We start from the raw sequence: 57671 nt of genomic DNA, 5'->3' as shown, positions 1-57671 counted from the left end.
ATCAATCAAACATTTTGATAATCTGAATTTCAATGAATTCGGTTTTGAAACGCTCATTGATGCATTACTACAGCATGAATAGCAAAGATAAAAATAGAGCCCCTTGGGGGCTCTATCGCAAGATATAGGAACTATATTCTTAGAACTTGTAAGTCACACCAACAGCTGGCATCCAAGGATTCAAAGTTAATTTTCCTAAATTTGCTCCACCTGCAACCGCCTGAACATTTGTCGCCATAGTTGCGTACTTCACGTCAACGTTCAGACCCCAATTTTTATCAAAGAAGTAGTCAGCACCAACTTGACCAACCGCACCAAAACTTGAGGGTTCAACCTGTAAGCCTGCGCCAGCCCCATAGAAGTTTTGACGATTGCCGAAAATTGTATAGTTCACACCAGCACCAACATAAGGCTTGAAGGCGCCCAAATCTGTGAAGTGATATTGAAGCAATAGCGATGGAGGAAGCGCGCTGATTTTGCCTACATTGGTATTAGCGCCAGTAGCAGTAATATTTACCTGCTGTGGCCAAGTTAACACTAGCTCAGTTGCGATATTTTTTGTAAAGAAATAGGAAATATCAAACTCAGGAATGACTTGATCCTTTGCTTTGATATTAGCTGTCTGAGCGATACCCGTTTGTCCATTATTCCAAAGGAGATCGACTGCACGAACACGAACCATCCAAGGGTTTTCTTCGGCTGATTGTGCTTGGGATGCAATTGGAGCTAAGGAAGCTACTGCAGCCATTGCTGCTACTAGTGATTTAAGACGCATGGTGTTACCCCTTTTGTTATCAATTTCGATGGGTTCATTGTGAAATTGATACCTTGTGAGTCATTTGATATAAATCAAATGAATAGATGTTGTGATTTTTTTCTTGGCTTAAAAGCAACAGTGTTTTGCTGCTTATTTGATCTAGATCAAATGGCCTACAGATAAACCTAAAGGACCTTGGAGTAAGTGCCTTTTGCTTGGGACTCGCGCAAATGTCGATCAAAAGTCATAGCTACTCTTCTGGCTAATAGACGCCCCTTGATCGGCACATAAATGGCTTCCTCTTGCCATTCCAGAAGTCCCGCTTCTTCTAGGTCTTTAAGCTCTTCAATTTCTGCCTTGAAGTAATCAGAGAAATCAATCTGATGATCGTTTGCAAATGTTTTGGTATTTAGGGCAAATTGACACATGAGCTCACCAATTAATTCACGGCGCAGTAAGTCATCCTTATCCAGCCTCAAACCCCTGAGAACTGGCAAATGCCCAGAATCAAGTGCCGCATAGTATTCATCTAAGGTACGAACATTTTGAGAGTAACAATCATCTACCTTGCCGATAGAGGAAATTCCAAAGGCTAAGAGATCACACTCTGCCTGCGTTGAATACCCTTGAAAATTGCGATGTAACTTTCCTTCTTTTTGTGCAATGGCTAGTTCATCGTCAGGCTTTGCAAAGTGATCCATACCAATAAACACATATCCCGCTTCATCTAAGCGCGTGATTGTATTTGACAAAATATCTAACTTATCAGCAGCTGGCGGTAGATCAGCCTCAGCAATACGGCGTTGTGGTTTAAAAATATGCGGCAAATGTGCGTAGTTATATACCGACAGGCGATCTGGGCTCATTGCTAAGACGATATCCACTGTTTCTTTAAAGGTTTCTGGAGTTTGCTTGGGAAGCCCATAGATTAAGTCGACACTACGTGACTTGAAGCCATACTTCCTAGACCAATCGATTACGGCTTGAGTCTCCTCAATCGTTTGAACACGATGCACAGCCTCTTGAACTGCCAGATTAAAGTCTTGAACACCAAGACTAATTCGGTTAAAGCCTAAGTCTGCAAGCAAAGCTATATCTTGCTCGGTAACGCGACGTGGATCAATCTCGATGGAATACTCACCGCCAGGCAATAAGTCAAAGTGCTCGCGGGTGTATTGCATCAACTCAATCATCTCTTCGTGCGACAAGAAGGTTGGTGTACCACCACCCCAATGTAACTGCGTAATGGGGATCTTTTTCTGCGCACCCATCGCGGCAGTGACCATTGTCATCTCTTTGGCTAGATACTTAATGTACTTTGCACTACGGCCATGATCTTTGGTAATGATCTTGTTACAGCCACAGTAATAACAAATATTAGGGCAAAACGGCAAATGAAAGTACAGCGATAAAGGCTCATTTACCTTTGCCACTCTTTTGAGCGCCTCTAAATAATCTGATTCGGAAAAATCAGCATGAAATCGATCTGCACTTGGATAGGACGTGTAGCGTGGGCCATTGATATCAAACTTCTGTAGCAACTCTGGATGAAATAAAACTTCTTTTTCATCGGTTGGGCTATTTGATGCTACAGAGTTCATTAGGATCTCATGAAAATATTTCTAGACTAGTCAGCGAGGTAATCAAGCGCTACTGCTTCTGCCACTTTAATCCCATCAACTCCCGCAGACAAGATTCCACCCGCATAACCCGCACCCTCACCCGCTGGATAAAGACCTTTAATATTGAGACTCTGCAGGTTTGCACCCCTAGTGATGCGTAATGGTGAAGAGGTTCTGGTCTCAATTCCGGTAAGAACAGCATCCTTCATGGAAAAGCCTTTAATTTGCTTCTCAAAAGCAGGTAGAGCCTCCCGAATAGCTTCAATGGCGTAGGCAGGTAGAGCCTCAGCCAAATCCGTTAAATGAACGCCTGGTTTATATGATGGAAGAACGCTACCAAATTCAGTGGAAGGTTTGCCAGCAATAAAATCCCCCACCAATTGACCTGGAGCCTCATAAGTGCCGCCTCCTAATTCAAAAGCCTTAGACTCCAGCTGGCGCTGAAACTCAATCCCAGCAAGTGGGCCGCCAGGATAATCTTCTGGAGTGATTCCAACCACAATGCCGGCATTCGCATTACGCTCATTTCGGGAGTATTGGCTCATGCCATTGGTGACAACGCGATTTGGCTCTGATGTGGCTGCCACCACCGTTCCGCCAGGACACATGCAAAAGCTATAAACAGCACGTCCATTTTTGGCATGGTGAACAAGCTTGTAATCTGCAGCGCCAATCAACTCATTACCCGCATGAGGACCTAAACGTGCTTTATCAATGAGAGACTGTGGATGCTCAATCCGAAAGCCAACCGAGAAGGGTTTGGCTTCCATAAATACGCCAGCTTCATGCAAAGCCTTAAAGGTATCCCTCGCACTGTGTCCTAAAGCGAGCACTACGTGATTTGCTGGCAAGTCCGGATGTCCTTCAATTTTGACCCCAGTGATTTGCTCGTTCTGAATATCAAAACCAATCACCTTTTGTGAAAAACGAATCTCACCACCGAGATCAATAATTTCTTGGCGCATTTTTTCAACTACACCCACTAGACGGAAGGTGCCAATATGGGGCTTTGCAACATACTGAATTTCTGCTGGCGCACCTGCTTTGACAAACTCATTAATTACCTTGCGGCCATAAAACTTAGGATCTTTAATTTGGCTATAGAGCTTCCCATCAGAGAAGGTGCCTGCCCCACCCTCTCCGAACTGCACATTGGATTCAGGATTGAGGACATTTTTACGCCAAAGCCCCCAAGTATCTTGAGTGCGCTCACGCACCTTCTTGCCACGCTCTAGAACAATTGGTTTAAATCCCATTTGCGCCAATAATAATGCAGCAAAAATACCGCAAGGACCAAATCCAATGACCACTGGGCGCAATACTTGACCGGAAGCAATAGACTCCGGCGCCTTTGCCACAAAGTGATAACTTGTATCGGGCGATGGCCTGATATGAGTGTCGCCTGAAAACTGCTTGAGTACAGTCTCTTCGTTTTTTACCGAGAGATCAATCGTATAGATGAAGGCAAGAGCAACATTCTTGCGGGCGTCATAACTCCGCTTGAAGATCTCAAAAGAGATTAAGTCTTTTGGGGATAAGTTGAGGCGCTTGAGAATCGCCATCTCCAGATCTTCTGGAGCGTGATGAATGGGGAGGCGTAGTTCGGTAATGCGGATCATGGAGTAAATAATACTGGTTATGGGGCCCCACTCGGGCATAAAAGGCGATAATGCCGTATGGCTCTACGCGCAACTATTCACAAAGCCGACCTACATGTCGCAGATTCAGACCGCCACTACTACGGCAGTCATTCCCTCACCATCGCCAAACACCCTTCTGAAACCGAAGAGCGGATGATGGTCAGAATCATCGCTTTTGCGCTTCAAGCCCACGAGGATCTTGTTTTTACCAAAGGCTTAAGCGATACCGATGAGCCCGACCTATGGATTAAAGACCTTACCGATGCGATTAAGCTTTGGATTGAAGTAGGTCAACCAGATGAGCGTCGCATTCTCAAAGCCTGTGGCAGAGCAGATCAAGTGATTGTGTATTGCTATGGTGGACACACCAGCAAAATTTGGTGGGATGGTATAGCCAATAAGCTCAACCGGGCACGCAACCTGCAGATTGTTTCGATTCCTGCAGATCAGGCAAACGAACTTAATAAGCTGGTCGAACGTAGTATGGTTATTCACGTTAACGTACAAGACGGTGAGGTATATGTCTCGTCTGACAATGGCCAAGTGACCATCACACCAGAAGTTTGGCGTTCTCAGCAAGACTAAATCAAATGAAGTCTGTTGTCTTTGATACCAATGTCTTGCTCGACATTTTTGTTTTTAATGACTTCAGAGCAATTCATCTAAAGCAAGCTTTGCTGGATAAACAAATGGATGCCATAGCAAGCCCTCAGACTTTAGAAGAGCTTGCTGATGTCATTAGTCGCCCCCTCTTCTCTCTTGAGTCTAGTGCCCAGGAGCGCATATTGGATCAGTGGCGCGCTCTTGCCAGAGTAATTGATGATGTAGATCTCTTTAAAGCCCCATGGCAATGCGTAGACCCTGATGACCAGGTCTTCTTAAACCTCGCCTACTCTGCAAGGCCATGCCTACTCATGAGTAAAGACAATGAAGTGTTAAAGCTAGCCAACAGAGCTGCTGCAGATGACGTCCTGATTAGCTCTGACTACAATGCTATCTTCAATTAGTTTCTTTATAAACTTTGGGCAGCCTGAGCAGCGATTTCGAAGGACTTCAGTCGTGCTTGATGATCAAAGATTTGACCGGTAAATAGAATTTCATTTGCACCAGTGCGATCTAACCAGGTACGCATACCCTTTTTAATCGTTTCTAGCGAACCGACTAAAGAGCATTGCAACATATGTGTTACGGCAACTTTTTCATGAGGCTCACAGAAACTATCAATATCGTCGATGGGTGGCGGTAATTGCCCCCGAGTATTACGACGCATCCGAATGAAATGTTGTTGCAAGCTGGTATACAAATGCTGCGCTTCTTCGTCAGTATCAGCCGCCACAACGTTCATTACAAAAGCAGAATAAGGCGTCGCTTGTTGTGCGGATGGTTTGAAGAGTTCACGATAGATCGACATCGCCTCCAAGAGTTGCTCTGGAGCAAAGTGCGCTGCAAAAGCATAAGGCAAGCCAAAGTGCGCAGCTAATTGGGCGCCATAGAGGCTGGAACCTAGGATCCAAATGGGCACATTGGTATCGGCACCAGGAATCGCCTTAACCGATTGACCTTCTTGAATCGGACCAAAGTAATGCTGTAACTCCCGCACATCTTGCGGGAAACGATCATCACTGCCCAATAAATCACGGCGCAATGCTCTAGCTGTTACTTGGTCAGTACCAGGCGCCCTACCTAAGCCCAGCTCAATTCGCCCCGGATAAAGAGATTCAAGGGTCCCAAATTGTTCTGCAATGACTAAAGGTGCGTGATTAGTCAGCATGATGCCTCCCGAGCCTACCTTGATTCGCGAGGTTCCTCCAGCGATATAGCCAATCAAGACAGCTGTTGCCGAGCTAGCATTCCCGGTCATATTGTGATGTTCAGCGACCCAATAGCGGGTATAGCCCCACTTCTCTGCATGCTGAGCAACATCTAAGGAATTTCGGAGTGCATCGCCAGCGGTAAACCCTTGCGGAATAGGAGATATATCTAGAATGGAGTACTGGATGGAATTGGCCATCCTCAAATCATACCTAGAAAGTACGTTTTATGAGCAAACCCAAAATGGCAGATCCTGATGATGGGCTGTTTAAACCTGGCGCCAAGCTAAGACATAAAAAGACGGGTGGGTTTTATCAGGTTGTCCTGCTAGCAAATGTGGAAGCCTCTCTAGAGCCTGCGTACGTATATGAATCCATGCAGTCACATGATTTCTGGATTAGACCAAAAGCCGAAATGGAAGATGGTCGCTTTGAGCTTATTACTGAATAAGGCGGGAAAATAATGACTGCTGATCGAATCACTAATCTCGAAATTAAACTGAGTTTTACTGAAGACCTCATTGAAAAGCTCAATGAGACTGTCTACAAACAACAGCAGCAAATAGAATTTCTATATCGCGAGTTAAAGGCCGTTAAAGAGCAGGCCAGTAGCGCAGGTTCTGGTGGCGGCAGCCTCAAGGATGAAATTCCGCCACATTATTAATACCCCTTGAATTATCAGTAACTATAAGATATCATTTTTGATATATATCAATATTGATATAATTTATGGATGACTAATTGGGAGGTTGAAACCTTAAATACATTTGTTGATGCTGAGCTGGAAAGTCTTCCGAATGATATGCGAGGGCGATTTGTTAGGGTCTCTATGCTTATAGAGCAATTTGGTCCAAAAGAAGTTGGTATGCCTCACATTAGAAGCCTGGGCAAAAAGCTGTGGGAGATTAGAGTCTCTGGAAGAGATGGCATTGGAAGAGGTATTTATGTAATTGCCTTCACAAAGAAGATCATCATCTTGCACGTATTTATAAAGAAATCACAAAAGACCCCTTCTGCAGCCTTAAAGATCGCAACACAAAGAGCAAAAGACGCCAAATTAATATGACCAAGATCTCCACCCTTCACAAGCGCTGGCTCAAAGAGCCATCCTATAAAAAAGCTTACGAACAAAGCCGTATTGAATTTGAGATCGCAAGAGAAATTATTGAAGCTCGCATGAAAAGCGGTCTCTCCCAGGAGGAACTTGCGATTCGTATGCAAACCTCACAATCTGCAATTGCAAGACTGGAAAGTGGCTCTGGCCTCCCCTCAATGAGAACTTTGGCCAAGTTTGCACAGGCTACAAACTCACAAATTCAAATTCACTTTAAACCCATGAAAACCCCTAGACAGAAAATTGCTGCCTAATTTACCGATACTATATAAACTGATCAAGAGTTCAATTATCAACAACTATAGGGGAATCGATCATGGGTAACTTAACACTATTTCTAGTGCAGTGGGGTTTAACTTCTCTATCTCTTTGGGTGGCTAGCTACATTTTCAGTGGGCTTAGATTTGCTGACGGTGGCTCACTCTTAATTGCCGCTCTCGTTCTCGGCTTTGCTAACGCGATTGTGAAACCCTTGCTAGTTCTTTTGACCTTGCCGCTAACGGTGGTCACTATGGGTCTGTTTTTATTGGTAGTAAATGCCTTGGTGCTGATGCTGGTCTCGGCAGTCGTTAGTGGCTTTACGATCTCTAGCTTCTGGACCGCATTCTTTGCCAGCATCTTTATTTCTTTATTCAGCCTCTTTGTGAGCGGTCTCGTTTTTTAAAAAACTAGTTTGTGCCTGGATAAATATCCAACCAAGGATGTAGTGCTGCCTTACAGGGCTGATTTGCATTCTTGGTTGCGATAGACCTAGCGTTTTCAGCCAAGATTGTGGCGCCACCCGTCAAAAATCCCAAGCCAATCGAGACAGCGCTATTAACCACTCCTTCTTTATTAACACCTGCCTTAGGATTTAATAAAGTACCTTGGAGTTTTACCAATCCAGCTAGATTCACACCCGTTGTCAGCCCCGACTTCTCTCTCGGATCAATCTTAATATTGAGAGCTTCTGTTTTTAAATCTACTGATCCAGACAGCACAATATCCAAACGATCGGTTACCACACCAATAGAGCCATTCAAGGCAATCTGTCCATTGCTCACAGGCAGATAAACTACTGCACACTCTAATATCGTTTGATCAGATTTCTTGCGCATAGGATTAATAGAGTTGACGATCGTAATAAGCAAGTCACCACCTCGATCGATGAAACGCGAATCAATACTTCCCTTGCCTACTGAAAGCTGTACAGCACCATTTGCTTTGCCAGCCAATTGATGCATCGATGTTCCAGTACTACGCAGGTTGAAAGCTATCTCTGTATCCCCGCCCTTTACTTTGGTATTGGAGTCAACTGCATCCATAAGCTGTTCAAGAGTAAATCCTCTTGCGAGGCCTTTGATGGCGATTTCAGGGTTGGCGCTTTGGAATTGAGCAACGCTCGCCCGCACATCGGCACTTCCTTTGCCCAGCCCAAAATGAAGGTCATTTATATTTATTTTTGAACCTTCAAATACAAAATGTCCTTTGACGCCAGTCATTGGAACATGCCCTGGAATACTCAACTCATCTATATTGAAGGCAAGCTTACCGTTCGCAATTGGTAGCTCACCTAGAGGTAACGCTTCTTCACTGAATAAGAATCTTCCATGCGATTTAGTTGGACTTTCTACCGGGGCTTTAGCGCTACCTGGGCTAGTGAGTGCCGCTGAGCCTGCCAAAGAGCCTATCTCAAATGACTTAGAGCTCAGGCTTAGATTAAAGCTGGGCAAGGTCTGAGGTTTCTTATCAATATCGCCATTGATATTCATCGTTTTGCCATTTAGGGTTGCTGCCAGATCGACATTGACCTTAATTGGGTTGGCATTCCAATCATTGAGTATTTGGCGAATGCTCGTTGTTTTTCCCTTGAGGCCTAGCTGATAGCTTTCATACTGGGCCTGACCCGCTATTGCTGTTTCATTCCCACTGCCCTTTAAAGATAGCTGCGGAATGGAAATCCTCTTTACCGAGGATCCAAAATCTTGATAACTCAAACGAGCGTCTGTGATGACTAGGTTTCTGATTTTGATGAAGTTGGATTGATCGGAGGACGAAGTGCTCCCATTGGGGGTAGGCAAGCTGGCTGATGAAGTATTGTCAGTTACAGCGGGCGTGAAATCCCAATTACCATCTCCCGCTTTATTGGTTTGCAAGTAGGCATCTACCCCATTGAGATTAATCGCATTAAATTCGACTTCCTTAGATAGCAAGGGAAGTAATTTGATGTCGACTTCTACGTGTTTAACTATCAACATTTCTGGCTTGGATGCCCAGGATGCATTGCTCAGGGAGACTTGTTCTGCAGTAATAGCAAGTGATGGAAATACCCTCAAACTGACAGGGCCGGCAATCCTCAACTCTCTACCGGTCGCATCTTTCACAGATGAGCTGATCAATTGGGTTAGCTTTGCTGGATTGATCGATGAGGCGGCATACCAAACCCCTATACTACCTAGACCCAGGATGACGAGCATTACAAGCGAGATAGTTTTGAGTGACTTATTCATTTAATAGTCATTCTATATGGCAAGACTAAAATAGTAGCCATGAGTACAGAGAACCCACCCAAATGCCCTGCCTGCCAGGAAGACATGACCTACCCAGATGGTGAAAACTGGGTTTGCGCTCAATGCGGTAATGAATGGTCAATGACCGCAGCGATTGAAGAGGAAGCAGGATTGATAGTCAAAGATGCCAACGGCAATCTATTGGCCGATGGTGATACTGTGACCCTCATCAAGGACCTTAAAGTAAAGGGATCATCCACAACCTTAAAGGTAGGCACCAAGATTAAAGGTATTCGCTTGGTTTCAGGTGACCATGAGGTCGATTGCAAAACAGAAGCAGGCAATATGCTACTTAAAGCCTGCTTCCTGAAAAAAGCCTAAGATAAATTGAATTACGTGCTGGCTTTCTTGAGTACTGCGTATATTTGATCTTTCAGCAGCAATTTTTCTTTCTTGAGGGTTTCAATTTCCTCAGGCGTACTTGGTTCTTTGTGATCCTCCATGCGCAGAATCTTGGCATCCAAGTTATTGTGCTTATCAAACAGATGCGAAAAGTGGCGATCCGTTGTTTTTAATTTGGTGATTAATTCACGATATTCTGGAAACATAGAATTCCTTATGGAGAAGTAACTAGGTTTAGTAAAACTGCGTATTTCCAGTGTAGCAACCTCGTACCAAGAGAACAATCAATATGGCAAGATTTTTATTGAAACTCTACCCTTGCATTTAGCAGGTAAAACCCCATATACCTTTGATTATGAATGCAATGAATTTGCAGTAATATTCATAGGTGCGAAAGCACATTAACTACCAATAAAGAAGGGTAATAAACCATGGCTACAAAGAAGTCACCAGCAAAGAAGAAAGTAGCTACCAAGGTGGTAAAAAAAGCCCCTATAAAGAAAGCTGTTAAGAAAGTTGCTCCTAAAAAAGTAGCAGCCAAAAAGACAGTGAAAAAGGTAGTGAAACCAGTAGCTAAGAAAGCTCCTGCTAAGAAGCCTGTTGCTAAAAAGGCAGCTGCTAAGAAACCAGCAGTAAAGAAAGCGGCCAAAAAGACAGCTGCTAAACCTGCTGCCAAATCATCTAAGGTCGATCAATACGGTCTTGAAAAAGATGATGAGTTTTATGGCCTGTACTTTGCAAAATCTACCAATAAAGGCATGGTTGAAGTTAAACCATGTACCTTCTCATTGATGTATTGGTGGAAAGGTTTGCTCGGCTATCCTGACATGATTGAGATCTCAAAGGGCAGTAATACTGCCATGTTGCAGTTTGAATCTACTTTTGGTGGCGGGGATTCCGGAGAAACCGAATTAACAGAACAAGATGTTTTAGATATTGATCACATTATTGAAGTGGACGAAGAAGAGATGCTCATCTCCCTCTACTCTTATGTACCTATTCCAGTACCTGAGAAGTTGGTTGGCGCTTTGAGCTTGTCTATTCTGAACATCAATCCTGAAACCCGCTATGGCAGCCTAGAACTCTGCTCTACCGAGAACGAAGAAGGTGAAACTGAGCACTTCTTGCGTTACCGTGCGGCAACTTACCTGCGGGGCATTAAGTCAGGCAAGGTAGAGGCAATTGAAAGCATGGTTACTAATGGTTCCGAGTTTTTCGGTCTTGCTCTAGATGCAATGTGTGTCAATAAGTCCATTAAGAAATGGTTGCTCAGTTAATTTCTGAGCGCCAGATTAAAGGCTTATCTGCATAAGTAGTTGTACGTCATCGGAAAGCGGTCATTGACCGTTTTCCGACTATCAATAATCGTCACAGTTCGTTTTCCTAGCTTCTTGCACTCAGCAAGAGCCATCTCTTGAGCCTCATCCTCTTTCGCATCTTTGGGTGAATGGACGCCGATCGTTCCGTCAGACTGCTGATATACGCCGAATTGACTAGGCGGTGTTGAGCAAGCGGTCAGTAAAAATCCCAAACAAATAATGTAGCGATAAGAGCTTGATTTCATAGAAATACTCTAACAGATTTAGGTCTGCCCTATTGAGCTTCTTCGAGCAATCTCTGTAGAATCAAGAATATGAAACCCACTATCAAGATTGACTTTGTGTCTGATGTAGCCTGCCCTTGGTGCGCAGTTGGATTAGGCAACCTCAATCAAGCAATGAAGCAGTTAAGCGAGAAGGTAGATTTTGAGGTACATTTCCGCCCCTTTGAACTCAATCCCAATATGCCTATCGGCGGTCAAGATGCTATTGAGCATCTCACCGAGAAATATGGATTAAGCGAAGAACAAGTTAAGGTCAATCAAGCCAATATCCGCGCGAAAGCATTAGAGGCTGGATTTGAGTTTCATCCAGAAGGGCGTAAAAGGGTTTACAACACCTTCAATGCCCATCGCCTTCTCTATTGGGCTGCTAAAGAGTATGGGGCAGACAAACAAGCTTCCCTGAAAAGGGAATTACTCAACACCTACTTTTGCCTCGCAGTGGACTTAGACGATCAACAGAATTTGCTGAATGCTGTTGGCCGCGCAGTTCTTGATTGCGAACGAGCCAATCGAATCCTCGATGGCGATGAATTTACCCAAGAAGTCAGAGATGAAGAGGCAACCTATACAAACTTAGGTATACATTCAGTTCCGTCGATTATTCTGAATGATCAATACCTATTGCAAGGTGCGCAACCCAGAGAAGCATTTGTTGAAGCTTTTGGGCAATTAATCAAACCAGGGTAGCACTTGCTTATTTGGCGGAGAGGGAGGGATTCGAACCCTCGGTAGGTTTGACCCTACGCCTGATTTCGAGTCAGGTACATTCGACCACTCTGCCACCTCTCCGAACCGAAGGGCAATTATAGCTTTGGGGTGTTTATTAGGTTTTTCTAACTAGATTGGCTTCAATACTTCTAAGCCACCCAGGTATGGCTGCAATGCTTTTGGAATGGCAATGCTGCCGTCTACTTGTTGCTTGTTCTCTAGGAGCGCTACTAATGCCCTGCCTACTGCAAGGCCAGAACCATTTAATGTGTGAACCAATTCTGGTTTACCTTGGCCTGATTTAAATCTGGCTTGCATACGTCTTGCTTGGAAGTCACCCATGCTGGAGCATGAACTAATCTCACGATAGGCTTTTTGTGATGGCACCCACACTTCTAAGTCATAAGTCTTAGTGCTGCCAAAACCCATATCACCAGTACAGAGCAATACTTTTCTGTACGGCAACTCAAGCAATTCCAAAATTTTCTCTGCATGACCTGTTAGATCTTCAAGGGCTTGCATAGAGTCTTCTGGCTTAGTGATTTGCACTAACTCGACCTTATCAAATTGATGCTGACGAATCATGCCGCGTACATCTCGACCATAGCTACCTGCTTCAGAGCGGAAGCACGGAGTGTGGGCTACAAACTTCAATGGCAGGCTGTCAGCATTGACGATTTCATCACGTACTAAATTGGTCACCGGAACTTCTGCAGTTGGAATGAGGTAGAAATTTTCAGTCTTCGCCTCTCCTGCTCCATCCTCGCCACCCATTTGGCGTGGGACCTTAAAGAGATCTTCTTCAAACTTAGGCAATTGGCCAGTACCACGCATGGATGCAGCGTTCACCATATAGGGCGCATAGACCTCTTGGTAGCCATGATTTGTTGAGTGGGTATCGATCATGAATTGCGCTAATGCACGATGCAGTCTCGCAATCGGTCCTTTGAGAACCACAAAGCGTGAGCCGCTAATCTTGGCTGCTACTTCAAAATCCAAACCAAGTGGACCGCCTAAATCTACGTGGTCTTTAATCTCAAAATCAAACAGGGGCGCTTCACCCCAACGCTTTATTTCTTGATTCTCAGTTTCATCTTTACCAGTTGGCACAGACTCATCTGGTAGATTTGGAATGCCCATTAAGAAATCTGAAATCTCCGCTTGGAGAGTTCCGAGTCTTGCTGAGCCAGATTCCATATCAGTATTCACTTGTGCAACCTCAGCCATCTCAGCAGAAGCGTCTTCGCCTTTGCCTTTTTTCATGCCAATAGCTTTAGACAATTGATTACGCTTAGCTTGTAATTCTTCGGTGCGGGTTTGCAAAGACTTACGCTCGGACTCTAAGGTATTAAATTTCTCAACATCTAGCTGAAATTTACGAGTGGCTAAGCGCGCTGCAACAGCGGCGATATCTTTACGAAGTAATTGCGGATCAATCATGTGATGCTCTATGGGTTTTGGGTATCTAAGGTGAACTAGGCTCTAGTTTAAGCGTAAGACTTCAGCGCCTGCAGGTGGTGTGAAATTAAAGCGATTTGCTGGCAAATTGACGTTGAGCTGGATCTTATCGAGAGTGACTAGGACAACGCTACCCAAGCCATCCATCAACTCAAGCGCCTTAGGCAGTCCATTGACCATGCCGATCGAGATCTTGGTGTACGGAAGACCGTTTTTCTTTTTAGCGCTGGGATCACTTTTAGGAACTAGGGCTACCCATTTCATTCCTAAACGCTCTTCACCTTCGATTAAATCAAAATGCTGATCAAGAGAACTTTCACCAAACAGAATCGCTGCTGGCGTCGATGCAAGTGCTTGTCCTGCTGGGCGGAAGGTTGCTTGATTTAAATCCTTGTCCCACAAAATGAGTTGATTGCCATTAGCGATGAGTTTTTGCTCATACGGTTTTTGTGTATCCCAGACAAAACGACCTGGACGCTGAAATACAAAATGACCTTGCGTTTGGCGAACAACCTTGAGACCCTTATCTTGCGGCTCATTAGCCTTAGGTGTGCGCAATTGTTGTTGCACAAAGTCACCCTCCGCTGTTTTGGAGTTACGTACAAATTGACGTAGCTGTTCTGACCCACTTTCAGCTTGTGAGAATGCGGTACCGGAAAATAGAATCGCAGCGATACTAATTGCAAATTGAACCGCTACTACAGATAAGAGTTTTTGCAAAATCAAGCCTTACTCGGAGGGGGGATGCAAAATCTCGCGATTACCGCCATTACCCATCTTCGATACCAGGCCCGCTTTCTCCATATCTTCTAAGAGACGTGCTGCTCGATTGTAACCAATACGCAGGTGGCGCTGAACCAATGAAATCGATGGGCGCTTGTTTTCAAGAACAATGGCCACTGCTTGGTCATAAAGTGGATCCGCTTCACCACCACCTTCTCCAGTGAGCGCGTCAACGTTAGATTCGTCAGCACCTTCAAGAACGCCGTCGATATAGTTCGCTTCGCCCTTCTCTTTGAGCCACTCAACCACGCGATGAACTTCGTCATCTGATACAAAAGCACCATGAACACGCACTGGTAAGCCAGTACCTGGAGCCATGTAGAGCATGTCACCCATACCAAGCAATGCTTCCGCGCCCTGTTGATCCAGAATCGTTCGGCTGTCGATCTTGCTGCTGACTTGGAAGGAAATGCGGGTTGGTACGTTTGCCTTAATCAAGCCGGTAATGACGTCCACGCTTGGGCGCTGTGTTGCCAATACCAAATGAATCCCTGCAGCACGAGCTTTCTGCGCGATACGCGCAATTAACTCTTCAATCTTCTTGCCTGAAACCATCATCAAGTCAGCCAACTCATCGATGACAATCACGATGACTGGCGCTTTGTATATTGGCTCTGGATCTTCTGGCGTCAAGCTAAATGGATTGGTGAGCTTTTCACCTTTTTCTTCTGCTTCTAAAATTTTCTTATTAAAGCCGGCCAAGTTACGTACGCCAAACTTACTCATCAGTTTGTAGCGACGCTCCATCTCGTTTACCGCCCAGTTCAGCGCGTTATACGCCTGCTTCATATCAGTAACAACCGGGCATAGCAGATGCGGAATCTTGTCGTAGATAGCCATCTCCAGCATCTTTGGATCAATCATGATCAAACGCACTTCATCAGGCTTTGCTTTAAAGAGCAAAGACAAAATCATGGCGTTGATACCAACCGACTTACCAGCGCCTGTCGTACCAGCTACTAAGCAGTGCGGCATCTTGGCCAAGTCAGCCACCATTGGGCTGCCAGAAATATCTTTACCCAAAGCCAGAGTCAACAAAGAATGATTGTCGTTATAAACCTGGGAAGTCAATATCTCAGACAAGTAAACCGATTGACGTGTTGGGTTTGGCAATTCCAAAGCCATACATGTTTTGCCAGGAATTGTTTCTACGACACGCATACTCACAACGCCAAGTGAACGCGCTAAGTCACGTGAGAGATTGACAATCTGGCTGCCCTTCACACCAATTGCCGGGTCAATCTCATAGCGCGTTACCACTGGACCAGGGTAAGCGGCGATCACGGTCACTTGTACATTGAACTCAGCTAACTTGCGTTCAATTAAACGAGAAGTAAATTCCAAAACATCTGCAGAGATTGTTTCTTTTGCTTCGGGAACGGGATCTAACAATGCTAGCGGTGGTAATTCTGAATCTGGAATATCTACAAACAGTGGCTGTTGTTTCTCACGCTCGACACGAGCACTCTTTGGAATCTCAATCGGAGCACGCACAATTTGCACTGGGGCAGCCACTTCTACGCGACCCCGAATTTCTTCCACAAACTCTTCACGCTCTTCAGCGGCGGCTTCACCCAACTTGCGATCTTCTTCACTATCGCGACGCTCGCGAATGCGGTGATAGCTTACTTCTAAGAAACGGCCTACTTTTTCAGCAACATCTAGCCAGGAAAAATGGAGAAATAGAGATAAGCCAGCGCAAAGACCAAATAGAAGAACTAAGGTTGCGCCAGTAAAACCAAGGGACATCTGGAGAGGATCACCGATCAACTCACCCAAAATGCCACCAGGAGGTCTAGGAAGCTGCCAGGACAATGAATGCATCCGAATAGACTCAAGGCCCATACTGCAGACTAAAGTCAGGCCAAAGCCCAACCAACGCATTAATAGGGAATCTGGTTTGGCATCTGGATCTGGTGGCAAAGGGATGCTCCAGAGCTCACGCCAGCCATTGAGGACACGGCGCCCAAACAGAACAACCCACCAAAACGCAGAAACCCCAAAGATATAGAGCATTAAATCAGCTAAATAGGCTCCAAAACGCCCACCCAGGTTCTTAGGGGTCTCAAAACTGGCATGAGACCAAGCTGGATCTGCCTTGGAATACGTCAGCAAAACAGCAAATAGACCAAGGCATAAGCCCAGGGAGATAAACCAGCGGGCCTCTAGTAGAAGGCGGGGCATCCTGCCCTGCCCGCCCATCTCTGGGGGTTCGGGACTCTTGGGAGTCTTGGACTTCGGGTATGCGGTTCTAGCCATGTTCTACCGATTGTAAACAAGCAAACCTATAATTTGGATATGACTACAAATACCCCAAAACACTCCAAAGTCCTCATCCTCGGATCTGGCCCTGCTGGCTACACCGCTGCGGTCTATGCCGCCCGCGCCAATTTAAAGCCTACCCTCATTACTGGCTTGGCCCAGGGGGGTCAACTTATGACAACCACCGATGTTGAAAACTGGCCAGCCGACGCTGATGGCGTTCAAGGGCCAGAGCTCATGGACCGCTTTTTAAAGCATGCGGAGCGCTTTAATACCGAGATCATTTTTGATCATATTCATACAGCGGCCCTCACAGAAAAACCAATTCGCTTAGTTGGTGACTCCGGCACCTATACCTGTGATGCCTTGATTATTTCCACTGGCGCTTCTGCTCAGTACATTGGCCTCCCAAGTGAAGAAGCTTTTATGGGCCGTGGTGTTTCTGGGTGCGCAACATGCGATGGTTTTTTCTACCGCAATCAGGATGTTTGTGTAGTTGGTGGTGGCAATACTGCAGTTGAAGAAGCGCTCTACCTTACTGGTATTTGCAAAAAGGTAACCGTGATTCATCGTCGCGATAAATTCCGTGCTGAACCGATTCTCAATGATCGCCTCATGGCAAAAGTTGCTGAAGGCAAAGTGGAGTTGAAATTGAATGCCACTCTCGATGAAGTTCTCGGTGATGAAAAAGGTGTTACAGGTGTACGCATCAAGAAACAAGATGGCAGCACCGAAGAGATTGCTGTGACTGGAGCATTCATTGCGATTGGCCACAAACCCAACACTGATCTCTTTGTTGGCCAGCTCGATATGAATAACGGCTACCTTAAGACCCACTCTGGCTTAGAAGGCAATGCCACCGCCACCAATATCCCCGGCGTATTTGCTGCAGGTGACGTTCAAGACCATATCTACCGTCAAGCCATTACCAGTGCAGGTACGGGCTGTATGGCTGCATTAGATGCACAGCGCTACTTAGAAACTTTAGAGTAATTTTTATTTGCTGATTCTAATTCTCTGTATGCAATAAAAAACGCCTAGCAATGCTAGGCGTTTTGTTTCTTGCTTTGTTTATTGCTTTGCGCTACTTGCGCATATTACTTACCGTGAGATCACTGGCAAGAGTGGCACGATGAGTAATGCCACGATGTTGATGATCTTAATTAATGGATTAACAGCAGGACCCGCAGTGTCTTTGTAGGGATCGCCCACAGTATCACCAGTCACAGCTGCTTTATGTGCCTCAGAACCTTTACCGCCGAAGTTACCTTCTTCGATAAATTTCTTCGCATTATCCCAGGCGCCACCACCGGTACACATTGAGATTGCCACAAACAAGCCGGTCACAATCGTACCCATCAGCAAGCCACCCAATGCCGCAGGGCCAAGCAATAGACCAACGACGATTGGTGCCACTACAGGTAGCAATGAAGGAATAATCATTTCTTTGATAGCTGCGCCTGTGAGCATGTCTACAGCCTTGCCGTACTCAGGCTTAGCAGTGCCCTCCATGATTCCTGGAATGTCACGGAACTGACGACGCACTTCCTCAACAACCGCGCCCGCACAACGACCCACCGCTTCCATCGCCATTGCACCAAACAAGTAAGGAATCATGCCGCCGATGAAGAGGCCAATGATGACCATGTGATTAGACAAGTCAAAAGAAACCTGCTGACCAATACTTTCTAGAGCATGGGTATAGTCTGCAAAGAGTACTAATGAAGCTAAACCAGCTGATCCAATCGCATAGCCCTTAGTAACTGCTTTAGTAGTGTTGCCAACAGCATCTAATGGATCTGTAATATCGCGCACTGATTGTGGCAAGCCTGCCATTTCAGCAATACCGCCGGCGTTATCGGTAATTGGGCCGTATGCATCAAGCGCAACGACGATACCTGCCATTGACAACATTGCTGTCGCTGCAATTGCAATGCCATACAAACCAGCTAACCAGTAAGCGGCATAAATCGCTGCACAAACAAATAACACTGGATAAGCAGTCGACTTCATCGAGATACCTAAACCAGCAATGATGTTGGTGCCATGACCTTTTGTAGAGGCTTCAGCAATGTGCTGTACTGGCTTGAACTGAGTGCCGGTGTAGTACTCAGTGATCCAGACCAATCCAGCTGTCAGCAATAAGCCAACCACTGTTGAACCGAATAAGCGCCACTGACTACCTGGAATACCGAGGGCATCATCAGGCATGATGAAGTTCGTTACAAAATAGAAGGCTACTAGTGATAAACCACCTGCGATGATGAGCCCTTTGTACAAAGCTGGCATCACATTCTTCATACCAGGCGTTGCTTTAACAAAAGAGCAGCCGATGATGGAAGCAATGATGGATACGCCACCCAGTACTAATGGGTAAATAATTGCAGCTACTGGAGCACCAGCAACCATTAATGAACCCAAGACCATCGTTGCAATCAGCGTTACCGCGTAGGTTTCAAATAAGTCGGCTGCCATACCAGCGCAATCACCTACGTTATCACCTACGTTATCAGCGATCACCGCAGGATTACGTGGATCATCTTCTGGAATACCTGCTTCAACTTTACCGACCAAGTCAGCACCAACGTCAGCACCTTTAGTAAAGATGCCGCCGCCTAAACGCGCGAAGATCGAAATCAAAGAGGAGCCGAATGCCAAACCAATCAGCGGATGCAATACAGAGGAGAGGTCTTGCCCTGCACCAATTGATACCAGGAACATAAAGAACAAACCAACCCCAAGGAGGCCAAGGCCAACCACCAACATACCGGTAATAGCGCCGCCTTTAAATGCCACATTAAGTGCTTCGTTCATTCCCTTGGTAGCCGCTTCAGCAGTACGGACGTTTGCACGCACTGAAACATTCATACCAATAAAGCCGCAGGCGCCAGAGAGAACCGCGCCGACTACAAAGCCAATTGCTGTCGCAAAGTCCAAAAAGAGCGCCATCAGAATAGCCAGAACTATTCCAACTACCGCAATCGTTTTATATTGGCGCGAAAGATAGGCTGCCGCACCCTGCTGAATCGCCTCAGCAATCTCTTGCATCTTGGCATTACCCGTACTTTGCTTCAAAATCCAGCCGCGCATCACAAAACCGTAAATCACGGCCAGGACACCGCACGCCAAGGCAAAATACAAGCCTAAAGTGACATTACTCATGCTTGAACTCCCTAAAGTTAATCTTTATTGTTTTGTATTACTAGCGCTTAGGCAGACCCGGTTTCCGAAAGCTTTAAACTATGTCTTTAAGCCGTATCAGTATGTAGCAGAATCACCCCTGCGCCCCCTCATTAGGATCAGGGTATTTACTAATCTTTATTCGGAGTATGTATGAGTCTCGACAAAGTCAAGCCAGGTAAAAAAATCCCTGAGAGCTTCAACGTCATTATTGAAATCCCAATGAACGCGGATCCAGTGAAATATGAAGTGGATAAAGAGAGTGGCGCAATTTTTGTTGACCGTTTCATGGGTACTGCAATGCACTATCCGTGCAACTATGGCTACATCAACAAAACCATCGCTGGTGATGGCGACCCTGTTGACGTCCTCGTTATTACTCCGTTCCCACTCATTCCTGGTGTTGTAGTGAGCTGCCGCGCTATTGGTATCTTGCAGATGGAAGATGAAGCCGGTCAAGACGCTAAATTGTTAGCCGTACCTGAAGATAAGATTTTGCCAATCTATACCCACTGGCAAAAACCGGAAGATATGAACCCATTACGCTTGAATCAAATTCAACACTTCTTTGAGCACTATAAAGATCTCGAAAAAGGCAAGTGGGTAAAAGTTAAAGGTTGGGGTGGCGTTGCTGATGCTCATAAAGAAATTCTTGAGGGCATTGAGCGCTACAACAAAGAAAACGCTTAATTCTTTAATGCTAAATAGGCTTTGTGATTCGGAGTGAGCGCACAGAAAATTGCCTTAGCCCAAATGAACCCATTACTGGGTGATCTGGCTGGTAACGCTCAACTGATTCACAAGGCTGCTCAAGCGGCCTTTTCACAAGGCGCCAAGCTGGTTGTGACGCCTGAGCTTTCTCTTACAGGCTATCCTCCAGAAGACTTATTGCTCCGTCCTGCTTTTATTCAAGCGGCTAATCAAGAGCTTGAACTCTTGATGAGAGAATTGGCGCAGTATTCCGACCTTACAGTGATCGTTGGTCACCCAAAACAAACATCAGCAGGCTTGCAAAACTATGCCTCCGTTTTACGAAATGGCAAAGTCATTGCAGGTTATGCAAAACAAGAATTGCCTAATCATGAAGTGTTCGATGAGGTACGGTACTTTGTGCCCGGCAATCAAGCTTGTGTATTTGAATGTGATGGCATTCAGTACGGCGTAATTCTCTGTGAGGATGCATGGCATCCTGGTCCAGCAAAACAAGCACATGCTGCAGGGGCACAAATCTTGCTCGTACCTAATGCTTCACCCTATCATCTGAAAAAAGAAGCCTTACGCATTGATGTTTTGCGTACCCATATCGATCAAACCAAAATGCCCTTGGTCTATGTCAATGCAGTCGGTGGTCAAGATGAATTGGTATTTGACGGTGGATCATTTGCTTTAAGTAGCCAGGGCGAAGTAGTAATGTCTCTCCCGCAGTTTGAAACTGCTCTTGGGTTGGCGAGCGTAAACGCCAGCGGTGAGCTTGAAAAAGGCTCTATTTCTCCAGCGCAAAGTGTTGAGGCACAAGCCTATCAAGCCTTAGTCCTAGGAGTGCGTGATTACGTCAATAAAAATGGCTTTCCTGGCGTCATCATTGGATTGTCTGGTGGCGTAGATTCTGCTCTTGTGCTTGCTATTGCAGTGGACGCCTTAGGCGCAGACAAAGTGCGCACTGTGATGATGCCTTCACGCTATACAGCCGATATTTCCTGGATTGATGCCCGTGAAATGGCCAAGAACTTAGGCGTTCAATACGATGAGATTCCTATTAGCGGCCCGGTTGATGCCTTAGAGCAATCTTTAGCAGAGCAATTTAAGGGCACGAAGATAGACGCTACCGAAGAAAATATACAAGCACGCGTGCGGGGCACGATACTCATGGCGCTCTCTAATAAAACAGGGCGACTGGTGCTCACTACTGGCAATAAAAGTGAAATGGCCGTGGGTTACTGCACACTTTATGGCGACATGGCTGGCGGATTTGCAGTCATCAAAGACATTGCTAAAACCTTGGTCTATCGTTTATGCGCTTATCGCAACAGTCTTGCACCCGTCATTCCAGAACGGATTTTGACGCGCGCACCTTCCGCTGAATTGCGTCCCGACCAAACCGACCAAGATAGTCTTCCCTCTTATGAAGTACTCGATGGCATCGTTGAGCGCTATATGGAGCAAAACCAATCTATCGCGCAAATCATCGCCGCAGGCTTTGATGCTGAGAGTGTAGAAAAGGTAACTCGCCTGATCAAGCTTAATGAATACAAGCGCCGTCAAGCCCCTCCTGGGGTACGCGTTACCACTCGCGCATTTGGTCGTGACTGGCGCTACCCCATTACCTCGCAATTTAGGGCCTAGGCCCTGCCCCAGCACTTTCGGGGGGCGTCAATTTGGCACTTCCACGACTTCTAGGTATGATGAGTTCCATAGGGGGAACACATGAAACTCATTACATCCATTATTAAACCGTTTAAGCTCGATGAAGTTCGCGAGGCCTTGGCTGAAGTAGGTGTGACTGGCCTCACCGTAACAGAAGTAAAAGGTTTTGGTCGCCAAAAGGGTCATACCGAGCTCTACCGTGGCGCTGAATATGTAGTTGATTTCTTGCCCAAGGTAAAGATTGAAGCAGTAGTTTCTGATGACCGTCTTGAGGCAGCACTCGATGCAATTACCAAAGCGGCTCACACTGGAAAAATTGGTGACGGCAAAATTTTTGTTACCGCAGTCGAACAAGTCATCCGCATTCGAACTGGCGAAACTAACGAAGCAGCAGTTTAATTAACGCAGCTGAGAATCTGTCGGAGTCAAAGGCTGAACAATTTCGGCCGACTCCAAATTAATAGTCTTAGCCGTTGTATTGGCAAGGCGCACTTTCGCGCCCTGATAATAAATATCCACCTGAGACAATCCTGAGGTCAAGACCTTGAGGGGTGGTTTTCCATAAATACTCACCCCCACTCCCGGCTCTAAAGTTTTGTTTTGGGTTTTTCCACTGGCATCGATTACACAAACTGTTTGCGCTGTCTTTGATTGCAAATACACCATGTCGCCAGCCTTTTTAGGCGCATCTGGTCTGTAATTGATTGCCGCTGCATCTGCAGAAGGACACTCTGAAGAAGCTGCTGCCACCGCTAAGGGTGCGGCCGTAACTGGCTCAGAAGTTATTGCAGGAACAGGTTTAGATTCCGCTGGTGCCTCGGTTGACGGAGGAGTAGGCGAAACCTCTTCAATCACCACAATTTCTTCTTTTACTGGCTCTGGAAAAAACAAAGACCGTAAATTGACAATAGAAAATACTAAAGCCGCAGCAATGCCCAACAGCAAAAAGATTTTCTTCTTGGGATTTTTGCTGGGTGAATGATTACCTGAAGGCTGACTAAAGGGAATCGGCTTTTGTATTTCATTTAGCGAACTAAATTCAGATGACTTAGGCCCCTTAACCGACCTTGCTTGCTTTTCTTCGCTAGCAGAACTTTGCATTGCAAGCTCTTGGGTCTCTTCCGCTATTGTTTCAGATTCACTTTGCTTACCTTGTGGCTCAGTGCCAAAATTAAAGGCGTCTTCTTCTTTTAGCTTCAGAAGTCCAGCTACTTTTTTGGCGGCAGTAACTTTATTTTGCGCGCCATAAAAAGAGCTGCTTTCACCACTCTCAATCTGCTCAATTTGACGAACAGAGAAACATGACTTTCTCGATACGTCTTGAACGCTTAAGCCAAGTGCTTCTCTAGCACTGACAAATGCCTGCCCGCAAATTTCTGGCAGTTTAGTTTGAGGTTTAGCCAATCTTTTCTCTGCTTTGTCTCATGGATCCTACTAAATACTAACCGCAATATAAGCAATTGATAAGTCACTAATAAACAAGCACTTTCCTAAAGGTCTTTATTGTTTATATTGCATTGCAACAATTATGAGGTCTTCATCCTACCGCCCTCAGTCAGCACTTATAGGACTTTCCAAGCATCTCACGGCACAATAGAGCCTTTCGAAATAAACCTTTTCTGGAGTAATAAGCATGAAACGCCTTAATAAACGCTCACGCATGGTCACCGAGGGAGTCGCTCGCGCACCTAACCGCTCGATGTATTACGCCATGGGTTACGAAGAAAAGGATTTCACCAAGCCAATGGTGGGTGTTGCTAATGGCCACTCTACTATCACCCCTTGCAATAGTGGATTACAAAAATTAACCGATGCTGCCGTGATTGCATTGGAAGAAGCGGGTGCAAAGGCCCAAACCTTTGGAACACCTACAGTCTCTGATGGTATTGGCATGGGCACTGAAGGCATGAAGTACTCGCTCGTATCTCGTGAAGTGATTGCCGACAGCATTGAAACTTGTGTCAATGGTTTATGGCAAGACGGCGTAGTAGTGATCGGTGGTTGCGATAAAAATATGCCAGGCGGCATGATGGCGATTGCCCGCACCAACGTTCCCGCAATTTATGTTTATGGCGGCACGATTAAGCCAGGCCATTACAAAGGTAAAGACCTCAATATTGTCTCTGCATTCGAGGCAGTTGGTGAATTTACTTCTGGCCGCATGAGCGAAGAAGATCTCAAGGGTGTAGAACAACACTCCTGCCCAGGTAGTGGCTCCTGTGGCGGTATGTACACAGCCAATACGATGAGTTCCTCGTTTGAGGCCCTAGGCATGAGCCTGCCCTACTCCTCTACTATGGCTAACGTAGATGCAGAAAAAGTGGCTAGCGCTGCTGAGTCTGCACGTGTTCTTGTTGAAGCAATCAAGAATAACTTGCGTCCACGTGACATCATTACCAAGAAATCCATTGAGAACGCTGTGAGTGTGATCATGGCAGTGGGCGGATCAACCAATGCGGTTTTGCATTTCTTGGCAATTACTAGCGCTGCAGAAATCGATTGGACGATTGATGACTTTGAGCGCATTCGCAAAAAAGTTCCAGTAATCGTGGATATGAAACCATCCGGTACTTATTTGGCGACTGATTTGCATCAAGCTGGCGGCATTCCACAAGTGATGAAAATTTTGTTAGATGGTGGATTACTCCATGGTGATTGCATGACGATTACCGGCAAAACCATTGCTGAAGTATTGAAGGATGTTCCATCAGTACCGCGCGCTGATCAAAAAGTCATTCGTACCTTAGATAATCCTTTGTATAAGCAAGGTCACTTGGCAATTCTGAAGGGCAATATCTCCCCTGAAGGTTGCGTTGCCAAGATTACTGGCTTGAAGAACCCATCCATTACCGGCCCTGCCCGTGTATTTGATTCTGAAGATGATGCAATGGCGGCTATCATGGCGCAAAAGATCAAGGATGGCGACATCGTCATCATTCGCTATGAAGGCCCTAAAGGTGGTCCTGGTATGCGCGAGATGCTCTCCCCTACCTCCGCCTTAGTTGGTCAGGGTCTAGGTGAATCTGTAGGCCTGATCACCGATGGTCGCTTCTCTGGCGGAACTTGGGGCATGGTAGTCGGACACGTTGCTCCTGAAGCTTATGTAGGCGGCACGATTGCCCTCATTAATGAAGGTGACTCTGTAACCATTGATGCTCATAAGCTCCTCATTCAGCTCAATGTCAGCGATGAAGAGATTGCTAAGCGTCGTGCAGTCTGGAAGCAACCTAAGCCACGCTACACCCGCGGCCTCTTGGCTAAGTATGCAAGCCTAGCAAGCAGCGCTAGCAAAGGTGCTGTTACTGATCTGGATTTAGATTTAAGCTAATCGGCATTTCAGCAAAGCAAAAGCCCCTAGTTTTAACTAGGGGCTTTTTTATTTCATAGCACTCAGAACTGCTTAGTGCTTCATAGCACCCGCAGTATTAACGGGGAACTTCACTTCCACATCTCCAGCCTTGGCAAACTTGAGTTTCACTGGAACAGACTCGCCCGCCACAAATGGGCCTTTGAGGCTCATGAACATTAAGTGATAACCGCCCGGCTTCAGCTCCACCGAACCATTCGCTGGCACAGCGATATCTTTTACTTGGCGCATTTTCATGACGTTGCCGTCCATAGCCATCTCGTGCAATTGCACTTCGCCAGCAGCAGGAGAAGACGCAGACAACAACTGGTCTGGAACATTGCCTTTGTTCTCAATCTTCATAAATCCACCGGCGACTTGTTGGCCCGGAGCGGTGGCGCGGGTAAAAGCGTCATCAATCTTGATAGCATCAGTACTTACAGTTTTAGCAACGCCCTGTGCCATAAGAGAACTGCAAAGCCCCAAACTTAGAAGGCCAATTGATAATATTTTTAGTAACGCTTTATTCATTCCATTCTCCTTAATTGATCTTGCTAGCTAACTTACGTACCGTTTGAATACCACTGCTTTAACTTCTCAAAATCCATGCTTCCTACTTTTCGAATAACGTTGCCATTCTTATCAATTTGCAGTGTCATCGGAGTCTCTCCACGCCACTTAGGGTCAATCTCATAACGGAGAGCATCATCGAATGGCGATGCTAATGTATAAGTGCTTACCCCCTTCACATTAGCCGATGAAAGCATTTTGACGACGCTCTCAGGGGATACATCATCTACTTGAATGAAGATAACTTTGGCATTTTTATTTTGAGCCAAAAACTTTCCCCATTGAGGCATTTCTTTGGCGCATGGCGAACAAGTTACACCCCAAAAATGAATGACAACAGGCTGCCCTGCATAAGGCTTAGTGATAGTCTTCCAATCGCCCTTTTGATAAGGCTTCAATGAACTACTCTGGGCAAATGCAGACTGCATAAATACCAAGAGGATAAATAAGATTCTCAGTAGTTTCTTCATTATTTTGAGTTTAATGGAATCAATTGATACCCGTCTTCACGAGTGAGCCATGAGAGGTAAACCTCTTTTCCATGACTGACCAGTAAAGGGTGATCACTATATCCAGTGGTAGCACTGATTACCTTTGGGGCTGACCAACTCTTTCCATCATCAAGTGATTGTTTTAGGTATACAGAAGTTTTCTCGCCATCGAACTCTTTCCAGACCAGCCAAACGGATTGATCGATTGCTAACAAATAAGGTCTTGATACATTGGCGTTTTCCACGCCAATTCTTTGGGGTTTGGAATAAGTTTCGCCTTGATTGATAGAGCTGGCATAAAAAACACCTGAGCGAGCGCTACCTTGCGTAAACCAGGCTACATGGATTTTCCCTGAGTTCGATATAGCGATAGTTGGCCCATGATGCGGGCAAGCATCTGTTTTCCAGTCATCATAAGAAACACGACGAATTTTTTCTGCACCCGCAGGATTGATAATTTGAGTTGCATGATCCCGAATTCCGCCAGGGAAGATAGCACGATAAATAATCCCTACACCACCCTGAGGGTCCAAGCTAGCTCCGATGCGACAACACTCACAGCTCGTCTCATTGGCAATCTTTTCTGGGGAAAAAGTGCTTCCTGCATCATTTGAAAATGCATAAGCTATTGAGCCGCCTAGCCTCTGCTGTCCAACCTTCTTTGCATCTGCTACTAAGCGCTTATCAATCCAGGCAATAAATATAGAACCATCTGGCCGAATTACTGCCGAAGGAAATCGCTGACTAGACCCATCATTCACCAGTGATTTGGGGGTGCTAAAGGATTTACCGCCATCAATTGATCTTGCAATATTAATTTGCGCATTCCAGCTAGCGTCTTTAAAGAATGCATACGCTAGAAATACATTATTACTTGCATCAGCAAGTATTTGAGGTCGTGCATCAGCCCCTGCATCTAAGGACTTCCCATGCTGAGCCACAACTACTGGCGTAGAAAATGTTTTTCCCAAGTCCGTTGATTGAGCGACAGACACCCCTCCACCCCCAGTCCATGCCAACAGTAATCTGCCATCTGCCATAAAGAATGGGGTCGCTGCATTTGCGCAATCCAATCCAGAACCAAGGCATGCGGCAGGCTTAATTGGGGCAGAGCTCATCATGTGAGATGAGTGATCCATTTGGGCAAACGCAGAATTAAATACAATCAGCCCCAAAACACTCATAAAGAGCGCTTTGAATGATAGATGGAGGGAGGATTTAAGCATTAGAAGATGATACGCGCACCAACATTCACCGATTGAGGCTGGCCAGCAATGTAACTGCCCTGGCTAGTACCCGTTCCGTATGTAATGTATGTTCGGTTGAATAAATTAACCACACTAGCAAACAATGATGCCTGCGAAGTCATCTGGTAGTTCGCCTTTAATCCAACTACCGCATAAGAAGGTACGGGCAAGGTATGGGCCCCATCTAACCAGGAATTGCCAATATAGCGAACGTTGGCAGATAAACTAGTTTTAGGGAGCGGCATATAGGTAACGCCCGCATAGCCCATATTTTGGGGCACTCCACCCACTTGGGTTCCGATAGGATTTAAAGTAGAACTTACCCCAGAACCGATCCATGTAAGCACAGTATTAGTGTGGGTGTAGGTTCCATCCAACGCCCATTGGGCATTTAAATCATGATGAGCTTGCACTTCCAAGCCCTGGCTCTGAAGATTTTGATTGTTACCGTACAAAGTATATGTCTGGCTTCCGCCAGTACATACTGAAGCTGGACAGCCAGCAGCGTATGCCTGTGCTTGTGAAACATTAGGTGCATAAACTGCATTTTTAACTTGAGCACTAAAACCTGTCACCTGAACAAATCCAGCATTCCAACGATAATCAGTTCCCACTTCGTACCCAGTCATATTTTCCGGAGTCAGTAATGGGTTAGCGAGGCTAACGCTAGTGGAGTTTCCATATGTACGTAGTGTGTTATTCAATCCAGGAGCATGGAAACCTTGATATGCAGCTGCTCTCAGACCCCACTCCTTCGTTGCCTGCAATAGCAAACCCAAATTTGGGCTGAACTTATTCACCGTTTGATTAGGTACATTGGTATAACTTGGTATCCCATTCGCACCAGCTATCCAATATGTTGGAGTCTGGCTTTGCCACTGGTCCTCTCTAAGGGAAAGAGTCGCCTGCAAAGGGATCACATCTGTCTTTGCCTTCATTTGCGCCATCACTCCATAAAACTGCTGTTGACCTTTTGCATAATCAGATGAAGTGACTACACCATTGGTATAGCCAGCAGCAGAACTAAAGGAGTTGGTTAAGTTTTGTGCGGCTACCTGCCTACCATCAACGCTAACAACCACTTGTTGTATTGCTTGATCTTTTAAATCATGGGTGTATTGAGCGGATGCCCCAGTCGTTGAGTAGGGATCGTTATAGTTTGCGCTGATATAAGGTGCACTTGTGCCACTATTGCTTACGTTTTGTTGCCAGAGCGTTGTGTTTTCATAAAAGGCATTTACCTGAATCTTCTGCACTGAACTTAAACGTGTAGTTGCACCGGCGGAAAAGGTTGTTTCTTGAGTTGTTTTAGTAGCAAAGTTATATCCGCCTGTTGGTAAATTTTGCATATTGTGCGAACCAATGTTGAAAAATGCATCGGTATCCGAACTTAATTTAAGCGCAGCCTGTAAACGATAGTTTGCGCTGTTTGCGCTCTCGGGCCCCATGCCAGGCAACAGGGGTGCAGACTGACCGTAGCTATTTTTACTCGGGTATTTCGTCGCTGGGGAGATGGTTGGCTGGTTGATATAACCATCCGTATTGAAGTAATCTGCTGATAGACGTAATTTCAGCACCTCATTAACAGCGATCTCTTTAGATGCAGCGATGTTACTGGTATTGTAGGAGCCATAACTGGCAGAAACCTCTCCCTTGTTATCGCTAATAGGCTTAGTGACGATATTTACTAAACCGCCCATACCGTAATTTCCATACAAATTAGATACGCCACCACGAATCAACTCAACATCTTGAATTGCTGAAAGCGGCACTAAGTTCCATTGCACAGTTCCATACATGGCATCGTTCGCAGGAAGACCATCAATCAAAGCTAGGGTGCGGGCATTACCAAGCCCACGCACATTTAAGCTTTGACCAGTGGGATCCTTTTCATAATAGGGCTGGTCGTTTAAAAATACGCTTGATTGATTTTTTAACACCTGATCAATTGTCATACTTGGGGAATTCTCAATATCCTCAGCTGTAAGAATTGAAGTGTTTTGGGTCATATCCTTCAAGTCTGTACCGGATCGACTTGCACTAACAACCACATCACCAACTCGTTGACCATAATCCGGCGGCATAGAGCTTTGTGCAAACCCCTGACTGACCAATACTGCCAGACCAATGGAGCACACCAACTTCTTATTAAACATTTACCACTCCAATAAAATTGCAGTGACGCAATAAAGAATTCGCCACCAATTACATAGCTAGGCTATGCCCTAAATAGATTTAGGCTTGTGCTGGAGGGGCTGCTGAAGGAGGGGTTACCCAAACAGCGAGTGGTTTAGGTGATTGATAGAAAAGCTGCGGAAGCAATGCAAAAGTACTTGGCGCAGCAAATGTGAGATTGGTATTAAATGCCGGTGTGATGAAATTGTGAGTGACGCAATAAGGGCAAGGTTGAGCTTGGTTGGCCAGGTCTTGATCTTCACCTTGAATATCGACCTGCATCTTGCTGCCGTCTACTGAGCAAATCTCCATCGCAAAACCGTGCCCACCCTTCACAAGCGATACTGCCTGCGAGGCTGCTGGGGCAAGAGCGCTCATCGCAATGGCTGCGGCTGCAATCCAGTGAATAAAGCGGTTTTTGGAGAATTTCATAACCTGGGAATTTTATCTGATTCCACTCAGGTCTTCAGTTTGCTAATTTTGGGTAAATAAAAAGGGGTCCGAAGACCCCTTTTTATTAGACGTTTAAGTCTGAATTACATTGAAGCAGAGCGCTCGATGAGCTTGCGACGCATTGGGCGCAATACAAACCAAGCCAAGATCGCAGCAGTTCCATTTAGGAAACTCGCAACCCAGAAAACCACTTCCCAACCACCGGTTGAAGCTACCAATACGCTAGACAAAGGAACTAACAATGACGCTGTACCCTTTGCTGTGTAGAGGAGGCCCGCATTACCAGCAGCATAAGTTGAACCGAATGTATCGGCATTAGTTGATGGGAACAAGCTGTAAATCTCACCCCATGCAAAGAACACTAAACCGGTTAATAGAACAAACATCACTGGATCACGACCGAGGTAGTACAAACCAAGAATGCCTAAGCACTCAAATGAGAAGCACAAGGTCATTGTTTGTTCGCGACCAATCTTGTCAGATACCCAGCCAAAGAAAGGACGGGTCAAGCCGTTCAATACACGATCAACTGTCAATGCGAAAGTTAAAGCAGGTAATGCCAAGCCCATCAAGCTCACTGTTACGCCAGCAATTTGGAAGTCTTTAGCAATTGGGCCTAATTGGGCAGTAGCCATTAAGCCGCCAGCAGCAACCATCACGAACATGAGGTACATGATCCAGAACACAGGCTGCTTAACCATTTCCATTGGGCGGAAATCTTTACGAGTCTGAGCAACTGCAGCCTTAACAGAAGTAATAGCGCTCTTAATAGGCTTAGACAGCAACAAACTCAAGACAACAACAATCGCACCCTGCCAAATACCAAAGTACCAGAAAGCATCTTGGTAACCTTGATTAGCAATCATGTTTGCAATAGGAATTACTGTCAAAGCAGAACCAGCACCAAAGCCAGCGGCAGTCATACCGGCAGCTAAACCGCGACGATCTGGGAACCACTTGAGCGCATTACCTACGCAAGTACCGTAAACAGCGCCAGCACCTACACCGCTTACAGCCGCTGCTATGTAGAGCATTGTTAGAGTATCAGCGTGAGCATTCATCATCCAGCCGAGACCGCACAAGAGACCGCCACCAAACACTACTGGGCGAGGACCAAACTTATCAACGAGGTAACCCTCGATTGGAACCAACCAAGTCTCAGTCAATACAAAAATAGTGAATGCAACTTGAATCGCTGCACGACCCCAACCAAACTTAGCGTCAATTGGGTTTACAAACAAAGTCCAACCATATTGCAAGTTTGCAATCATCGACATACAAATAATGCCGATTAGTAGCTGAAACCAACGACCTCCTAAAGGCCCTGCAGTTTTCTCGCCGCTCATCCTAAATCTCCTATTTTTACTTTTTATATATGCTGATTAATCCCAAAAAATTGGGCTACCTGATTTTTAAGCATTTACATAATGAACTTCTTGACACTAATCAAGTTTTCATCAAAACCGCACTAGTGAATACCCTTCCCTATCACCTTATAAAACGGAGGTTTATTTGCTTAATGAGAGACTTATGCGAATGAGTTCCGGAAGAATTTGGGCAAAGAAAAAGCCACCCGAAGGTGGCTTTCTAGATAACTACTTTTTTGAATTACATACCGCGGTATGCGCCATCAAAATCATAGTGACGGGATTGCTGCTGAGCAGCTGGTTTGCTTTCAGTAAAAAGCTGGTTAATCATATTCAATAGAACAGTCATTTGAATCTCCTTAAGGGTTAGTACCTAGAGTATAACCCTAATTTTATTGCGTTGCAATAGACTTAGATGAACAATGTTGAACCAAACAGATGGAAGTTAAATTCTTTAACCCATTGTTTTCATTAGATGTTTATGAATTTCAGAGGTAGAAGTCTGGTGCCGCTTGCCGGAATCGAACTGGCGACCTTTTCATTACGAATGAACTGCTCTACCAACTGAGCTAAAGCGGCCTTCCAGGTAAATTCTAGCGGAAACGATCTAAAAGCTTCTTGCTGACTTTATCCAATTGGGTGGAGTCTTTGATCAAGAATTGGAGGCCATTAGAGTCTGCAATCAATAGCGTATTGCCCGCAATCCTACGAATGTCTTCTTCACCCTTGAGGCGAATACGAGTTGGTCCACGATCAGTCTCCAGATCCCAAATGCTTGGGGTAGCAAAAGTAGAAACTTTAGTGATCTTCTCAATCACTGGCATAAATTCACGAGCAGCCAACTCTTCTTCAATGAGCTTGAGCTCTGAGCTTGGAATAGCTGCAACATCAGGATACCAATGCACTTCTTTACCGGATTGATCCATGATGCCAACTCCAGCTCCTGGTGCGGTAATTGGAAATGCTCTTACTGGATATATACCAATATGAGAGTGGCCATGAGCATCAATAAAAACTAAACGTCCAAGCGAGTCACGCTTGAGCTGATGGGTGGCTTGCTGATGAACTTGCGTCATACTCCACCTCCAATATTTTTAGCGATCTCTTGTAGTTTCTCTTCTTGCAGTTCGTCTTGTTTTTCTTGCTGATCATCTTCTAGACTCTCACCAATGGCGCCACCCTCTACCAATTCAGCAGCGTGACGCAACTGCGCCTGATACAAGGTGTAGTAAGCCCCTTGGGCTTCCATTAGCTGCTCGTGTGAACCAATCTCGACTATCTCACCCTTATCCAAAACTACAAGGCGATCTGCCTTCCTGAGGGTTGAGAGACGGTGCGCAATTGCAATGGTGGTACGACCTTTAACCAGATTATCCAATGCACGCTGAATTTCTTTTTCAGTTGTCGTGTCGACTGATGATGTTGCTTCATCCAAAATCAAGATACTTGGATTGATTAAGAGTGCGCGCGCAATAGAGATACGTTGACGCTCACCGCCAGATAGCGATTGTCCACGCTCACCAACAAGTGAGTCATAACCAAGCGGTAAACGAAGGATAAATTCGTGAGCGTGAGCAGCACGTGCAGCTTCAATGATTTCTTCACGGGTAGCATCAGGTTTGCCATAAGCAATATTCTCTGCGATCGTGCCAAAGAATAAAAATGGCTCTTGCAATACCAGGCCAATACACTTGCGATAGTCAGCAATGCCAATACTGCGAATATCGCGCCCATCCAAGGCAACCGAGCCAGAGCTAACGTCATAGAAACGGCAAATCAAGTTGACCAAGGTACTCTTACCTGAGCCACTATGCCCTACCAAACCGATCATCTCGCCAGGAGCAATATCTAAATCGATACCCTTAGATACTGCGCGGTTGCCATAGCGAAAACCCACACCGCGCAAGGAGATTCGACCCTTTACCGGCCCAAGCGGCGCAGGATTGATGGGCTCGGGAACACTCGATACATGGTCCAAAATATCAAAGATGCGCTTTGCGCCAGCAGCCGCCTTTTGGGTATGGGAAACGATCCGACTCATCGAGTCTAGGCGTACATAAAAACGACCAATGTAAGCAAGGAATGCAATCAATACGCCGACAGTGACTTTTTGATGTGCTACCTGCCAAATACCAAAGCCCCACACGACCAACAAACCAGTCTCAGTAAGCAGCGTGACAGTTGGAGAAAATAATCCCCACACCCGATTCACACGATCATTGATTTGGAGATTCATCTTGTTTGAATCGACAAACCGTTTGAGTTCACGATCTTCTTGTGCAAATGCTTTCACAACGCGAATGCCGGGAATAGTATCAGCCAAAATATTCGTTACTTCAGACCAAATGCGATCAATCTTTTCAAAACCAAAACGTAATTTATCGCGCACTACATGAATCATCCATACGATAAATGGTAAAGGCGCTAAGGTCACTAAAGCTAGCAAAGGATCAATTGATACCAGGATCGCTGCAGTCATAGTAATCATCAGCACATCGGTCGCGAAGTCCAATGCATAAAGAGAGAGGAAGACACAGATACGATCAGTCTCCGCACCAATACGGGCAATCAAGTCACCAGTACGCTTACCCCCAAAATATTCCAGCGAGAGCTTAAGTAAATGCTCAAAAGTAGTGTTGCGAAGATCAGCACCAATCCGCTCGCTCACCAAAGCCAACAAATACGTTTTCCACCAACCTAAACCCCAAGCAACGATGGCAGCACCAAACAATGCAAACAAATAAGTGGCAGCCAAATGAAAATCTATCGGGTTACCGCGCTCATACGGAATCAATACATGATCCATTAAAGGAATGGTGAGGTAAGGCGGAATTAAGGTTGCACCAGTTGATAGCAGTGTCAGAACAAATCCTAGCAGTAGCTGCTTTTGATAAGGCTTTGCAAAACGCCACAGCTTAAATAAGGTCCAAGTTGAAGGCGGCTGATCATCTTCAGGATCACAAGTTGGACAAACATCAGAGTTAGCTGGTTTAGGGCTTAAGCAAACTGGGCATACCTGTTTGTCGTACTCAGTCAGCTCGCTCTCGCTATGCTGATCGCCACGGGTGAGTTTTTTGAAACTCGATTGCAGACGCAAAACCTGGGGGTTGACTGCCAAGGTGAAATACCAAATTCTTTGAAGGGCATCGGGTGTTTCCAGCTTTAAATGGCCCACCCCCGCATGATCTCCATGAGTCAATTGCTCCCCAGCGCGTATTGGCCAAGACTCAAACTTCCGGCCATCGGTCCAAAACAGACCCTGTTCTGTCAGCAAAAGGAGGCTTTTTTCAAAGCGTAGATCTGCACCTAAATCCAGCTCAACCCAAGCCAGTATTGCTTCTAGGGCTTCAGGGCTTTGAATTGGAGAGTCCTTGCCCTCAAGAATGACTTGCCAATCACTTGGCAGTACGGGAGCAAAAGGTAGGGTTTGTGGCTTCATTAACCTCAAAAGTATAGTGGAGCTAGATTTTTTAGATTTATTGCTCCTGTCAACTTTAGGGGGTGGAAAACCGTTAAATTAATGAACTAAGCCTTTTTATGTATTTTTGCTATTTTTGTGGATTTTTAATTAAAACTATAAACAGAGAGACTGTCTAGCGTGCCACCCCCAAGGTAGGCGCCGAGCCCTCGTAACACCATACATGCCCCAATTACTAGATAAATCCATCGAGATCCTGAGCGTTAAGCATCTCCGTGGCCCCAATATGTGGACTTACCACCCCGTAATTGAGGTTTGGATCGATATTGGGGATTTGGAAGACTACCCTTCCAACCTCATTCCCGGCTTTTATGATCGCTTGGTCAAAGCCCTCCCTAGCTTGGTCGAGCATCGCTGTAGCTATGGGGAAACTGGTGGCTTTCTTAAGCGCGTTGAAGAAGGCACTTGGCCAGCTCACATCATGGAGCACCTCACACTGGAGCTACAAAACTTAGCAGGTATTCCAGGTGGTTTCGGTAAAGCACGTGATGGCGATCGTCGCGGCGTCTACAAAGTGATGGTGAGTGCAATCAATGAAGAGGTTACCCTCACCGCCCTGAAATTTGCTCGTGACCTCTACCTAGCGCTCGCTCAAGATAAGCAAGATTGCGTTGCTTTAGTTCAAGACACCATTGAAAAGCTGCGCGATATCGGTGATGACTTGTTACTGGGACCCAGCACAGCTTGTATCGTTAATGCAGCGGAAGAGCGCGGCATTCCATCCATTCGATTATCTGAAGGCAATTTAGTACAGCTCGGGTACGGCGCCAAACAACGTCGCATCTGGACCGCGGAAACGGACCAGACCAGCGCAATTGCTGAAACCATTTCAAGAGATAAAGATTTAACCAAGAGCCTTTTGCGTAGCGCCGGCGTTCCTACACCCGAGGGTAGAACCGTCACTAGCCCTGATGATGCTTGGGAAGCAGCGCAAGATATTGGCCTGCCGGTAGTGGTGAAACCAATTGATGGCAATCATGGCCGTGGCGTCTTTATCAATCTGTACACCCAACAAGAAATTGAAGCGGCCTATGCGGTTGCGATTGATGAAGGTAGCGAAGTACTTGTTGAGCGTCATATCGTTGGTGATGAACATCGCTTACTGGTAGTGGGCAATAAAGTAGTTGCAGCTGCTAAAGGTGAGACTGTTTGGGTCACCGGTGACGGTAAACATACTGTTCAAGAATTGATTCAGATTCAGATTAATTCTGATCCTCGTCGCGGCACTGCTGAAGAACATCCGCTCAATCCTGTTCGCATTGACTCTGCGGTTGAACTCGAATTAGCACGTCAACAACTGACAGGTAAAAGCATTCCCGCTCTTGATCATAAGGTTCTCATTCAAAGTAACGGTAACGTAGCCTTTGATGTAACCGACCTCATTCATCCCGATGTCGCTAGTCAAGTTGCTCTTGCTGCCCGTGTTGTTGGTCTAGAAATTGCTGGCGTTGATTTGGTAGCTCAAGATATTAGTCGCCCACTTGCAGAGCAAAATGCCGCAATTGTGGAAGTCAATGCAGGTCCAGGTTTATTGATGCATCTAAAACCTGCAAGCGGCAAAGCACAACCGGTTGGCAAAGAAATTGCCAACCATCTCTTTCCCCCTGGTGCCGACTTCCGCGTTCCTTTAGTAGGTATTTGCGGTGAAAGCGGGAAAACGCCCGTTGCTGAAATGGTTGCGCACTTTTTGCGTCTTACAAATGTGTATGTTGGTCTTTCTTGTAGCAAAGGTTTGTTTTTTGGCAACCGCGCTATTCCCAATACCAATGTATCAAATTGGGAAAATGCCCGTCGCACCCTTCTCAATCGTGCCGTTGAAGCAGCGGTCATCGAGAACAATCACCTCTCTATGCTGATTGAAGGCTTAGCCTACGATCGTTGCCAAGTTGGGGTTGTTCTGAACGTGAATCCTCAAGCCAATTTCCCGCAGTATGCGATCTACGATGAGGATCAAGTCTTTAGTGTTGTGCGCACTCAAATTGACGTGGTGTTGCCAACCGGTGTAGGCGTTTTAAATGCAGATGATCCTATGTGCGTGCAAATGGCTGAGCTCTGTGATGGTGACGTGATTTTCTTTAGCGAAAACTCCGACTCAGAGGTGGTGAAGACTCATCTGCAAAATGGTGGTCGCGTGGTACTCGTTGGCAAGCAACAAATTACCCTGAAATCTGGCAAGCTGGATCAGAAATCCATTCCGGTGCCGCGTCATTCCGAATCCAGTAGCGCCTCTCCATGGAAAACCATGAATCTGGGTGCTGCTATAGCTGCTGCTTGGGCTTTAGATATTCCGTTCAATGTCATTGAAGCTGGTGCAGAAACGTTTGTGCCAGAAGCTATAACCGCAATAGGGGCTTAATTGGAAATCACCCGTATTCGTATGCTACGTGGCCCCAATCTATGGAGCCGTCATACTGCTTTAGAAGCCATTGTGACTTGCGATGCATCTGAGCGTTCAATCGATGCAATCCCTCAGTTTGAAACCAAGATTCGAGAACGCTTTCCGCAATTAGGAAGCATGCGTCGCGGTGGTCATACCGAAGTTCTATCACTTGCTCATGCACTTGAACATGCTGCACTTGGCTTACAGGCACAAGCGGGTTGCCCCGTTACCTTCAGCCGCACAGTACAGACCGTGGATGAAGGTGTATATCAAGTTGTTGTGGAATATATTGAAGAAGTCGTTGGTCGCATGGCATTTGACTTTGGCTTTGCACTCATCCAGGCAACGCTCAACGATGCACCTTTTGATTTAGCTGCCGCCCTATCTGAACTAGAAGCACTCTATGAAGATGTGCGCCTTGGACCAAGTACTGGCTCAATTGTGGATGCGGCAGTTCAGCGCAATATCCCTTACCGCCGCATGACTGAAGGCAGCATGGTGCAATTTGGCTGGGGAAGCAAACAAAAACGTATTCAGGCCGCAGAAACCAGCAACACCAGCGCTATTGCAGAAGCCATCGCGCAAGATAAAGAGCTCACGAAGAACCTCTTAGCCGCTGCGGGCGTCTCTGTACCCATCGGGGAAGTAGTTACCACTGCTGATGATGCTTGGCGCGCAGCGCAAAAGATTGGCGGCCCAATTGTTCTCAAGCCCAAAGATGGAAACCAAGGTAAAGGTGTTGTTGCCAATATCCAAACGGAAGAAGAGGTTCGTGCAGGTTTTGCAGTAACCCAAGGCTTTGGCCGAGAAACGATTGTCGAACGCTATCTTCCAGGCGCTGACTATCGTCTCCTCGTTGTAGGCAATCGCTTGTCAGCTGCAGCACGCCGTGAGCCAGCACAAGTCGTTGGTGATGGAAAGCTTTCGGTAGCAGAGCTCGTTGAAAAAGAGAATCAGAACCCATTGCGTGGCGATGGTCATGCAACTGCATTAACAAAAATTCGTTTTGATGACATTGCCCTAGCCCACTTGGCAAGTAATGGCCTTTCACCGCAATATGTTCCTAAAACCGGTGAACGCGTTTTATTACGCAATAACGCCAACCTTAGCACCGGCGGTACCGCTACAGATGTTACTGATGATGTCCATCCGGATGTTGCTGCTAGCGCTGTCGCTGCTGCGCAAATGATTGGCTTAGACATTGCCGGAGTGGACATCCTTTGTGAATCCATCTACAAACCTTTAGAGCAGCAAGGCGGCGGCATTGTTGAAGTCAATGCGGCGCCTGGTTTGCGGATGCATTTAAAGCCTTCCTATGGCAAAGGTCGTCCAGTTGGTGAAGACATTATTAATATGATGTTCCCAGCTGGTGAAGATGGTCGCATTCCAGTGGTTGCTGTTACTGGCACCAATGGCAAGACAACCACTGTACGCCTCATTGCTCATCTCTTGAATGAAACAGGTCTACGCGTCGGCATGACCGGCACTGATGGCGTCTATATCAACCACCGACTAATCGATACTGGTGATTGTAGTGGTCCAAAGAGTGCGCGCAATGTATTAATGCATCCTGATGTAGACGCTGCTGTTCTCGAAACTGCCCGCGGTGGTTTATTACGTGAAGGCCTAGGTTTTGATCGCTGTGAAGTGGCAGTAGTAACCAATATTGGTGAAGGTGACCACCTAGGGTTGAACTACATCACTAGCGTTGAGGATTTAGCGATTCTCAAACGCGTGATTGTGCAAAACGTAGCTCCTACCGGCGCCGCCGTTCTGAATGCGGCTGATCCGATGGTTGCAAAGATGGGTGATAAGTGCTCTGGACGAGTGATCTTCTTTGCTCAAAATCAGCATCATCCTGTCATTACAGCACATCGTGCCAAGAATAAAAAAGTGATCTACTTTGATGGCGCTTACATTATTGCGTCCAAAGGCTCACGCGTCATGTATCGCTTCCCCGTCAGCGAAATTCCGCTTACTCAAAATGGTGTTCTAGGCTTCCAGATTGAAAACGCCATGGCTGCTATTGGCGCCGCTTGGGCATTGGGCTTAGATGCAGAAAAGATTGCTCGCGGCCTACATAGCTTTGAGAGTACCGCTAACGCAGTACCCGGTCGCTTTAATCAGTTCAAACATAAAGGCGCAACCGTCATCGCTGACTATGGTCACAATCCCGATGCCATGCGTGCCTTAACCAGTGCAGTGGCTGCGATGAAACCTAAGAAAAGTCACGTCGTTGTGAGTGGTGCTGGCGATCGTCGCGATGAAGATATTCGTGATCTCACGCGCATTTTAGGAAATGCATTTGATAATGTCATCCTCTATCAAGATGCTTGCCAACGCGGTCGTGAAGATGGTGAGGTATTAAGACTTTTACAAGAAGGTTTGGTGGGCGCCACTAAAGCCAAGCAGATAAAAGAGATTCATGGGGAATTCTTGGCAATTGATACTGCCTTAGATGAAGTCTCCGAAGGCGATGTTTGCCTGATCTTAATTGACCAAGTAGAAGAATCCCTTGCTTACCTCAAAGAGAAAGTTCAACCTTAGGGTCGCATGCTTTTTGAGAGCTTTATTAGCAAAAACCCAATCGCTTGATTGGGTTTTTCTTTTCTAGGGGCCCTATTGGGCAATTACCAGCCTGATTATGAGTGGTAATGCTGTAAACGATCAATTTCCTCTTTAGACCCTAACATCACCGAGACGCGCTCATGTAAATCAGTAGGCTGTAAATCCATAATGATCTCTTTGCCATTGGTTGATGCGCCACCAGCCTGCTCTACCAAGAAGCTCATGGGGTTTGCTTCATACATCAAACGCAACTTACCAGGCTTATTAGGTTCACGTTGATCCCAAGGGTACATAAAGACGCCGCCACGGGAAAGTACGCGATGGACATCAGCAACCATGGAGGCAATCCAGCGCATATTGAAGTCTTTTTCACGTGCACCGCCAACACCAGCCAAGCATTCATCTACATAACGGCGCACTGGATCAGCCCAGTGACGCATATTAGACATATTGATTGCAAATTCTTTAGTGGAGTGCGAGATCGTGACGGAGTCTTTGATTAATAAGAACTCGCCCGTTACCTTGTTCAGGGTAAACATAACGACGCCGTCACCCAAAGTCAGGGCCATCGTGGTTTGTGGGCCATAGACCACATAACCCGCTGCCACTTGGTGACGGCCTGACAATAGAAAGTCAGATGTCTGCAGGGGTGCTTGTGGATCTTGTTTTTTCAATATTGAGAAAATAGTTCCAATGGAGACATTCACATCGATATTAGAAGATCCATCTAGCGGGTCAAACAATAGAAGATAGTCACCAGTGCCCTGCACAGGGACTGGCAATTCCATTTCTTCAGATGCCAAACCTGCAAGTGACTTGCAGCCTTCAACACCCTCAATTAATAAATCATTGGCAATGATGTCAAGCTTTTGCTGAACTTCACCCTGCACATTTCCAGTGCCAGCGGAGCCCAGTAAACCTATCAATGCGCCCTGCGCCACTTCATGACTGAGAGTTGAGCAGGTGCTAACTACAGCGGTAAGTAGGTCCTGAAGACCAGCAGGCACTTCCGCCCCTTTTGGTTTGGTAGAAGCTAGGTATTGCTTGAAATTAATATGAGAACTAAACAAAAGGATTTCTCCAAGGCGCTATTAAGAATAGGGTCTATTTTGCCCTGTAATTCAGGTTTAACCACAAATGAAGCTTCCCAAGCCTTAACAATCTAGTTTTTCAGCTAGCCAAGTTATTCATTCTCTTATACGATGTTTATATTGATGCTTAATTGCATCAATCTTGATGAGGATGGATAAATGAGAACCACCGTAACAATTGATGATGACCTATATCAAACCGGACTAGATCTTGCGGATCCCGGAATGGATAAAGCAGACCTTTTTCGCGAAGCGATGACTGTTTTTGTACGCGTTCAGAGCGCTAAACGACTTGCTGCATTAGGCGGAAAAGTGCCTCAAATGAAAGCTATCCCTCGTCGAAAAAATAATGGTGGGCAGTAAATATGCCAATGATTTTGGCTGATACTTCGGTGTGGGTATCCCACTTCAGAAAATCAAATGCATCATTTGCATCTTTGTTGGCAAATGATCAAATCTTATGTCATCCCTTGATTCTGATTGAACTAGCATGCGGATCTCTGCCATCACCACGCTCAAGAACTCTGAATTATTTAAAGATGCTTCGACAGGCAACAGTAGCAACCACAGAAGAAACAATGAATTTTATTGAAACACATAAACTCTACGATTCTGGCTGTGGCGCTATTGATATTTCACTAGTGGCTTCTACGCTTCTCTCAGAAAATGCGCTCATTTGGACTCTTGATAAACAACTAGAGTTGCTGGCTATCCAACTTGGCGTTTCTTATAACCAACAACTTCATTGAAGATAGACGGCAAATCAGTTTCCTAAGGCTTTTCCAATAACCTCTCTCACATCTGGAGAGAGAGTCTGGCATGCTGAAACCCGCTCCAGAGCCGCTTTCATATGGTCTTGATAGGGTTGGGCAAATAAACGCCAGCGATCTAGCGCCCTTGCGAGGCGAGCCGCTACTTGAGGATTGATGGCATCCAAGGCTAATACGCTGTCCGCCCAAAACTCATAGCCACTACCATCAGGCTGATGAAAACTTGCCGGGTTGTTCGCACAAAAAGCATGAATCACGCTACGAGCACGATTTGGGTTGTTGAGTTTAAATGCCGGATGGTCACGCAGACGCTTGACATCAGCAAGCGTTAACTCAAGACCATCTACTGGCGGACGGCTCGATTGCAAAGCAAACCACTTATCAATCACTAATGCATCATTAGCAAAACGGCTATAAAAATCATTCAAACAATCGCTTGCTGCTTTAGCACCATGAATCACTAGCGCAGCAAGTGCCGCATAACGATCGGTCATGTTGTCAGCAATCTGATATTGATTAACCGCCATCGGTGCCCAGATCTTTGGATCGGCTTCTAGCAACATACTCAACGCAAGATTTTTGAGTGCGCGCTTACCAGAGTCAAGCGCATCAGACTTAAATGGTCCAGGCGTTTGGTTCTGTTGATACAAAGCGGCCCACTCCAATTGCAACTGCTTGGCAATTGCTCTACGGAATGCGCGGCGAGCAGCAAAGATTTTCTGCGGGTCTACGCTAGCACACTGCTCGTATAGATAAGACTCAGCAGGCAGTGTTAAAGCCAGCTCTTTAAACGCAGGATCTAGCTTGGGGTCTAACAAAAGAGTGCGATAAGCAGCAATCAGGCCAGCATCTGGCAAGCGATTATTCAAAATCATTTGCATTGCTAGCTTCTGACCAGCCTCCCAACGATTAAAGGGATCGTCATCACTGGAGAACAAGGTTAAAAGATCTGCTTCACTTTGTTCAAAATCTAAGTTGATCGGCGCAGAAAAGTCACGATTAATGGATAGAACCGGACGCTCGTTGACATTGTCAAATGTCCATGACTGCGTGGGCTCAGTTAATTCTAGTAATTGCTCTACCTGATCATTAGCAGCAGTAATTAAACGCATCTTGAGCGGAATATGAAATGGCTTTTTCACAGGCTGCCCAGGAGTAGCCCCGCAGCTTTGAGTCAGAGTGAGGTGATATTGGTTCTTGGCAGCATCGTAATGCTCTTCTAATTTGACTCTTGGCGTGCCTGCTTGGCTGTACCAGTTCTTAAACTGAGTGAGATCTTTGCCATTGGCATCCGCCATGGCCATTAAGAAATCATCGCAAGTAACCGCCTGTCCATCATGGCGCTTAAAGTAAAGATCCATACCCTTGCGAAAACCCTCTCTACCCAGCAAGGTTTGGTACATCCGCACAACTTCAGAACCCTTTTCATATACGGTGACGGTATAGAAGTTATTAATTTCTTGATATTCGTCCGGACGAATAGGATGCGCCATCGGACCCGCATCTTCTGGAAACTGTAACTGGCGTAACAATCTCACGTCTTCGATGCGCTTCACTGCCCTTCCCGACTCACTACCCATCTGGTCCGCTGAGAACTCCTGATCTCTAAATACTGTCAAGCCCTCTTTAAGGGAAAGTTGAAACCAGTCTTGGCAGGTGACACGATTACCAGTCCAGTTATGGAAGTATTCATGCGCAACAACACTCTCGATATTGGCAAAGTCAGCATCAGTTGCCGTTTCGGGTTGGGCTAGAACAAACTTGGTATTGAAAATATTCAAGCCCTTGTTCTCCATTGCGCCCATATTAAAGTCGCTTACCGCCACAATCATGAATCGCTCTAAATCTAACTCCAAACCAAAGCGCTTCTCATCCCAATGAATTGAGGCAATTAAGGAATCCATTGCATGACGGGTCTTTTTAAGATCATGCGGCTCCACCCAAATCTGTAATAACTTCTTGGCACCACTGCTGGTGGTGATCGTCTCTTCAATACATTCGAGCTTGCCAGCTACCAGCGCAAATAAATACGACGGCTTCGGAAATGGGTCTTCCCAAGTGGCGCTGTGCCAGCCATTGGGCAACTTTTCCTCTTTTAATAGATTGCCATTCGATAGCAACACAGGGCATTCAGCTTCACGTGCTTGCAAAGTGACGCGATAGCGCGCCATCACATCTGGACGATCCAAGAAATAAGTAATCTTGCGAAAACCTTCTGCCTCACATTGAGTAAAGAAATTTCCGTTTGAAACATACAAACCCATCAAGGTAGTATTTTTCTCAGGCACGCAAATGGAGATGATCTCAAGCGTGAACTTATCTTTGCCATCGTTTGGTAAAGAATGAATTGATAAGGTTTCTGGGGTCAATTCAAAATGGCGATGGGCCTCACCATTAATGCGCAGACTAACAAACTCAAGTTCTTGACCAACCAATACCAAGGGTGAGCCTGGCTCAAAACTTTTGCCGGGCAATACCTCAATTCGGCTTTTGACAATCGTGCGAGCCGGATCTAAAGCAATATCCAACTCAACCTGATCAAAGGTGTAAACGGGGGGGTGGTATTCGAGCCGACGAAAGCTCTGTGGCAGATCAGTTTTCATGCCCTTATTTTAAGTCTTAGGCTGGACTTGCGCTATTTGCCTAGCTCAATGCCACAAAAGGGTTGCCACCCCAATGGCAATAAAGGTAACTGCCGCTACAGCATGAACCCATTTAATAGGCATGCGCTGAGTAAATTTCTGCCCTATCCAAACCGCTGGAGCGTTCGCCAACATCATCCCCAATGTGGTGCCAACAGTGACAGATAGAACATCATCATATCTAGCGCCCAAAGCAATAGTTGCAATCTGCGTCTTATCACCCATCTCAGCCAAAAAGAACAAGACAACCGTCAGAATGAATACCTGAAATGCGCGATCAGCCACTTTTGATTCTGCTGCATCATCAATGTGATCGGGAACTAATAGCCATAAACCAATCCCCAAAAAGCTTGCTCCTAATATCCAGCGCATCATCTCTGGAGAAACTAAGGTGCTTATCCAATGACCCAAAAATGCTGCGCACGCATGGTTGGCAATGGTTGCGATGAAGATGCCGGCAATGATAGCTAAGGCTTGCTTGGGATAACGTGCAGCCAACATTAAAGACAGTAATTGGGTTTTGTCACCCATCTCTGCTAGCGCAACGACACCAGCAGAGAGAGTTAAAGCAGAAAAATCCATGGAATTTGTGATTTCATTAAGTAGAGTCAGTCCAGTTTATATCCTCAGGTAACTGACCCCACTAATCCATGGATATGAGGGCTAGGCCACAAACAGCTCCTCAGCTAAAGCAAAATCCAAGCCCTGCGCCTGTGCAACAGGCTTGGAAGTCAGCTTCCCCTTATGGACACTTAGGCCATTACGCAAGTGATGATCGATGGATAGAGCCTTCACCACCCCACGATTAGCTAAAGCCTCTACAAAGGGATAAGTAGCATTGGTTAAAGCAAAGGTAGAGGTTCTTGCTACGGCACCTGGCATATTGGCAACGCAGTAATGCAATACCCCGTCGACCAAGAAAGTGGGATCAGCATGCGTAGTGGGTTTTGAAGTTTCAAAACAGCCTCCTTGGTCAATCGCGACATCCACAATGACTGCGCCAGCTTTCATCTTCTTGACCATTTCATGGGTCACTAATTTTGGCGCAGCTCCACCCGGTAATAGGACGGCACCAATCACTACATCCGCCTCACACACTTCTTGCTCAATCAACAAGCTATCAGAATAAAAAGTGCGTACGCGATTGCCATAGAACATATCAATCTGACGCAAGCGATCGATATCACGATCAAAGATGCAAACATCCGCGCCCATGCCTACTGCCATCTGCAAAGCATTACGACCGACAACTCCGCCGCCCAAAATAACGATCTTGGCAGGCGAGACGCCAGGAACCCCAGCCATCAGCACACCCAAACCACCGTGTGTTTTCTCCAAGTGTGAGGCTGCTGCTTGAATCGACATCCGCCCGGCCACCTCACTCATTGGCGCAAGTAGTGGCAAGGCTCCATTCATTGCGGTAACCGTCTCATAGGCAATACAAGTAGCACCTGAAGCAATCAAGGCCTTGGTCTGCGCTGGATCTGGAGCAAGATGCAAATAGGTAAACAGAATTTGATCCTCGCGCAACATGGCACATTCTTGTGGCTGAGGCTCCTTCACCTTCACAATCATCTCTGCCTTCTGAAAGACCTCTGCTGCACTATTAATCAAAGTAGCTCCAGCAATCCGATAGGACTCATCACTCAGACCGATTTGTTCTCCAGCACCTCTTTGCACTAACACTGAATGCCCTTGCCTGCATAAGCCACTGACATTGCCTGGGGTTAAGCCAACTCGAAACTCATTATTTTTTACTTCCTGCGGAACACCAATAATCATTTCTATCTCCTATGATTTAAATTCATGGTTAGTTTTCGTTTTGCGATGTAGACCGACGATATAAAACATCGCGAGATACACGCCCAGTAAACACGGACCTAAGATCAATGCAATCCGTGCATCCTCATGAAAGCCCATTAGCACGACTACTAAGAAAATAAATGCCAGAGCAAACCATGAGGAATAGGGCCACCAAGGTGCGCGGTAGCCCAACTCAGCCACTTGCGCCTTAGTTAAAGATCGACGGAATTTCATTTGGGTAAACAGGATGGCAATCCACACCATCAAGCCCACAAAGGTGACGGCAGCCATGATGTACTGAAAGGCTTTATCGGGAACAAAGTAGTTGAGCACCACGCCTGACATACATACAGCCACTGTTGCCATTACCGCACGATGAGGAACGCCGTATTTGGACAACTTAGCAAAAGGCGCAGGGGCATAGCCATTATTCGATAAGGCGTACAACAGTCGACCACCACTGAAGATGCCGGCGTTACAAGATGACAATGCTGCTGTAATCACCACAAAATTGATGAGCCCCGCCGCTTCACGTAAGCCAATACGTTCAAACATCACTACAAATGGACTGCCCTGCTGCCCGACTTGATTCCAAGGAAAGATCGCCAAAATGACTAAGATCGCGCCCATGTAAAAAATCAAGATGCGCCAGGCTAATGAGTCAATTGCCATTGGGATGGTTTTCTTTGGATTCTCAGCTTCACCTGCAGATAAGCCAATCATCTCGATGCCAACGTAAGCAAATAAAACCATTTGGAATGAAAGCAACATCCCAGTAATACCATTAGGGAAGAAGCCACCGTGTTGCCAGAGATTGCTCAAACCAATGGGCTGCCAGTCATTCGTAAAGCCAAACAAAATAACTGCACCACCCAAGGCAATCATTGCCACAATGGCTACTACCTTAATGAGAGCAAACCAAAACTCAAACTCACCAAATACTTTGACAGCAATGAGATTGATCATGCCCATCATGGCAATTGAAGAGAGCGCCCAAATCCATTGAGGGGTTTCCGGAAACCAAATCCCCATATAGATACCAACTGCAGTGACCTCCGCTATACCCACCACAATCCAATAGGTCCAATAGCCCCAACCCACCATATATCCCGCAAGTGGGCCAACATAGGTATTGGCGTAGGCAGCAAAGGAGCCTGCTACAGGCTCATGCACTGCCATCTCACCAAGCGTACGCAGAACAATGAATGCGACGATGCCGGCAAGCAAATAACCCAAGAGAATGGAAGGTCCAGCAATTTGAATTGCACTCGCTGATCCAAGAAATAATCCAACGCCAATCGTTGAACCTAAGGCCATTAAACGAATGTGCCTTACTTTGAGATGGCGCTTTAAGCCAGTTTGTTCAGTCTGCAAGTGAGACCTCCTTTCGATTTGTCGTTGGCGATTTACCAACGAAGCAAAGTCTAGGGAGGACTTCTCATCTGTACTAGGGGATGAAAATAACTAAAGTGGCTAAATGATTAAAAGTAGAGACTCTGAATATTGAAATTGCTTTTAAAGCATGTTGAGCGGCAGTCTCACACCGCGCATGACTGCAACAGAATCAGTAATTTCCTACAGGGAATCCCCTTAAGGATTTACAGTAGTTTTAGGATCGTGACCGATTAAATTCAGAATTTCAGCTGCTGCTGCCAAGCCACAAGCTGCCGTAACCATGACAGTAGAGCCATATCCAGAGCACGCTAGACCGCCAGTCGATGCCCCAGCGCGAGGCTCATGAGAGTAAATCGCTCTGATACCGATTTTGTGTTTGAGGTTTCTGGAAAAACCATGATCTTGCCTAAGTCCCTGTCGCACCTTTGCTAATAAAGCATCTTGCTCAGTGCGCGATAAATCATCGCAACGCACAGAAGTAGGGTCGGTCTTGCCACCTGCTGCTCCACACATTACCAAGGAGCGATCGCCATTTCTAGCCCAAACTGATAGTGCAATTTTGGTCTGTACTGAATCAGTGGCATCTAAAACATAAGCATCACCAGGAATAATGCGATCAAGATTTTCGGGTTCTAAAAATTCATCACAAGCAGTCAATTGAATTTCTGGATTGATCTGCAAAATACGTTGAGTCATTGCCTCAACTTTCGCTTTGCCATACTGCCCTTCAAAGGCGTGCAACTGACGATTGGTATTACTCTCAGAAATGTGATCAAAATCCACCAGCACTAAATGACCGATGCCAGTTCGCGCCAATGCTTCAGCCGCCCAAGAACCAACACCGCCCAGACCAGCTACGACAACCGTCGCTTTCTGAAAGCGAGCACGCAGATTGGTACCGTAGAGTCTAGAAACCCCTCCAAAGCGACGATCCTCAATACTGCCCTCTTGCTTGTCTTCTGCCATAGCTTCTCTTTATACTGAATAAATGGACTCCATTGCTCAACTTCGTAAAAACTATACCTTTGGTCAGCTTTCAGAAACCGAAGTTCCGCACAATCCTTTCCCGCTATTTCAACTCTGGTTTGACCAGGCAGTAAAGGCGGAGTGTCCAGAACCCAATTCCATGACTTTGGCTACTGCAGATACAGCCGGAAATCCATCAGCCCGTATTGTCTTACTAAAAGGGGCCGACGAAAATGGCTTTACCTTTTTTACGAACTACGAAAGCCAAAAGGGCAAGGATCTAGCGACTCGCCCTCAGGCAGCCCTCCTTTTTCACTGGCACGAATTAGAGCGTCAGGTACGTATTCAAGGGAAGGTAGAGCGCGTTAGCGCAGAAGAGAGCGACCAGTACTTCCACTCCCGCCCTCCCGCCTCCCGCATCGGCGCTTGGGCATCCCCACAAAGCGCAGCCATTCCCAATCGAGAATTTCTAGAAGAGGCCGAAAAACGCTTCAAAGCAGAATTTGGTGATACACCACCGCGCCCGCAGCACTGGGGTGGTTATCGCTTACGCCCAACTGAGATTGAGTTTTGGCAGGGTCGTCCATCGCGCTTACATGACCGCATTCACTACAGGCTCAATGGAGATACTTGGGTAGTGAATCGACTTGCGCCTTAATGACGCTAATAGATTTTTAGGCGTATTGCGGCGCAATCAGTGATTTAAATTTAGCTCTAAATTTAGCCAACTTTGGAGCGACCACAGCAGCACAATACCCTTGATGGGGATGCTGCTGAAAATAATTCTGGTGATAATCCTCTGCCGGATAAATCGTTGGGGCTGGATCAATTTGCGTCACTACTGGATCAGCGTAGATCTTGGAATCCTCTAGCTCTTGTACAACCTCGCGAGCGATCCTGACCTGCTCATCACTATGCGTAAAGATGACTGAACGATATTGCGTTCCATGATCATTGCCTTGGTAGTTCAATGTTGTGGGGTTGTGGATCACAAAGAAAATTTCCAATAAATCCCTAAATGAGATCTGCTGGGGATCAAATTCAATATCCACAATTTCAGCATGACCAGTGGCACCCGTGCAGACAGATTCATAAGAGGGGTTCGGCCTAGCACCCCCGGCATAACCAGAGACGACGCTCTTAATGCCAGAAATTTGCTGGTACACAGCCTCAAGACACCAAAAGCATCCTCCTCCGAGGGTGGCTCTCTCTAATTGGGGTGAAGTTTTATCCGTAATTTCGCTCATGGCTTTATCCTAATGCCTTATCCCTATGCTTGCCAACTATTAATCCAATATGAATCGCTTCACTATCCAACTTGATGAAATCCAGGCGGCCTACACCGCTGAACCAAACCCAACCATCGAAGTGAGACTTGAGCGAATTGGTCGAATCGAAAAAATGATTGCAGCCAATGAAGAAAAACTTTGCAAAGCTCTTGTAGCTGACTTTGGAGTCCGAGATTCTATAGAAACTCGCTTAGTTGAGCTCAAAGGGCTATACCAAGCTTGCGCATATACCCGCAAACATCTCAAAGAGTGGATGAAGCCAGTACAAGTGGAGATCCCTTTTTACATGGGAGGATCCGAAGCTTGGATTGAAAGTCAGTCGATTGGTGTAGTTGGCATCATGAGTCCCTGGAACTACCCGGTGCGATTAGCATTGCTCCCGGCTATTGCCGCTTTTGCAGCCGGTAACCGGGTTTGGTTAAAACCATCCGAACGCAGTTCCCGCACTTCCGGATTTTTAGCAAGTCTGATTCAAGAGTATTTTCATCCTAGTGAATTTTGTGTCACTACTGGTGGCTCCGATGTTGCAGAACAATTTGCTGCACTGCCTTTTGCTCATCTATTCTTTACAGGCTCAGAAGCAATCGGTAAAAAAGTAATGCGTGCTGCGGCTGAAAGCCTTACTCCCATTACCTTGGAATTAGGTGGCAAATCCCCAGCCATGATTGATTCGTCTGCCAAACTTAAAGATGCGGCAGCATCTATTGCCTACGGCAAGCTTCTCAACAGCGGTCAAACCTGTATTGCACCAGACTATGTCCTCATTGAAGAAAGCCTACAAGACGCATTTATTCAACAATTACAAACTGCAGCTCATCAGCAATTTAGCGATCCCAAAGAACTTACTGGGCCAATTGATGATGAACAACTGCAATACTGGCAACACCTTCTAAGTGATGCAATAGACCGCGGCGCTAAAGCAATTCCCTTGCTCAATAACCCTTCTGCAGGCGGTAGACGCTTTGAACCCGTTGCCTTAATCCAAGTGCCTCAAGATGCTCGTGTGCTTCATGAAGAAATCTTTGGGCCGATCCTGCCCATAGTGACTGTGGCAAATTCTGCTGCTGCAATTGAGTACATCAACAAGAGGCCTCATCCATTGGCGCTCTACTGGTTTGGTAAGAATAAGAAAAATTTGCAACAAGTGTTAGAACAGACACGCTCTGGAGGTGTCACGATCAATGATGTTTTCTTGCATGCCGCCCTTGAGTCTTTGCCGTTTGGTGGAGTTGGCTCAAGTGGTATGGGTAAATATCATGGCAAAGCAGGCTTTGATACCTTCAGCTATCAAAAGTCGATTCTGGAGGTGCGCGGTCTACTAGGTACCAATTTAATGAAGGGCACAAAACCCGCTCATCCACCTTACGGTAAAAAGATAGAACGTCTATTGCGTACCCTTAAATGAAGTATTTGGGGAAAACCCTTGTAATCACAGTCTCAAACTGTCATAATGAGAGGCTTTTTTAAGCAATTTGATTCATCGCCCCCCAGCTCTATTTCAGCGTACCGTTTAGAAGTCATAAACACCGAAGTTCAAAAAACGCGCTGCCGCTTGTCTGATGGTCGATGCCTTTGACCATCGCACCCTATAAAAAACCATGGGTGCAACATACGGAGACATCCCTTAAAGGGGATGTGTAATAGCATGACTTTTTCTAAAGAAACTAAACACGAGTCACAAGACTCAAAGAGCACTGGAACTGAGTTCCAGAACTTTGCCTTAGCGGCATCACTCCTTAAAAACGTTGCTGAACTGGGTTATACCCAAGCCACTTCTGTGCAAGCTCAGGTTATACCTGCAGCCTTAGCTGGTGGTGACTTATTGGTCAGCAGCCAAACCGGTAGCGGTAAAACCGCAGCCTTTTTATTGCCTTTGATTAATCAACTCATCGAAAGCAACCCGAATAATTCACCTGTACCAGGTCGCGCACAACCTAAAGTGTTAGTGCTCTGCCCTACACGTGAATTAGCTCAGCAGGTTTCTGCCGATGCGGTGAACTTAGTTCGCGGCATGAAAGGGATTCGTATTGCCACTGTTATGGGTGGTATGCCTTACGGTAAACAAATCCAAGCATTGAAAGGTGCATTGTTAGTTGTTGCAACCCCAGGTCGTTTACTCGACTTGTGCGATAGCAAAGCAATTCGCTTAGATGATGTTAAACAGCTCGTGATTGACGAGGCTGATCGCATGCTCGACATGGGATTTGCTGATGATCTCGAAGCAATTGATAAACGTTGCGCAAGTCGTGACCAAACCTTGATGTTCTCTGCCACTTTCGCGCCGAAGATTATGTCTTTAGCAAACGAGTTGACTACAGATGCTAAGCGTATTGAACTTGCTCACGCAGGTGAAAAGCACGCCAACATTGAGCAGAAGTTGCATTGGGCTGACAGCATGTCACATAAACACAAGCTTCTTGAGCACATTTTGGCTGATGCCTCTTTGGATCAAGCGGTGGTGTTTGCAAGCACTCAAGTTGAAAGCGAAAAGATCGCCGACACATTGCGTGCCAATGGTTATGAAGCAACTGCCCTTCACGGTGCAATGCCTCAAGCTGTTCGTATGCGTCGCCTCGAATCTTTACGTAAGGGTCATACCAAGATTTTGGTAGCAACTGACGTAGCAGCTCGCGGTATTGATGTACCACGTATCAGCCATGTGATTAACTTTGGCTTGCCAATGAAACCAGAGGACTACACGCACCGTATCGGTCGTACAGGTCGCGCTGGTCGCAATGGTGTAGCAATTACTTTGGTTGAGCATCGTGATCGTGCCAAGATTCGCAATATCGAGCGCTTTACACAGCAAGATATCGTTGCTTCAGTAATCGCTGGTCTTGAGCCACAAGCTAAGCCAAGCTTTGGTGGTGGCGGTGGTCGTCCTGGAGGCGGTCGCTCAGGCGGTGGCTTTGGTGGCAATCGCTCAGGCGGTGGCGGCGGTCGTTATGGCTCTGGCGCACGCTCTGAGTCACGCTTTGGTGGTGGCGGTTCTGGTGGTGGCAATGGCGGCGGAAGTCGTTCTGGCGATTCACGTCCAGCTCGTTCTGCTGACTCACGCCCTGCTCGCTCTGCGGATTCACGTCCAGCACGCTCTGGTGACTCACGTCCAGCAGGCGGCCCACGCTTTGCTAAACCAAAGACTGGCGGCCAACGTCGTAACTTTAGCGGCAGCTAAAAATGACTCACCGCAATCGTCTCCGTTCTGCATGGAATCGAGTCGGTTCTGGTGAAGTTCATCGGGCGCCACGAAAGTGGCAACCATGGCTAAGCGACACTGGGTCTTTAACCCAAAAAATTGAGAAGGTGATTGGGCAAAAACTGCAAGTTCAGGTTTTGCGTGATTGCCCTCAAACCTTAAATAGCGACGAGAGTCGCTATTTTCATTTCAAGATTAGACGCTGCCGCGTTCGCGAAGTGATGCTTTGTGTTGATAACACCCCTCTGGTCATGGCGCATAGCGTTATCCCTACTTTGAGTTCAAGTGGTAGTAATCACTCAGTATTGCGTCTTGGTACAAAGCCATTGGGTGCAGTGCTCTTTGCTAAAACGCGCATGCACTCCAAGGCAAAGCCATCACGTGATATTGCCCGTCTAGACAAAAGTAGCGACTTATGGAAAAAATGCTTCAAAGACCATACTGGCCTGAGCTCGCCCTTATGGGCACGACGCACCCTTTATCGCTTAAAGGGTCATCCCATTCTGGTCAATGAGATTTTCTTACCTGCTTTATTGAACTACTCCACTACGAAATAGTGAGCCAAGCCAATGTGGCTTTAATAAGAGCTTCATCACCTGGCTCGGTTGTAAATACCTCCCCAAAACCAATCAGCTCAGCGGCATCAGCAATATTGTGGTGTGGACACAATGCACTTGCACTCCCAAGCGTTTGCGCAAATTGATCTTTAGCAATATCTCCCAGATATCGCACCGCCTCAGATGACGTCAATAACCAAAGTGATTTACTGAAATCCATTTCCCCAATAGCTTGCCATGCTGGATTATCAACATCCAAAGGAATGCGAGTGTAGATAGAAATAGCCTCTATGGTGGCACCTGCTTTTTTCAGGGTATCGGCCAACCAATCTCGGCCGCCCTCGCCTTTAAAAATCACAATCTTTTTATTAGTCCAATCCCACTTTAGGCCCTGCAGCTCTTGCCATAAGCCCTCTGAATCCCAGTGCTCATTACTTGCTGGAATCACAATTGGCGTTGGGGTTTCTTCAAATCCAATACCGTGATTTTGCAATGCCAACTTACTACTACCACCCATTACACCAATAGGAATGATCTTCTTGGAAAAATCTTGCCAATCTCGTTCTAGTAAACGCATGACAGATTCAATCGCATTAGGGCTAACAAAGATCGCTAGATCGGCATCCTTTAATGCGCTGGCAATATGATCAGCCAGTGCTAAATTGTCCTTAGGAACAATGGTCAACAAGGGGAGTGACAGTATTTCAGGGAAGGTTCGCTTAGCTACCCCACTCTTCTCGATCGCTTGGGTGAGCACCTCAATCAATTGCCTTGCTTGACCACTGGGCCTAGTAATGACAATAGTTTTCGTACTCATCGTTATTACTGGATTCTTATTTAACTATCTTCGGGATTAAATCAGCAGCGCCTTGCGATAGCAGATCTTGCGCTACTAAAAGCCCTAGTGCCTCGGCATCATCTACTGATTTGACAGAAGCATTTCCATTAGCGAGGCAGATTTCTTTGCCATCCGTACTAGCAACAAAGGAGCGAATTTGCATTTGATTTTGTTCCCAAACTGCATAGGCTGCCAGAGGCACTTCACATGAACCGCCTAGTTGACGAGAAACCATCCGCTCTGCAGAAACGGCATACAAAGTCGGCAAGTCGTTGAGTGGTGCCAGCCATTGTTTAATGTTGGGGTGTTTGCTCAGCGTCTCAATGCCAAGCGCACCCTGACCTGCTGCTGGTGTATAGGGATCGCAAGGAAGGTAGGCGCGTATGCGACTTTCTAAACCTAAGCGTTTTAAGCCTGCTGCTGCCAAAATAATTGCTTGATACTCGCCATGATCTAGTTTGCCCATGCGTGTATCCAAGTTGCCACGTAAGGGTTGAATTTCTATATGGGGAAACTTTGCGCGCAAAACTGACTCACGACGTAGGCTCGATGTACCAACAACGGCGCCTTTTGGGAGATCCTCTAGGCTAGCGTAATCATTAGATACGAAGGCATCACGCGCATCCTCTCTCTCCATCACGCAAGCAAGATCAAATCCCTCAGGCATCACCATAGGCACATCCTTGAGAGAGTGCACCGCTAAATCTGCACGCCCATCTTCTAGTGCAGCTTCTAATTCTTTTACAAAAAGGCCTTTGCCGCCCACTTTAGAGAGCGCTCGATCCAAAATCTGGTCTCCTCGGGTAGTCATCCCCAGAATCTGCACATCACAGCCTGGATAGAGCTTTTTGAGGCAATCTCGCACATGCTCCGCCTGCCACATGGCTAAACGGCTTTCACGGGAGGCGATCACAAGGCGCTTAGGGGCTGCTGGCGCGGGGGATGGGGATGCAGAATTCAGGGTTTGGGGCATAACATTTAAAATAATCAAAGACCTACACCAATATACTGTGTTTATGAGCTCATCCAAAAATTCCTTAGCCAACAAAGCCCAAGCTTGGTCGGCCCGTTTTACCGAACCCGTTGACGAACTTGTTCAGCGCTATACAGCCTCCATCGGCTTTGATCAACGTTTTGCTATGGTTGATATCGCCGGCTCCTTGGCGCACGCCCAGATGCTGGCAAACCAAAAAATCATCAGCGCCCAAGATTTAGCCGATATTCAAAAAGGTATGGCTCAAATTAAGAGTGAAATTGAGGCTGGTGAATTCGACTGGCAATTAGCGCTTGAAGATGTGCATCTCAATATTGAGGCCCGCCTCACAGCATTAGTTGGTGATGCTGGCAAACGTTTACATACTGGCCGTTCACGTAACGATCAAGTGGCAACCGATTTACGCCTCTGGCTACGCGGTAGCGTAGATGAGATTGCCGCTACTTTAAAAATGCTGCGTTTGGCTTTGCTAGATTTAGCAGAGAAGCATGCTGCAACCATCATGCCAGGTCACACCCATTTACAAGTGGCGCAACCCATTACTTTTGGTCATCACTTAATGGCCTATTACGAAATGTTTAGTCGTGATGCAAGTCGTCTTGCAGATTTACGTGCTCGCTTTAATCGCTTGCCTTTAGGCGCTGCTGCATTGGCAGGCACTACCTACCCAATCGATCGTGAACAAGTAGCTAAAAATCTGGGTTTTGATGGCATCTGCAATAACTCATTAGACGCGGTATCTGATCGCGACTTTGCTATTGAGTTCTGCGCCTTCGCATCGATCCTAATGATGCATATCTCCCGCCTCTCTGAAGAGCTGGTGCTGTGGCTGAGTCCACGCTTTGGCTTTATTGATTTACCAGATCGCTTTTGCACTGGTAGCTCCATCATGCCGCAGAAAAAGAATCCCGACGTCCCAGAATTGGCACGTGGCAAGACCGGCCGTGTCTATGGTGACTTGATCTCTTTACTAACGTTGATGAAGAGTCAGCCGCTTGCATACAACAAAGATAATCAAGAAGATAAAGAACCACTATTTGATGCGGTTGATACAGTGCAAGACACTTTACGTATCTTTGCCGATATGGTTCCGCATATCGAAGTAAAAGCTGATGTTATGAAAGCGGCCGCTGAAGAGGGTTTTGCAACGGCGACAGACTTGGCTGACTACTTGGTGAAAAAGGGCTTGGCCTTCCGTGATGCCCATGAGGCTGTGGCACATGCTGTTAAAGCTTGTGTCGGCAGAAATTGCATGTTGACCGATTTAAGTCTTTCCGAATTGCGCTTTGCATGTGGCTTAGATAATCGCCCTGAGATGATCAGTGATGATGTCTTTGCGTTGTTAACGGTGGATGGCTCCGTGCAATCTCGCCAACATGCAGGTGGCACAGCTCCCGCACAAGTCCTTGCTGCAATCAAACGGGGTCGTGCTGACCTCTAAAGCGAATGGGGTTTTGGTCCAAGCTCTCTAGGGGCATTGATCACATTAATCAGATGCTTGGTAATGCAGCCAGCATCATGATTTTGTTGTCTTGCATAGTTTCAGCAGCGAATGCCCTGCTTCGCTACGGTTTTGATATCAGCAATAACTGGCCACTAGAGCTACAGTGGTATCTCTTTAGTGCATCCGTCATGCTGGGTGCCTCCTATACTCTCAAACGCAACGAACACGTCCGCGTTGATCTGATTTACTCTCATCTGTCTGATCGCGGCAGGCTTTGGGTTGATCTATTTGGACTTATTTTCTTCTTGATGCCCGCCTGTTTATTGTTTTGCTGGCTATCGTGGACTTCATTGTTCTATCCATCCTGGCTAGTTGGAGAAGGCTCCATGAATTCTGGGGGACTGGCTCGTTACCCTAT

55 protein-coding genes and 2 tRNA genes (2 of these 57 cut by a window edge) are annotated in these 57671 nt (G+C 46.3%); 26 read left to right on the top strand and 31 right to left on the bottom strand.

Going from position 1 to position 57671, the window contains the following annotated elements; genetic code table 11:
- On the top strand, nt 1–82 hold the 3' portion of the coding sequence (locus FD961_RS03305; RefSeq protein ID WP_215394095.1) for an AAA family ATPase. 521 nt of this gene lie to the left of the window's left edge; only the last 82 of its 603 coding nucleotides appear in the window; its start codon lies beyond the left edge, outside the window; it ends in the stop codon at nt 80–82.
- Nucleotides 83–139: 57 nt separating this feature from the next.
- Here the strand turns inward: FD961_RS03305 and FD961_RS03300 are convergent, their stop codons facing one another.
- From FD961_RS03300 to FD961_RS03290, 3 genes are all read right to left on the bottom strand, one after another.
- Entirely contained in the window at nt 140–775 is a 636-nt protein-coding gene (locus FD961_RS03300) for an OmpW family protein (RefSeq protein WP_071464985.1), read from the bottom strand.
- Between the two features lie 167 nt (nt 776–942).
- Nucleotides 943–2358: an oxygen-independent coproporphyrinogen III oxidase gene (gene hemN / locus FD961_RS03295; RefSeq protein WP_215394094.1), complete on the bottom strand. Its 1416-nt coding sequence runs from the start codon at nt 2356–2358 to the stop codon at nt 943–945.
- 26 nt (nt 2359–2384) lie between these two features.
- Nucleotides 2385–3998, bottom strand: a complete 1614-nt coding sequence (locus FD961_RS03290) for an NAD(P)/FAD-dependent oxidoreductase (protein ID WP_215394093.1) — start codon at nt 3996–3998, stop codon at nt 2385–2387.
- Between the two features lie 57 nt (nt 3999–4055).
- Between FD961_RS03290 and FD961_RS03285 the strand changes: the two genes are divergently transcribed.
- Nucleotides 4056–4604 carry a YaeQ family protein gene (locus FD961_RS03285; RefSeq protein WP_215394092.1) on the top strand — a complete coding sequence of 183 codons (549 nt, stop codon included), beginning with the start codon at nt 4056–4058 and terminating at the stop codon, nt 4602–4604.
- A 5-nt stretch (nt 4605–4609) separates the two neighbouring features.
- Nucleotides 4610–5026: a putative toxin-antitoxin system toxin component, PIN family gene (locus FD961_RS03280; RefSeq protein ID WP_215394091.1), complete on the top strand. Its 417-nt coding sequence runs from the start codon at nt 4610–4612 to the stop codon at nt 5024–5026.
- Between the two features lie 5 nt (nt 5027–5031).
- Here FD961_RS03280 and FD961_RS03275 read toward each other — a convergent pair whose 3' ends face one another.
- Nucleotides 5032–6030 (bottom strand): LLM class flavin-dependent oxidoreductase, encoded by a 999-nt coding sequence (locus tag FD961_RS03275; protein WP_215394090.1) that lies wholly within the window; start codon nt 6028–6030, stop codon nt 5032–5034.
- Nucleotides 6031–6059: 29 nt separating this feature from the next.
- Here FD961_RS03275 and FD961_RS03270 point away from each other — a divergent pair, with 29 nt between their 5' ends.
- The 5 genes from FD961_RS03270 (at nt 6060) to FD961_RS03250 (ending at nt 7608) form a co-directional block, all read left to right on the top strand.
- Entirely contained in the window at nt 6060–6281 is a 222-nt protein-coding gene (locus FD961_RS03270; RefSeq protein WP_071464980.1) for a hypothetical protein, read from the top strand.
- 12 nt (nt 6282–6293) lie between these two features.
- Complete coding sequence (locus FD961_RS03265; protein ID WP_215394089.1) at nt 6294–6494, top strand: SlyX family protein; 201 nt, start codon at nt 6294–6296, stop codon at nt 6492–6494.
- A 69-nt stretch (nt 6495–6563) separates the two neighbouring features.
- A complete protein-coding gene (locus FD961_RS03260) occupies nt 6564–6896 on the top strand; it encodes a type II toxin-antitoxin system RelE/ParE family toxin (RefSeq protein WP_251371316.1) in 333 nt (110 codons plus the stop codon).
- Entirely contained in the window at nt 6893–7198 is a 306-nt protein-coding gene (locus FD961_RS03255; protein ID WP_215394088.1) for a helix-turn-helix transcriptional regulator, read from the top strand. The genes FD961_RS03260 and FD961_RS03255 overlap by 4 nt, the downstream gene beginning before the upstream one ends.
- A 59-nt stretch (nt 7199–7257) precedes the next feature.
- Nucleotides 7258–7608: a phage holin family protein gene (locus tag FD961_RS03250; protein ID WP_071464976.1), complete on the top strand. Its 351-nt coding sequence runs from the start codon at nt 7258–7260 to the stop codon at nt 7606–7608.
- 4 nt (nt 7609–7612) lie between these two features.
- Here the strand turns inward: FD961_RS03250 and FD961_RS03245 are convergent, their stop codons facing one another.
- The gene (locus FD961_RS03245) at nt 7613–9433 is read right to left on the bottom strand and encodes an AsmA family protein (protein ID WP_215394087.1); all 1821 of its coding nucleotides are present in this window, start codon (nt 9431–9433) and stop codon (nt 7613–7615) included.
- A 39-nt stretch (nt 9434–9472) separates the two neighbouring features.
- Here FD961_RS03245 and FD961_RS03240 point away from each other — a divergent pair, with 39 nt between their 5' ends.
- On the top strand, nt 9473–9814 hold the full coding sequence (locus FD961_RS03240) for a zinc ribbon domain-containing protein YjdM (RefSeq protein WP_215394086.1): 342 nt from the start codon (nt 9473–9475) through the stop codon (nt 9812–9814).
- A gap of 11 nt (nt 9815–9825) precedes the next feature.
- Here the strand turns inward: FD961_RS03240 and FD961_RS03235 are convergent, their stop codons facing one another.
- On the bottom strand, nt 9826–10041 hold the full coding sequence (locus FD961_RS03235) for a YdcH family protein (protein WP_215394085.1): 216 nt from the start codon (nt 10039–10041) through the stop codon (nt 9826–9828).
- Between the two features lie 225 nt (nt 10042–10266).
- Here FD961_RS03235 and FD961_RS03230 point away from each other — a divergent pair, with 225 nt between their 5' ends.
- Nucleotides 10267–11112, top strand: coding sequence for a hypothetical protein (locus tag FD961_RS03230; RefSeq protein WP_215394084.1), 846 nt, complete (start codon nt 10267–10269; stop codon nt 11110–11112).
- 23 nt (nt 11113–11135) lie between these two features.
- Here FD961_RS03230 and FD961_RS03225 read toward each other — a convergent pair whose 3' ends face one another.
- Nucleotides 11136–11399 (bottom strand): hypothetical protein, encoded by a 264-nt coding sequence (locus FD961_RS03225; RefSeq protein WP_215394083.1) that lies wholly within the window; start codon nt 11397–11399, stop codon nt 11136–11138.
- Between the two features lie 69 nt (nt 11400–11468).
- Here FD961_RS03225 and FD961_RS03220 point away from each other — a divergent pair, with 69 nt between their 5' ends.
- Entirely contained in the window at nt 11469–12125 is a 657-nt protein-coding gene (locus FD961_RS03220) for a DsbA family oxidoreductase (RefSeq protein ID WP_215394082.1), read from the top strand.
- Nucleotides 12126–12137: 12 nt separating this feature from the next.
- Here FD961_RS03220 and FD961_RS03215 read toward each other — a convergent pair.
- From FD961_RS03215 to FD961_RS03200, 4 genes are all read right to left on the bottom strand, one after another.
- Nucleotides 12138–12227 (bottom strand) — tRNA-Ser (locus FD961_RS03215).
- A gap of 48 nt (nt 12228–12275) precedes the next feature.
- Nucleotides 12276–13586, bottom strand: a complete 1311-nt coding sequence (gene serS / locus FD961_RS03210) for a serine--tRNA ligase (RefSeq protein ID WP_215394081.1) — start codon at nt 13584–13586, stop codon at nt 12276–12278.
- Between the two features lie 42 nt (nt 13587–13628).
- Nucleotides 13629–14324, bottom strand: a complete 696-nt coding sequence (locus FD961_RS03205) for an outer membrane lipoprotein carrier protein LolA (RefSeq protein ID WP_215394080.1) — start codon at nt 14322–14324, stop codon at nt 13629–13631.
- A gap of 9 nt (nt 14325–14333) precedes the next feature.
- Nucleotides 14334–16646 carry a DNA translocase FtsK gene (locus tag FD961_RS03200; RefSeq protein ID WP_215394079.1) on the bottom strand — a complete coding sequence of 771 codons (2313 nt, stop codon included), beginning with the start codon at nt 16644–16646 and terminating at the stop codon, nt 14334–14336.
- A 39-nt stretch (nt 16647–16685) separates the two neighbouring features.
- Between FD961_RS03200 and trxB the strand changes: the two genes are divergently transcribed.
- Nucleotides 16686–17642, top strand: a complete 957-nt coding sequence (gene trxB / locus FD961_RS03195; RefSeq protein ID WP_071464967.1) for a thioredoxin-disulfide reductase — start codon at nt 16686–16688, stop codon at nt 17640–17642.
- 108 nt (nt 17643–17750) lie between these two features.
- Here trxB and FD961_RS03190 read toward each other — a convergent pair whose 3' ends face one another.
- The gene (locus FD961_RS03190) at nt 17751–19811 is read right to left on the bottom strand and encodes a sodium-translocating pyrophosphatase (RefSeq protein ID WP_215394078.1); all 2061 of its coding nucleotides are present in this window, start codon (nt 19809–19811) and stop codon (nt 17751–17753) included.
- A gap of 171 nt (nt 19812–19982) precedes the next feature.
- Between FD961_RS03190 and ppa the strand changes: the two genes are divergently transcribed.
- The 3 genes from ppa (at nt 19983) to glnK (ending at nt 22592) form a co-directional block, all read left to right on the top strand.
- A complete protein-coding gene (ppa, locus tag FD961_RS03185; RefSeq protein WP_215394077.1) occupies nt 19983–20519 on the top strand; it encodes an inorganic diphosphatase in 537 nt (178 codons plus the stop codon).
- Between the two features lie 33 nt (nt 20520–20552).
- Nucleotides 20553–22172 (top strand): NAD+ synthase, encoded by a 1620-nt coding sequence (locus tag FD961_RS03180; protein ID WP_215394076.1) that lies wholly within the window; start codon nt 20553–20555, stop codon nt 22170–22172.
- A gap of 81 nt (nt 22173–22253) precedes the next feature.
- Complete coding sequence (gene glnK / locus FD961_RS03175) at nt 22254–22592, top strand: P-II family nitrogen regulator (protein WP_215394075.1); 339 nt, start codon at nt 22254–22256, stop codon at nt 22590–22592.
- On the opposite strand, the gene FD961_RS03170 is transcribed toward glnK, so the two are convergent.
- On the bottom strand, nt 22593–23597 hold the full coding sequence (locus tag FD961_RS03170) for a helix-turn-helix domain-containing protein (RefSeq protein WP_215394074.1): 1005 nt from the start codon (nt 23595–23597) through the stop codon (nt 22593–22595).
- 229 nt (nt 23598–23826) lie between these two features.
- Between FD961_RS03170 and ilvD the strand changes: the two genes are divergently transcribed.
- Entirely contained in the window at nt 23827–25521 is a 1695-nt protein-coding gene (ilvD, locus tag FD961_RS03165) for a dihydroxy-acid dehydratase (protein ID WP_215394073.1), read from the top strand.
- Nucleotides 25522–25593: 72 nt separating this feature from the next.
- On the opposite strand, the gene FD961_RS03160 is transcribed toward ilvD, so the two are convergent.
- The 9 genes from FD961_RS03160 to FD961_RS03120 form a co-directional block, all read right to left on the bottom strand.
- Entirely contained in the window at nt 25594–26070 is a 477-nt protein-coding gene (locus FD961_RS03160; RefSeq protein ID WP_215394072.1) for a copper chaperone PCu(A)C, read from the bottom strand.
- 32 nt (nt 26071–26102) lie between these two features.
- Nucleotides 26103–26579, bottom strand: coding sequence for a TlpA disulfide reductase family protein (locus FD961_RS03155; protein ID WP_215394071.1), 477 nt, complete (start codon nt 26577–26579; stop codon nt 26103–26105).
- Nucleotides 26579–27721 carry a sialidase family protein gene (locus FD961_RS03150; RefSeq protein WP_215394070.1) on the bottom strand — a complete coding sequence of 381 codons (1143 nt, stop codon included), beginning with the start codon at nt 27719–27721 and terminating at the stop codon, nt 26579–26581. The genes FD961_RS03155 and FD961_RS03150 overlap by 1 nt, the downstream gene beginning before the upstream one ends.
- Nucleotides 27722–27825: 104 nt before the next feature.
- Complete coding sequence (locus FD961_RS03145) at nt 27826–30003, bottom strand: TonB-dependent receptor (protein ID WP_215394069.1); 2178 nt, start codon at nt 30001–30003, stop codon at nt 27826–27828.
- 79 nt (nt 30004–30082) lie between these two features.
- Nucleotides 30083–30454 (bottom strand): DUF2946 family protein, encoded by a 372-nt coding sequence (locus FD961_RS03140; protein WP_215394068.1) that lies wholly within the window; start codon nt 30452–30454, stop codon nt 30083–30085.
- Nucleotides 30455–30558: 104 nt separating this feature from the next.
- Nucleotides 30559–31821, bottom strand: coding sequence for an oxalate/formate MFS antiporter (gene oxlT, locus FD961_RS03135; protein WP_215394067.1), 1263 nt, complete (start codon nt 31819–31821; stop codon nt 30559–30561).
- 524 nt (nt 31822–32345) lie between these two features.
- Nucleotides 32346–32421 (bottom strand) — tRNA-Thr (locus tag FD961_RS03130).
- A 14-nt stretch (nt 32422–32435) separates the two neighbouring features.
- The gene (locus tag FD961_RS03125; protein WP_215394066.1) at nt 32436–32918 is read right to left on the bottom strand and encodes a DUF1854 domain-containing protein; all 483 of its coding nucleotides are present in this window, start codon (nt 32916–32918) and stop codon (nt 32436–32438) included.
- On the bottom strand, nt 32915–35281 hold the full coding sequence (locus FD961_RS03120; RefSeq protein WP_215394065.1) for an ABC transporter ATP-binding protein: 2367 nt from the start codon (nt 35279–35281) through the stop codon (nt 32915–32917). The genes FD961_RS03125 and FD961_RS03120 overlap by 4 nt, the downstream gene beginning before the upstream one ends.
- Nucleotides 35282–35483: 202 nt before the next feature.
- On the opposite strand from FD961_RS03120, the gene cphA (FD961_RS03115) reads away from it, so the two are divergent.
- Both cphA (FD961_RS03115) and cphA (FD961_RS03110) read left to right on the top strand, forming a co-directional pair.
- The gene (gene cphA, locus FD961_RS03115) at nt 35484–37676 is read left to right on the top strand and encodes a cyanophycin synthetase (RefSeq protein ID WP_215394064.1); all 2193 of its coding nucleotides are present in this window, start codon (nt 35484–35486) and stop codon (nt 37674–37676) included.
- Nucleotides 37677–40247 carry a cyanophycin synthetase gene (gene cphA / locus FD961_RS03110; protein ID WP_215394063.1) on the top strand — a complete coding sequence of 857 codons (2571 nt, stop codon included), beginning with the start codon at nt 37677–37679 and terminating at the stop codon, nt 40245–40247.
- A gap of 95 nt (nt 40248–40342) precedes the next feature.
- Here cphA (FD961_RS03110) and FD961_RS03105 read toward each other — a convergent pair whose 3' ends face one another.
- Nucleotides 40343–41338 carry a class 1 fructose-bisphosphatase gene (locus FD961_RS03105; protein ID WP_371817159.1) on the bottom strand — a complete coding sequence of 332 codons (996 nt, stop codon included), beginning with the start codon at nt 41336–41338 and terminating at the stop codon, nt 40343–40345.
- 180 nt (nt 41339–41518) lie between these two features.
- Here FD961_RS03105 and FD961_RS03100 point away from each other — a divergent pair, with 180 nt between their 5' ends.
- Both FD961_RS03100 and FD961_RS03095 read left to right on the top strand, forming a co-directional pair.
- Entirely contained in the window at nt 41519–41722 is a 204-nt protein-coding gene (locus FD961_RS03100; protein ID WP_215394062.1) for a type II toxin-antitoxin system VapB family antitoxin, read from the top strand.
- Nucleotides 41723–41724: 2 nt separating this feature from the next.
- Entirely contained in the window at nt 41725–42108 is a 384-nt protein-coding gene (locus FD961_RS03095; RefSeq protein ID WP_215394061.1) for a type II toxin-antitoxin system VapC family toxin, read from the top strand.
- A gap of 14 nt (nt 42109–42122) precedes the next feature.
- On the opposite strand, the gene pepN is transcribed toward FD961_RS03095, so the two are convergent.
- The 5 genes from pepN to FD961_RS03070 form a co-directional block, all read right to left on the bottom strand.
- The gene (gene pepN, locus FD961_RS03090) at nt 42123–44732 is read right to left on the bottom strand and encodes an aminopeptidase N (RefSeq protein WP_215394060.1); all 2610 of its coding nucleotides are present in this window, start codon (nt 44730–44732) and stop codon (nt 42123–42125) included.
- Nucleotides 44733–44777: 45 nt separating this feature from the next.
- Nucleotides 44778–45353: a TMEM165/GDT1 family protein gene (locus FD961_RS03085; protein WP_071464946.1), complete on the bottom strand. Its 576-nt coding sequence runs from the start codon at nt 45351–45353 to the stop codon at nt 44778–44780.
- A gap of 81 nt (nt 45354–45434) precedes the next feature.
- A complete protein-coding gene (gene ald / locus FD961_RS03080) occupies nt 45435–46553 on the bottom strand; it encodes an alanine dehydrogenase (RefSeq protein ID WP_215394059.1) in 1119 nt (372 codons plus the stop codon).
- A 9-nt stretch (nt 46554–46562) separates the two neighbouring features.
- Nucleotides 46563–47891, bottom strand: a complete 1329-nt coding sequence (locus FD961_RS03075) for an amino acid permease (RefSeq protein WP_371817166.1) — start codon at nt 47889–47891, stop codon at nt 46563–46565.
- 273 nt (nt 47892–48164) lie between these two features.
- Nucleotides 48165–48935: a ThiF family adenylyltransferase gene (locus tag FD961_RS03070; protein WP_215394057.1), complete on the bottom strand. Its 771-nt coding sequence runs from the start codon at nt 48933–48935 to the stop codon at nt 48165–48167.
- Nucleotides 48936–48957: 22 nt separating this feature from the next.
- Here FD961_RS03070 and pdxH point away from each other — a divergent pair, with 22 nt between their 5' ends.
- On the top strand, nt 48958–49593 hold the full coding sequence (pdxH, locus tag FD961_RS03065) for a pyridoxamine 5'-phosphate oxidase (RefSeq protein ID WP_215394056.1): 636 nt from the start codon (nt 48958–48960) through the stop codon (nt 49591–49593).
- Between the two features lie 16 nt (nt 49594–49609).
- Here the strand turns inward: pdxH and msrA are convergent, their stop codons facing one another.
- The gene (msrA, locus tag FD961_RS03060) at nt 49610–50182 is read right to left on the bottom strand and encodes a peptide-methionine (S)-S-oxide reductase MsrA (RefSeq protein ID WP_215394055.1); all 573 of its coding nucleotides are present in this window, start codon (nt 50180–50182) and stop codon (nt 49610–49612) included.
- 49 nt (nt 50183–50231) lie between these two features.
- Between msrA and FD961_RS03055 the strand changes: the two genes are divergently transcribed.
- The 3 genes from FD961_RS03055 (at nt 50232) to FD961_RS03045 (ending at nt 53977) form a co-directional block, all read left to right on the top strand.
- On the top strand, nt 50232–51629 hold the full coding sequence (locus tag FD961_RS03055; RefSeq protein WP_215394054.1) for a coniferyl aldehyde dehydrogenase: 1398 nt from the start codon (nt 50232–50234) through the stop codon (nt 51627–51629).
- Between the two features lie 240 nt (nt 51630–51869).
- Nucleotides 51870–53399: a DEAD/DEAH box helicase gene (locus tag FD961_RS03050; RefSeq protein ID WP_215394053.1), complete on the top strand. Its 1530-nt coding sequence runs from the start codon at nt 51870–51872 to the stop codon at nt 53397–53399.
- A 2-nt stretch (nt 53400–53401) separates the two neighbouring features.
- Nucleotides 53402–53977: a chorismate lyase gene (locus FD961_RS03045; protein WP_215394052.1), complete on the top strand. Its 576-nt coding sequence runs from the start codon at nt 53402–53404 to the stop codon at nt 53975–53977.
- Here FD961_RS03045 and FD961_RS03040 read toward each other — a convergent pair.
- Both FD961_RS03040 and hemC read right to left on the bottom strand, forming a co-directional pair.
- On the bottom strand, nt 53967–54794 hold the full coding sequence (locus FD961_RS03040; RefSeq protein ID WP_215394051.1) for a uroporphyrinogen-III synthase: 828 nt from the start codon (nt 54792–54794) through the stop codon (nt 53967–53969). The genes FD961_RS03045 and FD961_RS03040 overlap by 11 nt on opposite strands.
- A 16-nt stretch (nt 54795–54810) precedes the next feature.
- Nucleotides 54811–55788, bottom strand: a complete 978-nt coding sequence (gene hemC, locus FD961_RS03035) for a hydroxymethylbilane synthase (protein ID WP_251371315.1) — start codon at nt 55786–55788, stop codon at nt 54811–54813.
- A 43-nt stretch (nt 55789–55831) separates the two neighbouring features.
- On the opposite strand from hemC, the gene argH reads away from it, so the two are divergent.
- Nucleotides 55832–57250: an argininosuccinate lyase gene (argH, locus tag FD961_RS03030; RefSeq protein WP_215394050.1), complete on the top strand. Its 1419-nt coding sequence runs from the start codon at nt 55832–55834 to the stop codon at nt 57248–57250.
- Nucleotides 57251–57255: 5 nt separating this feature from the next.
- Nucleotides 57256–57671, top strand: partial view of a TRAP transporter small permease subunit gene (locus tag FD961_RS03025; protein ID WP_215394049.1) — the 5' portion only. 136 nt of this gene lie beyond the right edge of the window; only the first 416 of its 552 coding nucleotides appear in the window; its start codon is at nt 57256–57258; the stop codon falls past the right edge of the window.

This window comes from Polynucleobacter sp. TSB-Sco08W16, assembly GCF_018687455.1.
Taxonomy (GTDB): domain Bacteria; phylum Pseudomonadota; class Gammaproteobacteria; order Burkholderiales; family Burkholderiaceae; genus Polynucleobacter.
This window is presented reverse-complemented; position numbering and strand designations above follow the sequence as displayed.

Coding starts and splice junctions, on each gene's coding strand:
- FD961_RS03300 (WP_071464985.1), bottom strand. CDS start 775: ATGCGTCTTAAATCACTAGTAGCAGCAATGGCTGCAGTAGCTTCCTTA.
- hemN (WP_215394094.1), bottom strand. CDS start 2,358: ATGAACTCTGTAGCATCAAATAGCCCAACCGATGAAAAAGAAGTTTTA.
- FD961_RS03290 (WP_215394093.1), bottom strand. CDS start 3,998: ATGATCCGCATTACCGAACTACGCCTCCCCATTCATCACGCTCCAGAA.
- FD961_RS03285 (WP_215394092.1), top strand. CDS start 4,056: ATGGCTCTACGCGCAACTATTCACAAAGCCGACCTACATGTCGCAGAT.
- FD961_RS03280 (WP_215394091.1), top strand. CDS start 4,610: ATGAAGTCTGTTGTCTTTGATACCAATGTCTTGCTCGACATTTTTGTT.
- FD961_RS03275 (WP_215394090.1), bottom strand. CDS start 6,030: ATGGCCAATTCCATCCAGTACTCCATTCTAGATATATCTCCTATTCCG.
- FD961_RS03270 (WP_071464980.1), top strand. CDS start 6,060: ATGAGCAAACCCAAAATGGCAGATCCTGATGATGGGCTGTTTAAACCT.
- FD961_RS03265 (WP_215394089.1), top strand. CDS start 6,294: ATGACTGCTGATCGAATCACTAATCTCGAAATTAAACTGAGTTTTACT.
- FD961_RS03260 (WP_251371316.1), top strand. CDS start 6,564: ATGACTAATTGGGAGGTTGAAACCTTAAATACATTTGTTGATGCTGAG.
- FD961_RS03255 (WP_215394088.1), top strand. CDS start 6,893: ATGACCAAGATCTCCACCCTTCACAAGCGCTGGCTCAAAGAGCCATCC.
- FD961_RS03245 (WP_215394087.1), bottom strand. CDS start 9,433: ATGAATAAGTCACTCAAAACTATCTCGCTTGTAATGCTCGTCATCCTG.
- FD961_RS03240 (WP_215394086.1), top strand. CDS start 9,473: ATGAGTACAGAGAACCCACCCAAATGCCCTGCCTGCCAGGAAGACATG.
- FD961_RS03235 (WP_215394085.1), bottom strand. CDS start 10,041: ATGTTTCCAGAATATCGTGAATTAATCACCAAATTAAAAACAACGGAT.
- FD961_RS03230 (WP_215394084.1), top strand. CDS start 10,267: ATGGCTACAAAGAAGTCACCAGCAAAGAAGAAAGTAGCTACCAAGGTG.
- FD961_RS03225 (WP_215394083.1), bottom strand. CDS start 11,399: ATGAAATCAAGCTCTTATCGCTACATTATTTGTTTGGGATTTTTACTG.
- FD961_RS03220 (WP_215394082.1), top strand. CDS start 11,469: ATGAAACCCACTATCAAGATTGACTTTGTGTCTGATGTAGCCTGCCCT.
- serS (WP_215394081.1), bottom strand. CDS start 13,586: ATGATTGATCCGCAATTACTTCGTAAAGATATCGCCGCTGTTGCAGCG.
- FD961_RS03200 (WP_215394079.1), bottom strand. CDS start 16,646: ATGGCTAGAACCGCATACCCGAAGTCCAAGACTCCCAAGAGTCCCGAA.
- trxB (WP_071464967.1), top strand. CDS start 16,686: ATGACTACAAATACCCCAAAACACTCCAAAGTCCTCATCCTCGGATCT.
- FD961_RS03190 (WP_215394078.1), bottom strand. CDS start 19,811: ATGAGTAATGTCACTTTAGGCTTGTATTTTGCCTTGGCGTGCGGTGTC.
- ppa (WP_215394077.1), top strand. CDS start 19,983: ATGAGTCTCGACAAAGTCAAGCCAGGTAAAAAAATCCCTGAGAGCTTC.
- glnK (WP_215394075.1), top strand. CDS start 22,254: ATGAAACTCATTACATCCATTATTAAACCGTTTAAGCTCGATGAAGTT.
- ilvD (WP_215394073.1), top strand. CDS start 23,827: ATGAAACGCCTTAATAAACGCTCACGCATGGTCACCGAGGGAGTCGCT.
- FD961_RS03160 (WP_215394072.1), bottom strand. CDS start 26,070: ATGAATAAAGCGTTACTAAAAATATTATCAATTGGCCTTCTAAGTTTG.
- FD961_RS03155 (WP_215394071.1), bottom strand. CDS start 26,579: ATGAAGAAACTACTGAGAATCTTATTTATCCTCTTGGTATTTATGCAG.
- FD961_RS03150 (WP_215394070.1), bottom strand. CDS start 27,721: ATGATGAGCTCTGCCCCAATTAAGCCTGCCGCATGCCTTGGTTCTGGA.
- FD961_RS03145 (WP_215394069.1), bottom strand. CDS start 30,003: ATGTTTAATAAGAAGTTGGTGTGCTCCATTGGTCTGGCAGTATTGGTC.
- FD961_RS03140 (WP_215394068.1), bottom strand. CDS start 30,454: ATGAAATTCTCCAAAAACCGCTTTATTCACTGGATTGCAGCCGCAGCC.
- oxlT (WP_215394067.1), bottom strand. CDS start 31,821: ATGAGCGGCGAGAAAACTGCAGGGCCTTTAGGAGGTCGTTGGTTTCAG.
- FD961_RS03125 (WP_215394066.1), bottom strand. CDS start 32,918: ATGACGCAAGTTCATCAGCAAGCCACCCATCAGCTCAAGCGTGACTCG.
- FD961_RS03120 (WP_215394065.1), bottom strand. CDS start 35,281: ATGAAGCCACAAACCCTACCTTTTGCTCCCGTACTGCCAAGTGATTGG.
- cphA (WP_215394064.1), top strand. CDS start 35,484: ATGCCCCAATTACTAGATAAATCCATCGAGATCCTGAGCGTTAAGCAT.
- FD961_RS03100 (WP_215394062.1), top strand. CDS start 41,519: ATGAGAACCACCGTAACAATTGATGATGACCTATATCAAACCGGACTA.
- FD961_RS03095 (WP_215394061.1), top strand. CDS start 41,725: ATGCCAATGATTTTGGCTGATACTTCGGTGTGGGTATCCCACTTCAGA.
- pepN (WP_215394060.1), bottom strand. CDS start 44,732: ATGAAAACTGATCTGCCACAGAGCTTTCGTCGGCTCGAATACCACCCC.
- FD961_RS03085 (WP_071464946.1), bottom strand. CDS start 45,353: ATGGATTTTTCTGCTTTAACTCTCTCTGCTGGTGTCGTTGCGCTAGCA.
- ald (WP_215394059.1), bottom strand. CDS start 46,553: ATGATTATTGGTGTTCCGCAGGAAGTAAAAAATAATGAGTTTCGAGTT.
- FD961_RS03075 (WP_371817166.1), bottom strand. CDS start 47,891: ATGGCCTTAGGTTCAACGATTGGCGTTGGATTATTTCTTGGATCAGCG.
- FD961_RS03070 (WP_215394057.1), bottom strand. CDS start 48,935: ATGGCAGAAGACAAGCAAGAGGGCAGTATTGAGGATCGTCGCTTTGGA.
- pdxH (WP_215394056.1), top strand. CDS start 48,958: ATGGACTCCATTGCTCAACTTCGTAAAAACTATACCTTTGGTCAGCTT.
- msrA (WP_215394055.1), bottom strand. CDS start 50,182: ATGAGCGAAATTACGGATAAAACTTCACCCCAATTAGAGAGAGCCACC.
- FD961_RS03055 (WP_215394054.1), top strand. CDS start 50,232: ATGAATCGCTTCACTATCCAACTTGATGAAATCCAGGCGGCCTACACC.
- FD961_RS03050 (WP_215394053.1), top strand. CDS start 51,870: ATGACTTTTTCTAAAGAAACTAAACACGAGTCACAAGACTCAAAGAGC.
- FD961_RS03045 (WP_215394052.1), top strand. CDS start 53,402: ATGACTCACCGCAATCGTCTCCGTTCTGCATGGAATCGAGTCGGTTCT.
- FD961_RS03040 (WP_215394051.1), bottom strand. CDS start 54,794: ATGAGTACGAAAACTATTGTCATTACTAGGCCCAGTGGTCAAGCAAGG.
- hemC (WP_251371315.1), bottom strand. CDS start 55,788: ATGCCCCAAACCCTGAATTCTGCATCCCCATCCCCCGCGCCAGCAGCC.
- argH (WP_215394050.1), top strand. CDS start 55,832: ATGAGCTCATCCAAAAATTCCTTAGCCAACAAAGCCCAAGCTTGGTCG.